Annotated in this window: 52 protein-coding genes and 1 other RNA gene (2 of these 53 running past the window's edge); 36 read left to right on the top strand and 17 right to left on the bottom strand. The window is 61.8% G+C overall.

The features are described 5' to 3' along the window. Window positions 1-394: the 5' portion of a VOC family protein gene (locus AYM40_RS17695; RefSeq protein WP_063497351.1), read on the bottom strand. 20 nt of this gene lie to the left of the window's left edge; the window shows 394 of its 414 coding nt (coding positions 1-394); its start codon is at window positions 392-394; the stop codon falls past the left edge of the window. A 114-nt stretch (window positions 395-508) separates the two neighbouring features. Continuing rightward, window positions 509-1,537: a spermidine synthase gene (gene speE / locus AYM40_RS38685; RefSeq protein ID WP_082855121.1), complete on the bottom strand. Its 1,029-nt coding sequence runs from the start codon at window positions 1,535-1,537 to the stop codon at window positions 509-511. 408 nt (window positions 1,538-1,945) lie between these two features. On the opposite strand from speE, the gene tkt reads away from it, so the two are divergent. Both tkt and gap read left to right on the top strand, forming a co-directional pair. Next, window positions 1,946-3,967, top strand: coding sequence for a transketolase (gene tkt / locus AYM40_RS17680; protein WP_063497350.1), 2,022 nt, complete (start codon window positions 1,946-1,948; stop codon window positions 3,965-3,967). Between the two features lie 95 nt (window positions 3,968-4,062). Further along, complete coding sequence (gene gap, locus AYM40_RS17675; RefSeq protein ID WP_063497349.1) at window positions 4,063-5,073, top strand: type I glyceraldehyde-3-phosphate dehydrogenase; 1,011 nt, start codon at window positions 4,063-4,065, stop codon at window positions 5,071-5,073. Between the two features lie 86 nt (window positions 5,074-5,159). Here gap and AYM40_RS17670 read toward each other — a convergent pair whose 3' ends face one another. Then, window positions 5,160-5,852, bottom strand: a complete 693-nt coding sequence (locus AYM40_RS17670) for a FadR/GntR family transcriptional regulator (RefSeq protein WP_063497348.1) — start codon at window positions 5,850-5,852, stop codon at window positions 5,160-5,162. 228 nt (window positions 5,853-6,080) lie between these two features. Between AYM40_RS17670 and AYM40_RS17665 the strand changes: the two genes are divergently transcribed. From AYM40_RS17665 to AYM40_RS17655, 3 genes are all read left to right on the top strand, one after another. Then, on the top strand, window positions 6,081-7,409 hold the full coding sequence (locus tag AYM40_RS17665) for a C4-dicarboxylate transporter DctA (RefSeq protein WP_063497347.1): 1,329 nt from the start codon (window positions 6,081-6,083) through the stop codon (window positions 7,407-7,409). A gap of 133 nt (window positions 7,410-7,542) precedes the next feature. Then, window positions 7,543-8,553, top strand: coding sequence for an allantoicase (gene alc / locus AYM40_RS17660; RefSeq protein ID WP_063497346.1), 1,011 nt, complete (start codon window positions 7,543-7,545; stop codon window positions 8,551-8,553). Between the two features lie 13 nt (window positions 8,554-8,566). Further along, the gene (locus AYM40_RS17655) at window positions 8,567-9,079 is read left to right on the top strand and encodes an ureidoglycolate lyase (RefSeq protein ID WP_063497345.1); all 513 of its coding nucleotides are present in this window, start codon (window positions 8,567-8,569) and stop codon (window positions 9,077-9,079) included. Between the two features lie 169 nt (window positions 9,080-9,248). On the opposite strand, the gene fur is transcribed toward AYM40_RS17655, so the two are convergent. Continuing rightward, a complete protein-coding gene (gene fur, locus AYM40_RS17650; RefSeq protein ID WP_063497344.1) occupies window positions 9,249-9,683 on the bottom strand; it encodes a ferric iron uptake transcriptional regulator in 435 nt (144 codons plus the stop codon). A gap of 158 nt (window positions 9,684-9,841) precedes the next feature. On the opposite strand from fur, the gene bamE reads away from it, so the two are divergent. From bamE to AYM40_RS17600, 10 genes are all read left to right on the top strand, one after another. Continuing rightward, entirely contained in the window at window positions 9,842-10,678 is an 837-nt protein-coding gene (bamE, locus tag AYM40_RS17645) for an outer membrane protein assembly factor BamE domain-containing protein (protein ID WP_063497343.1), read from the top strand. Between the two features lie 192 nt (window positions 10,679-10,870). Continuing rightward, window positions 10,871-11,668, top strand: a complete 798-nt coding sequence (gene dapB / locus AYM40_RS17640) for a 4-hydroxy-tetrahydrodipicolinate reductase (protein ID WP_063497342.1) — start codon at window positions 10,871-10,873, stop codon at window positions 11,666-11,668. A 96-nt stretch (window positions 11,669-11,764) separates the two neighbouring features. Then, complete coding sequence (locus AYM40_RS17635; protein ID WP_063497341.1) at window positions 11,765-12,493, top strand: MotA/TolQ/ExbB proton channel family protein; 729 nt, start codon at window positions 11,765-11,767, stop codon at window positions 12,491-12,493. Between the two features lie 24 nt (window positions 12,494-12,517). Then, window positions 12,518-12,955, top strand: a complete 438-nt coding sequence (locus AYM40_RS17630) for an ExbD/TolR family protein (RefSeq protein WP_063497340.1) — start codon at window positions 12,518-12,520, stop codon at window positions 12,953-12,955. A gap of 306 nt (window positions 12,956-13,261) precedes the next feature. Then, complete coding sequence (gene leuS, locus AYM40_RS17625) at window positions 13,262-15,856, top strand: leucine--tRNA ligase (protein ID WP_063497339.1); 2,595 nt, start codon at window positions 13,262-13,264, stop codon at window positions 15,854-15,856. Between the two features lie 92 nt (window positions 15,857-15,948). Continuing rightward, the gene (gene lptE / locus AYM40_RS17620) at window positions 15,949-16,500 is read left to right on the top strand and encodes an LPS assembly lipoprotein LptE (RefSeq protein ID WP_063497338.1); all 552 of its coding nucleotides are present in this window, start codon (window positions 15,949-15,951) and stop codon (window positions 16,498-16,500) included. Window positions 16,501-16,585: 85 nt separating this feature from the next. Next, window positions 16,586-17,707, top strand: a complete 1,122-nt coding sequence (holA, locus tag AYM40_RS17615; protein WP_063497337.1) for a DNA polymerase III subunit delta — start codon at window positions 16,586-16,588, stop codon at window positions 17,705-17,707. Window positions 17,708-17,989: 282 nt separating this feature from the next. Beyond that, window positions 17,990-19,261: a glutamate-5-semialdehyde dehydrogenase gene (locus AYM40_RS17610; RefSeq protein ID WP_063497336.1), complete on the top strand. Its 1,272-nt coding sequence runs from the start codon at window positions 17,990-17,992 to the stop codon at window positions 19,259-19,261. Between the two features lie 115 nt (window positions 19,262-19,376). Continuing rightward, window positions 19,377-19,793 carry a CopD family protein gene (locus AYM40_RS17605; protein WP_063497335.1) on the top strand — a complete coding sequence of 139 codons (417 nt, stop codon included), beginning with the start codon at window positions 19,377-19,379 and terminating at the stop codon, window positions 19,791-19,793. Window positions 19,794-20,344: 551 nt separating this feature from the next. After that, window positions 20,345-23,485 (top strand): YadA family autotransporter adhesin, encoded by a 3,141-nt coding sequence (locus tag AYM40_RS17600; RefSeq protein ID WP_148662202.1) that lies wholly within the window; start codon window positions 20,345-20,347, stop codon window positions 23,483-23,485. Window positions 23,486-23,680: 195 nt separating this feature from the next. Here AYM40_RS17600 and AYM40_RS17595 read toward each other — a convergent pair whose 3' ends face one another. Next, on the bottom strand, window positions 23,681-24,526 hold the full coding sequence (locus tag AYM40_RS17595; RefSeq protein WP_063497333.1) for a MurR/RpiR family transcriptional regulator: 846 nt from the start codon (window positions 24,524-24,526) through the stop codon (window positions 23,681-23,683). Between the two features lie 291 nt (window positions 24,527-24,817). Between AYM40_RS17595 and edd the strand changes: the two genes are divergently transcribed. The 5 genes from edd to AYM40_RS40350 all read left to right on the top strand — a co-directional run bounded on the left by edd (window position 24,818) and on the right by AYM40_RS40350 (window position 30,251). Continuing rightward, window positions 24,818-26,722: a phosphogluconate dehydratase gene (gene edd, locus AYM40_RS17590; protein WP_063497332.1), complete on the top strand. Its 1,905-nt coding sequence runs from the start codon at window positions 24,818-24,820 to the stop codon at window positions 26,720-26,722. A gap of 26 nt (window positions 26,723-26,748) precedes the next feature. Beyond that, complete coding sequence (gene eda / locus AYM40_RS17585; protein WP_063497331.1) at window positions 26,749-27,390, top strand: bifunctional 4-hydroxy-2-oxoglutarate aldolase/2-dehydro-3-deoxy-phosphogluconate aldolase; 642 nt, start codon at window positions 26,749-26,751, stop codon at window positions 27,388-27,390. Between the two features lie 256 nt (window positions 27,391-27,646). After that, window positions 27,647-29,032 carry a gluconate:H+ symporter gene (locus AYM40_RS17580; protein ID WP_063497330.1) on the top strand — a complete coding sequence of 462 codons (1,386 nt, stop codon included), beginning with the start codon at window positions 27,647-27,649 and terminating at the stop codon, window positions 29,030-29,032. A gap of 10 nt (window positions 29,033-29,042) precedes the next feature. Continuing rightward, a complete protein-coding gene (locus AYM40_RS17575; RefSeq protein ID WP_063497329.1) occupies window positions 29,043-29,546 on the top strand; it encodes a gluconokinase in 504 nt (167 codons plus the stop codon). Window positions 29,547-29,864: 318 nt separating this feature from the next. Continuing rightward, window positions 29,865-30,251 (top strand): hypothetical protein, encoded by a 387-nt coding sequence (locus tag AYM40_RS40350; RefSeq protein WP_148662201.1) that lies wholly within the window; start codon window positions 29,865-29,867, stop codon window positions 30,249-30,251. Window positions 30,252-30,341: 90 nt separating this feature from the next. On the opposite strand, the gene purB is transcribed toward AYM40_RS40350, so the two are convergent. After that, on the bottom strand, window positions 30,342-31,730 hold the full coding sequence (purB, locus tag AYM40_RS17570) for an adenylosuccinate lyase (RefSeq protein ID WP_063497328.1): 1,389 nt from the start codon (window positions 31,728-31,730) through the stop codon (window positions 30,342-30,344). A 332-nt stretch (window positions 31,731-32,062) separates the two neighbouring features. Further along, on the bottom strand, window positions 32,063-33,013 hold the full coding sequence (locus AYM40_RS40345; protein WP_148662200.1) for a hypothetical protein: 951 nt from the start codon (window positions 33,011-33,013) through the stop codon (window positions 32,063-32,065). 987 nt (window positions 33,014-34,000) lie between these two features. Here AYM40_RS40345 and AYM40_RS17555 point away from each other — a divergent pair. The 7 genes from AYM40_RS17555 to AYM40_RS17525 all read left to right on the top strand — a co-directional run bounded on the left by AYM40_RS17555 (window position 34,001) and on the right by AYM40_RS17525 (window position 40,716). After that, a complete protein-coding gene (locus tag AYM40_RS17555; protein WP_063497325.1) occupies window positions 34,001-34,744 on the top strand; it encodes a hypothetical protein in 744 nt (247 codons plus the stop codon). Window positions 34,745-34,888: 144 nt separating this feature from the next. Then, entirely contained in the window at window positions 34,889-35,851 is a 963-nt protein-coding gene (locus AYM40_RS17550) for a LysR family transcriptional regulator (RefSeq protein WP_063497324.1), read from the top strand. Between the two features lie 138 nt (window positions 35,852-35,989). Continuing rightward, window positions 35,990-37,303, top strand: a complete 1,314-nt coding sequence (locus tag AYM40_RS17545; protein WP_063497323.1) for a Glu/Leu/Phe/Val family dehydrogenase — start codon at window positions 35,990-35,992, stop codon at window positions 37,301-37,303. A 297-nt stretch (window positions 37,304-37,600) separates the two neighbouring features. Further along, the gene (locus AYM40_RS17540) at window positions 37,601-38,494 is read left to right on the top strand and encodes a glutamate/aspartate ABC transporter substrate-binding protein (protein WP_063497322.1); all 894 of its coding nucleotides are present in this window, start codon (window positions 37,601-37,603) and stop codon (window positions 38,492-38,494) included. A gap of 82 nt (window positions 38,495-38,576) precedes the next feature. After that, the gene (locus AYM40_RS17535) at window positions 38,577-39,317 is read left to right on the top strand and encodes an amino acid ABC transporter permease (RefSeq protein WP_063497321.1); all 741 of its coding nucleotides are present in this window, start codon (window positions 38,577-38,579) and stop codon (window positions 39,315-39,317) included. Beyond that, window positions 39,317-39,994: a glutamate/aspartate ABC transporter permease GltK gene (gltK, locus tag AYM40_RS17530; RefSeq protein ID WP_054034499.1), complete on the top strand. Its 678-nt coding sequence runs from the start codon at window positions 39,317-39,319 to the stop codon at window positions 39,992-39,994. The genes AYM40_RS17535 and gltK overlap by 1 nt, the downstream gene beginning before the upstream one ends. Next, the gene (locus AYM40_RS17525; RefSeq protein ID WP_063497320.1) at window positions 39,991-40,716 is read left to right on the top strand and encodes an amino acid ABC transporter ATP-binding protein; all 726 of its coding nucleotides are present in this window, start codon (window positions 39,991-39,993) and stop codon (window positions 40,714-40,716) included. Before gltK ends, AYM40_RS17525 begins: the two co-directional genes overlap by 4 nt. A 266-nt stretch (window positions 40,717-40,982) precedes the next feature. Here the strand turns inward: AYM40_RS17525 and AYM40_RS17520 are convergent, their stop codons facing one another. Beyond that, window positions 40,983-41,909, bottom strand: coding sequence for a class II glutamine amidotransferase (locus AYM40_RS17520; protein ID WP_082855120.1), 927 nt, complete (start codon window positions 41,907-41,909; stop codon window positions 40,983-40,985). A gap of 189 nt (window positions 41,910-42,098) precedes the next feature. On the opposite strand from AYM40_RS17520, the gene pyrC reads away from it, so the two are divergent. From pyrC to rnpB, 3 genes are all read left to right on the top strand, one after another. Beyond that, window positions 42,099-43,178, top strand: a complete 1,080-nt coding sequence (gene pyrC, locus AYM40_RS17515; RefSeq protein WP_063498087.1) for a dihydroorotase — start codon at window positions 42,099-42,101, stop codon at window positions 43,176-43,178. Between the two features lie 11 nt (window positions 43,179-43,189). Beyond that, a complete protein-coding gene (locus tag AYM40_RS17510; RefSeq protein ID WP_148662199.1) occupies window positions 43,190-44,023 on the top strand; it encodes a DUF3025 domain-containing protein in 834 nt (277 codons plus the stop codon). 226 nt (window positions 44,024-44,249) lie between these two features. Further along, window positions 44,250-44,663, top strand: an RNA gene (gene rnpB / locus AYM40_RS17505) — RNase P RNA component class A. Window positions 44,664-44,767: 104 nt separating this feature from the next. Here rnpB and AYM40_RS17500 read toward each other — a convergent pair. Then, window positions 44,768-45,190: an OsmC family protein gene (locus tag AYM40_RS17500; protein WP_063497318.1), complete on the bottom strand. Its 423-nt coding sequence runs from the start codon at window positions 45,188-45,190 to the stop codon at window positions 44,768-44,770. A gap of 684 nt (window positions 45,191-45,874) precedes the next feature. Between AYM40_RS17500 and rplM the strand changes: the two genes are divergently transcribed. The 3 genes from rplM (at window position 45,875) to erpA (ending at window position 47,341) form a co-directional block, all read left to right on the top strand. Beyond that, complete coding sequence (rplM, locus tag AYM40_RS17495; protein WP_007180422.1) at window positions 45,875-46,303, top strand: 50S ribosomal protein L13; 429 nt, start codon at window positions 45,875-45,877, stop codon at window positions 46,301-46,303. 11 nt (window positions 46,304-46,314) lie between these two features. Continuing rightward, a complete protein-coding gene (gene rpsI / locus AYM40_RS17490) occupies window positions 46,315-46,707 on the top strand; it encodes a 30S ribosomal protein S9 (RefSeq protein ID WP_011489810.1) in 393 nt (130 codons plus the stop codon). A gap of 268 nt (window positions 46,708-46,975) precedes the next feature. Next, window positions 46,976-47,341 carry an iron-sulfur cluster insertion protein ErpA gene (gene erpA, locus AYM40_RS17485; protein ID WP_007180424.1) on the top strand — a complete coding sequence of 122 codons (366 nt, stop codon included), beginning with the start codon at window positions 46,976-46,978 and terminating at the stop codon, window positions 47,339-47,341. Window positions 47,342-47,428: 87 nt separating this feature from the next. Here the strand turns inward: erpA and AYM40_RS17480 are convergent, their stop codons facing one another. Beyond that, window positions 47,429-48,559, bottom strand: coding sequence for an anhydro-N-acetylmuramic acid kinase (locus AYM40_RS17480; RefSeq protein ID WP_063497317.1), 1,131 nt, complete (start codon window positions 48,557-48,559; stop codon window positions 47,429-47,431). Window positions 48,560-48,765: 206 nt separating this feature from the next. Between AYM40_RS17480 and tyrS the strand changes: the two genes are divergently transcribed. The 3 genes from tyrS to AYM40_RS17465 all read left to right on the top strand — a co-directional run bounded on the left by tyrS (window position 48,766) and on the right by AYM40_RS17465 (window position 51,338). Further along, window positions 48,766-50,010 (top strand): tyrosine--tRNA ligase, encoded by a 1,245-nt coding sequence (tyrS, locus tag AYM40_RS17475; RefSeq protein WP_063497316.1) that lies wholly within the window; start codon window positions 48,766-48,768, stop codon window positions 50,008-50,010. An 80-nt stretch (window positions 50,011-50,090) separates the two neighbouring features. After that, complete coding sequence (gene dtd, locus AYM40_RS17470) at window positions 50,091-50,549, top strand: D-aminoacyl-tRNA deacylase (protein WP_063497315.1); 459 nt, start codon at window positions 50,091-50,093, stop codon at window positions 50,547-50,549. Between the two features lie 111 nt (window positions 50,550-50,660). Next, entirely contained in the window at window positions 50,661-51,338 is a 678-nt protein-coding gene (locus AYM40_RS17465) for a histidine phosphatase family protein (RefSeq protein WP_063497314.1), read from the top strand. Window positions 51,339-51,492: 154 nt separating this feature from the next. On the opposite strand, the gene AYM40_RS17460 is transcribed toward AYM40_RS17465, so the two are convergent. The 7 genes from AYM40_RS17460 to dusB all read right to left on the bottom strand — a co-directional run. Further along, window positions 51,493-52,431 (bottom strand): oxygenase MpaB family protein, encoded by a 939-nt coding sequence (locus tag AYM40_RS17460; protein WP_063497313.1) that lies wholly within the window; start codon window positions 52,429-52,431, stop codon window positions 51,493-51,495. Between the two features lie 39 nt (window positions 52,432-52,470). Continuing rightward, entirely contained in the window at window positions 52,471-53,535 is a 1,065-nt protein-coding gene (ruvB, locus tag AYM40_RS17455) for a Holliday junction branch migration DNA helicase RuvB (RefSeq protein WP_063497312.1), read from the bottom strand. Window positions 53,536-53,566: 31 nt separating this feature from the next. Next, window positions 53,567-54,148 carry a Holliday junction branch migration protein RuvA gene (gene ruvA / locus AYM40_RS17450; RefSeq protein ID WP_063497311.1) on the bottom strand — a complete coding sequence of 194 codons (582 nt, stop codon included), beginning with the start codon at window positions 54,146-54,148 and terminating at the stop codon, window positions 53,567-53,569. A 47-nt stretch (window positions 54,149-54,195) separates the two neighbouring features. After that, window positions 54,196-54,738 (bottom strand): crossover junction endodeoxyribonuclease RuvC, encoded by a 543-nt coding sequence (ruvC, locus tag AYM40_RS17445; protein ID WP_063497310.1) that lies wholly within the window; start codon window positions 54,736-54,738, stop codon window positions 54,196-54,198. A gap of 244 nt (window positions 54,739-54,982) precedes the next feature. Further along, a complete protein-coding gene (gene purH, locus AYM40_RS17440; RefSeq protein ID WP_063497309.1) occupies window positions 54,983-56,548 on the bottom strand; it encodes a bifunctional phosphoribosylaminoimidazolecarboxamide formyltransferase/IMP cyclohydrolase in 1,566 nt (521 codons plus the stop codon). 57 nt (window positions 56,549-56,605) lie between these two features. Beyond that, window positions 56,606-56,839, bottom strand: coding sequence for a Fis family transcriptional regulator (locus AYM40_RS17435; protein WP_006049915.1), 234 nt, complete (start codon window positions 56,837-56,839; stop codon window positions 56,606-56,608). Next, on the bottom strand, window positions 56,836-57,214 hold the 3' end of the coding sequence (dusB, locus tag AYM40_RS17430) for a tRNA dihydrouridine synthase DusB (protein ID WP_063497308.1). The gene runs 689 nt beyond the window's last position; 379 of the gene's 1,068 nt are visible here — the last part of the coding sequence; the start codon falls outside the window, past its right edge; the stop codon is at window positions 56,836-56,838. Before dusB ends, AYM40_RS17435 begins: the two co-directional genes overlap by 4 nt.

Here is a 57,214-nt window from a genome sequence, read left to right as displayed (position 1 = left end):
GCGCCCAACGGTAGCCGTCCAGATCTTCGACCTGGGCGAACCGGTCGCCCCAGAACTGATCCTGTGGCTCGCTCAGCGATTTTGCGCCGGCGGCTAGTGCCCGCGTGTAAACCGCGTCGACATCGTCGACATAGACATAGAACGATTGCGGCGCAATCGCGCCCGCGCTTTTGGGTGTTTTCGCCGCCGAGCCGAACGCGCCTTCCGGCGCGAACATCACGATCAGCTGGCCTTGATAGGTCATCTCGACATGCATGACGACACCGTCGTCCTGAACGCTATCGCGTACCTCGAAGCCGAATGCCGCTTCGAAGAACGCGGTCGCGGCACGTGCGTCGCGCACCGTCAGATAGGGGGTCAACCAGGGCACACCGGCTGGGCGGGGGGCGGTCATGGGGTTCTCCGGATCTATTGGGTTTGCGGGATGCATGCTGCGAGGCCAGGTGGTCGGTCGCGTATCGATGCACCGATAGCGCGCGCCGACCGAGCCGTGCATTTTGCCCACGCGTTAGCTTGATGGCTTTAAGAATTGACTTAGTTTATCGCGCACGGAGCGGGAAGCCGAGAACAGTCCGGCGTGCAGGGCCGGGTCGTAATGCTTCAGCGAGGCGATTCGGCGCGCGGCAAGGCGCTCAGCGAGTGTTTCGACGGCGAGGGAGGCGGGGTCGAGCGTGTCGCTGGCGGTCGCCATCATCCAGAGTGAGCCATAGAGCGGGATGAAGGTGTGCATCGTGCGCACGATGGCGAATGTGTCGCGCAGATCGTCGAGCAGGCCGGCGACGCGTTCAGCGTGGAAATACGGCGAGCCGAGATGCAGGGAGAGCACGGTGGCCGGACTCATGACGCGTTTGAGCTGCATGTAGAAGTCGGGTGTGTATAGGCCTGCGGCGGGCGAGTCAGGCGGCGTCAGGTCGAAGACGACCAGATCGAACTGCATAGTGGCCGTGGCCGCCGCCGAAGCCGAAGCCGTCGTCGCCGCGTGTGCCTGTGCCACAGCCTGTCCTGCCGCGTGAGCCGAATCCGATGCCCTTGCGGTCTCCGCGGTTGCCAAGGCGGTCGTCGCATGGGCGGTCCCTGCTTGGGCAGCCCCCCCGTGGGCGGCCCCCGCGACATAATGCGCAGCGTCGCCGATCACCAGCTCGACGCGCGGATCGTCGAAAGCACCTCCCTGTACCTCGGGTAGATACTCGCGGGTCATGCGCACGACTTCGGCGTCGAGCTCCGCCACCACGATCCGCTCAATGCTGGGGTGCTTCAGCAATTGCCGCGCGGCGCCGCCATCGCCGCCGCCCAGCACCAGCGCAGTTTTCGGCGAAGGATGCGCCAGAGCGGCGGGATGCACCATGCATTCGTGGTAGATGAACTCGTCACCGGTCGAGGTCATCGGGCGGCCGTCGAGTGTAAATAGCTGGCCGAGCTGCGGCGTGTCCCACACCTCGATACGCTGGTAGGGCGAATCGACGCGCGCAAGCAGCAGCGCGTTCGGAAATCCGTAGACTGCGTCGGCGGTTGGCTGGAACAGCAGGGGAGCGCTCACGGATGGCGGGCTCCTTTCGGAGCGCGGTGGGTTGGTGTCGCTCAATTGTAAAGGCGCACTCGCGGCGTGACCCCGTCCGCATGCAGCGCCGGCTCGAACTGGCGCGGCCACCCAAGAACCAGCGTGCGGCCACCCCAGAACCAGCTCGCAGCCAGCTAAGACCCAGCGCAGACCCAGCTAGGGCCCAGCGCGGACCCAGCGCGGACCCAGCGCGGACCAGGCAGCGAGGCGGGCGTCCCCGCGAGGGGGCTGGTGAACGTTCTGTTAGAATGTCACGCTTTCAGCCTTGTCCGTTTGCTCTGCCCGCCTCGCGTCTCCCGGCGCCGCACCGTGCGCCGAAGTGGACTGGCATTCGAGCAGCCGGGCCTCAAGCGCGTACCGCTTTCTGACTCTGTCTCCGGACTCGACATGACGACCCCGTCTCCCGCACCCACTTCCCTGATGGCCAACGCAATCCGCGCGTTGTCCATGGACGCTGTTCAAAAAGCGAATTCCGGCCACCCCGGCATGCCGATGGGCATGGCCGAAATCGGCGTGGCGCTGTGGTCGCGCCATCTGCGCCACAATCCGAAGAACCCGCAGTGGGCCGATCGCGACCGTTTCATTCTGTCGAACGGCCACGGCTCGATGCTGCTGTATTCGCTGCTGCACCTGACCGGCTACGACCTGCCGATGGAAGAGCTGAAGAACTTCCGCCAGATGCATTCGAAGACGCCGGGCCATCCGGAATACGGCATCACGCCGGGCGTCGAAACGACCACCGGCCCGCTCGGCCAGGGGCTGGCAAACGCGGTCGGCATGGCGCTCGCCGAGTCGCTGCTCGCCACCGAATTCAACAAGCCTGACGCGACAATCGTCGACCACCACACGTACGTGTTCGTCGGCGACGGCTGCCTGATGGAAGGCATCTCGCACGAAGCCTGCTCGCTCGCGGGCGTGCTGAAGCTGAACAAGCTGATCGCGTTCTACGACGACAACGGCATCTCGATCGACGGCGAAGTGGTCCACTGGTTCCACGACGACACGCCGAAGCGCTTCGAAGCGTACGGCTGGAACGTGATCCCGAACGTGGTCGGCCATGACGTCGACGCGGTGGACGCCGCGATCAAGCAAGCCAAGCTGTCGGACAAGCCGACGCTGATCTGCTGCAAAACCGTGATCGGCGAAGGCGCGCCGACCAAGGCTGGCAGCCACGACTCGCACGGCGCGCCGCTCGGCGACAAGGAAATCGCAGCAACGCGTGAAGCGATCGGCTGGAAGTGGGAGCCGTTCGTGATTCCGCAGGAAGTCTACGCAGCATGGGACGCGAAGGAAGCCGGCGCGCGCATCGAGTCCGACTGGGACAAGGCGTTTGCAGCGTACGCAGCGAAATACCCGCAGGAAGCCGCGGAATTCAAGCGCCGCGACGCGAAGCAATTGCCCGCCGACTGGAAAGAAAAGGCCAAGGCCATCATCGCCGGTGCGAACGAACGCGCGGAAACCGTCGCGACACGTAAGGCTTCGCAACAAGCTATCGAAGGTTTGTCGGCCGTGTTGCCGGAACTGCTCGGCGGTTCCGCCGACCTGACCGGTTCGAACCTGACCAACTGGAAGGCCGCCAAGCCGGTGCGGGTGAACGCTGAAGGCAAGGCAGCCGGCAACTACGTGAACTACGGCGTGCGCGAGTTCGGCATGAGCGCTGCGATCAACGGCATCGCGCTGCATGGCGGCTTCAAGGCCTTCGGCGGCACGTTCCTGACGTTCTCCGACTACAGCCGCAACGCGCTGCGCGTCGCCGCGCTGATGAAGGCGCCGTCCATTTTCGTGTTCACGCACGACTCGATCGGTCTGGGCGAAGACGGCCCGACCCACCAGTCGATCGAGCACGTCGCGAGCCTGCGTCTGATTCCGAATCTGCAAGTGTGGCGCCCGGCCGATACGGTCGAAACGGCGGTGGCCTGGACCCACGCGGTCGAGCACCACGGCCCGTCGTGCCTGATCTTCAGCCGTCAGAACCTGCCGTTCTCGGAGCGTACCGACGCGCAGATCGCCAACATCGAGAAGGGTGGTTACGTGCTGCGCGACTGGAACGACGAGATCGTCGCGCGCAAGGTCATCCTGATCGCCACCGGTTCGGAAGTCGAACTGGCGTTGAACGCGGTCGAGCCGCTCGCTCGCGAAGGCATCGCGGCACGCGTCGTGTCGATGCCGTCGACCACCGTGTTCGACAAGCAGGACGCCGAATACCGTGAACGCGTGCTGCCGCATGGCGTGCGCCGCGTCGCGATCGAAGCGGGTGTCACGGATTTCTGGCGCAAGTACGTGGGTCTGGAAGGCGGCGTGGTCGGCATCGACACGTTCGGCGAATCGGCCCCGGCTGGCGTGCTGTTCAAGCATTTCGGCTTCACCGTCGAGCACGTGGTAGCGACGGCCAAAGCCGCCTTGGGCTGATCTGCATTCGCGGCTGCCGCGCGGACCCCACGCGCGGCAATCCCCGCAAATCAGACCCACATGGAAGATTTTTTTCAGCCATCAGGAGATAGACCATGACGATTCGCGTCGCAATCAACGGCTACGGCCGGATCGGCCGCAACACGCTGCGCGCCTTCTATGAAAACGGCAAGAAGCACGATATCGAAATCGTCGCCATCAACGATCTTGGCGATGCCAAGACCAACGCTCACCTGACGCAATACGACACCGCGCATGGCAAGTTCCCGGGCGAAGTCTCGGTGGACGGCGACTACCTGGTCGTCAACGGCGACAAGATCCGCGTGCTGGCTAACCGCAATCCGGCAGAACTGCCGTGGGGCGAGCTGAACGTCGACGTCGTGATGGAATGCACGGGCTTTTTCACGACCAAGGAAAAGGCTAGCGCGCACATCAAGGGCGGCGCAAAGAAGGTCATCATCTCGGCGCCGGGCGGTAAGGACGTCGACGCAACGATCGTCTACGGCGTGAACCACAACGTCCTGAAGGCATCGGACACGGTGATCTCGAACGCATCGTGCACGACCAACTGCCTGGCACCGTTGGTGAAACCGCTGAACGACAAGATCGGGCTGGTGAACGGCCTGATGACGACGATTCACGCTTACACGAACGACCAGGTTCTGACGGACGTGTACCACGAAGACCTGCGCCGCGCGCGCTCGGCCACGCACAGCCAGATTCCGACCAAGACCGGTGCTGCCTCGGCAGTGGGTCTCGTGCTGCCGGAACTGAACGGCAAGCTGGACGGCTACGCGATCCGCGTCCCGACGATCAACGTGTCGGTCGTCGACCTGTCGTTCATCGCCGCGCGCGACACGACGGTCGAGGAAGTCAACGCGATCATGAAGGAAGCGTCGGAAGGCTCGCTGAAGGGCATCCTCGGTTACAACGACGCACCGCTGGTCTCGATCGACTTCAACCACAACCCGGCTTCGTCGACGTTCGACGCGACGCTGACCAAGGTGTCGGGCCGTCTGGTGAAGGTGTCGAGCTGGTACGACAACGAGTGGGGCTTCTCGAACCGCATGCTGGATACGGCTGTGGCGCTGGCCAACGCGAAGTAAGCTTGGTCTAGCTTCGTGTGCCTCTGCTGCTGGTCTTGGGCCGGTGGCAAGGCAACTGCAAAAAACCGCTCCTCGGAGCGGTTTTTTTACGCCTGCGGCGTCGGGAAATAGACGCCGGCGCGCTGCGCGGCGTTCGAAATATGGGTTTCGATCGCCTTGCCGGCGGCTGCGGAATCGCGTGCCTTGAGCGCATCGAGAATCGCCCGATGCTCGGTGTACGTGGACAGCACCAGTTCACGCCGGTAAAACGGCATCCGCTGGCTTTCCTTCATGATTTCCGCGGCGCTGCTCAGGATCGACTCGATCGCCGCGTTGCCGGCAATGCTCACGATGCGCATGTGGAAGTCGTAGTCGAGGCGGGCGGCTTCGTCGAGTTCATCGCAGGCGAGCGCCGTTTGCATGGCCGTGATGTTGTCTTCGAACCAGGCGAGGTCGGAATCGGTGACAGCCAGCGCCGCCATGCGCGCGATAAAGCCTTCCAGTGCGAAGCGCATCTGGTACGTATCCGGCAGCGACGACTGCGCCGCGAAGCGCCACGGTTGCGCAGCCGCGGCCTGCGCACTCTCAACATAAACGCCCTTGCCGGGACGGATCATCAGCAGACCGAGCGCTTCGAGCGTTGAGAGCGCCTCGCGCAGCGAGGCACGGCTGATCGCCAGTTCCTCGGAGAGCTGGCGCTGCGCCGGCAGCAAACTGCCCACCGGATAGACGCCCCCTTCGATCCGTTCGCGGATGGTCGCAATGGCGGCATCGGTGACGGTATGCGGAACGTTTTTCATCGTGGCTCACCTGGGTGTTTGCGGTCTGACCAGCATTGTAATACGCGTTCTGAACGCCCGTACGGGCGTCGTGACACGCGCACAATCCGGCCCCGGAACGCTGGGAAAGGAACGGGTAAACACCGTGATTAGAATCCTTGACGCCAGTATATCGGCTTCCTACTATTCGAGATAACAGAACTGGTCGGACCAGTCTGAACAGATGTGTATCGTAACCAGGAGGAAGCCGTGTTGAAATTCTTCAATTCGCTGTTTGGCCGGGTCGTCATAGCGCTGGTGGCAGGTATCGTGGTCGGCGCCGTGTTCCCGCATTTCGCCCAATCGCTGCGCCCGCTCGGCGACGGCTTTCTCAAGCTGATCAAGATGGTGATCGGTCCGATCGTCTTCTGCGTGGTGGTGAGCGGTATGGCGCATGCCGGCGATCTGCGCAAAGTCGGCCGCGTCGGCCTGAAGGCGGTGATCTACTTCGAGGTCATGACGACGATTGCGCTCGTGATCGGCGCGCTGCTGGCCTACGCCACGCGGCCCGGTGTCGGCATGAACATCAACCTGCATTCGCTCGACCCCGCTTCGCTGTCGACCTATACGGAGCACGCGAAGAGCCTCAAGGACACGGCCGGCTTTCTGCTGAAGATCATCCCCGACACGGCGATCAATGCCTTCGCGACCGGCGACATCCTGCAAATCCTCGTGTTTTCGGTGCTGTTCGGCTCCGCGCTATCGCTGTTGGGCAATAAAGCGCAGCGCGTCAGCAGCCTGATCGACGAGCTTTCGCAGGTGTTCTTTCGCGTGATGGGTTTCATCATCAAGCTCGCGCCGCTCGGCGTGCTCGGCGCGATCGCGTTCACGACCGGCACCTACGGTGTCGAGTCGCTCAAGCAACTCGGCATGCTGGTGCTGGTGTTCTACGCGAGCTGTTTCGTGTTCGTGGCGGTCGTGCTGGGCATCGTGATGCGTCTGGCCGGTTTCAGCGTCTTCAAGCTGATCCGCTATCTGCGCGAAGAGCTGTCGATCGTGCTCGGTACGGCTTCTTCAGATGCCGTGCTGCCGCAGATCATGCGCAAGCTCGAATGGATGGGCGTCAAGGATTCGACTGTCGGGCTTGTCATTCCGACGGGTTACTCCTTCAATCTCGATGGCTTCTCCATCTATCTGACGCTCGCTGTGATTTTCATCGCGCAGGCGACCAACACGCCGCTGTCCATCCATGACCTGATCGTGGTGGTGCTGGTGTCGCTGGTGACGTCGAAGGGCGCGCACGGCATTCCCGGCTCGGCCATCGTGATTCTGGCCGCGACACTGTCCGCGATTCCTGCGATCCCCGTGCTCGGCCTCGTGCTGATTCTGCCGGTCGACTGGTTCGTCGGTATTGCCCGCGCGCTGACCAACCTGATCGGCAACTGCGTGGCGACGGTGGTGGTTGCCGTGTGGGAAAACGATATCGACCGGGCGCGCGCTCATCGCGTGCTGAATGGTGACAAAGCGCTGCGCTACGTGCCCGCGGGCGAAGACGTGGGCGTCGAGTCCACTGCCGGCGAACACGTACCAGCCGTCTGACCCGCCGCGAGCACGTTGCACTGTCGCCAGATTCATTGCTATTCAATAGCGCGCCAACGCGGCGCGCGTTATGCCCCGGCGGATGCGCTGACTCCGCCGGCTCTCCCTCACTTTTCGTTGCCTGACCGAGACTATGGCCAATCCGATCCTCGACCCCAACGCACCCGCCTTCACCCGTCGCTACATGAACCTCGCCGACCCGCGTCTGGGCGCGCAGGCGCTCTACGCGAGCGACGAATTCTTCGCGCCGAAAGAACGCATGCTCGAGCCTCAGCCGGCGGTGTTCATTCCCGGCAAATACGATGACCACGGCAAATGGATGGACGGCTGGGAAACCCGCCGCAAGCGCACCACCGGCCACGACTATTGCGTGATCCGGCTCGCTCGGCCGGGCGTCGTGTACGGCGTCGATCTGGACACGAGTCACTTCACCGGCAACTTCCCGCCGGCCGCGTCGATCGACGCGTGCTACGTGGACGGCGAAGTTCCGCCCGACAATGCCGACTGGCAAACACTCGTGCCGGCCACCACGTTGCAGGGCAACCAGCACCATTACATCGAAGTGAACGACGCCCGCGCCTTCACCCATCTGCGCGTGAATCTGTATCCGGACGGCGGTCTCGCGCGTCTGCGTGTGTACGGCCAGCCGAAGCGCGACTGGGAGCGCGTCGAGCGCGGCACGCTGCTGGATCTCGCCGCGATCGAAAACGGCGCATACCTTGTCGCCGCGAACAACCAGCACTTCGGGCCGGCCTCGCAGATGCTGATGCCGGGCCGCGGCGTCAATATGGGCGATGGCTGGGAAACGCGACGCCGCCGCGAGCCGGGCAACGACTGGGCGATCGTCGCGCTCGCGCGGCCGGGCGTGATTCACAAGATCGAAGTGGACACGGCGCACTTCAAGGGCAATTACCCCGATCGCTGTTCGCTTCAGGCGGCCTCGGTGACGGGCGGCACGGACGATTCGCTCGTCACGCAGGCGATGTTCTGGCCGGTGCTGCTCGGCGAACAGAAGCTGCAGATGGACCACGTGCACACATTCGCGGACGGCATCGCGTCCCTCGGGCCGGTGACGCACGTGCGTTTCAACATCTTCCCGGACGGTGGCGTGTCGCGCCTGCGCTTGTGGGGCGAGCTCGCATAACGGAGTTGCATCGATGAAGACCTTGCATGTGGAACGTCTGACGCGCGCGGCCTTCGCGCCGTTCGGCGACGTCATCGAACTGGCCGGCGCGCGCCATTTCCCGATTAACGGCGGCACGACCGAGCGCTATCACGACCTCGCGAACGTCGACGTGACGGAGAACGGCGGCCGGCCGCTGATCAATCTGTTTCGGGCGCAGCCTCGCGCGCTGCCGATCGAAATCACGATGATGGAGCGGCATCCGCTGGGCAGTCAGGCTTTCATTCCATTAACGGCGCGCCGCTATCTGGTGGTCGTCGCGCCAGCGGGCGAGCTCGATTCGGCGCGAATGCGTGCCTTCTGGAGCGACGGCTGGCAGGGCGTGAACTACGCCAAAGGCGTTTGGCACCATCCGCTGCTTGCGCTCGATCAGGTGAGCGATTTTGTGGTGGTGGATCGTGGCGGCGAGCAGCCCAACTGCGATGAATTGTCGTTAGCCGAGCCGTGGCGGCTGCTGTTTGAGGCGAGTGTCGAGTTGGCGGAGTAGGCTGGAGTCGCAACGCGGCGGCAAAGCAACGCCGCACATGCAAAGAGGCGCTAGCCTCCCGGCGCGGCCGCAGCGCCGCACACATAAAAAAACCCGGCCGATTTTATCGGCCGGGTTTTCTCGTTGCCCACCGAACCGCGCACCCCGACGCGGCCGGCATTGCATCAATTCAACGTTGGTGCTTACGATGCGGGCAATCCTCCTTGGTGCACGCGCCGTACAGCGCCAGCGCGTGTTCCTGCAGCTTGAAGCCGCGTTCCTTCGCGATGGATTGCTGACGGCTCTCGATTTCGGAGTCGAAAAACTCTTCGACGAGCCCGCAATCGAGGCAAACGAGGTGGTCGTGATGCGACCCTTCGTTCAATTCGAACACCGCTTTGCCCGATTCGAAATTGCTGCGCGACAGCAGGCCGGCCTGTTCGAACTGCGTCAGCACGCGATACACGGTTGCGAGGCCGATATCGAGTTCTTCGTGCAGCAGGTTGCGGTAGACGTCTTCTGCAGTCAGATGGCGCACCGCACTGTGCTGGAAAATCTCAAGGATTTTGAGGCGCGGAAGGGTCGCCTTGAGCCCGATATTCTTGAGATCGGTTGGATTGGTCATGACAAGGGATCCCTAGAGTACAATGCTGGGCTCTCATAGTAATGTGTTTTTGCCGTTCTGGTCATCTTCGATGGAATGAAACTCGCGCGGCTCGTCAGCGGGCCCGCACGGTGAGTGAAATGATTTCAAAATCTCAATTGATCTACCGGGGGAGCCGCATGCGGGGTACCTTGATCGCTGTTGCGACTGTCGCGGTTCTTGCCGGATGTTCCACCTACGACAGCCTGACGCAGCGCGTTGCCCAGAGCATTACGCCGTACCGTATTACGGTGGTGCAAGGCAATTTCGTCTCGAAAGAAGCGGCTGCACAGCTGCAGGTCGGCATGTCGCGCGCGCAGGTGAAGCAGTTGCTCGGCACGCCCTTGCTGACCGACATGTTCCACGCGGACCGCTGGGACTACGTGTTCTATTTCAAGCGCGGTTCGACTAACGTCGTGCAACAGCGCGACTTCGTGATCATATTCGCGGGCGACCGCGTCGCCAGCTGGTCGGGTGGCGACGATCTGCCTTCCAACCTCGAGTTGCTGGCGGAAATCGACGGTGACAAGCTCGGCAAGAAGAAGGCTGCCGTGCCGAACGTGGCAAGCGCGGCAACTGGCGCTAGCGCGCCGGTAGCCGCGGCGCCGGCTGCCGTGGACACCACGCCTTCGCCGTCCGTCGACGCCGCCGCAGCAGCAGCCGTGCCGTCAACGGACGCCAACGCCGAGGCCGCGCAGGCCGCGAATCGGCTGACCAACGCCGTGCAAGCGCCGTCGGGCAACAGGCAGTCGTCGGTGCGTTCTACCGCGCCGACCGCCAACGGTGGCGGGGTTCCGCCGCAAGGCCCAACGGCCGCCGGGCAGCCGCAGTTCCAGTTCCATCGTCCGCCGCCGCCGCAGGTTCCGGGTACGCAGGAAAACCCGGTGGGACCGACGGGCCCGCAAAGCAATAACGGCGGCCCGACGCATAACGCGCCGTTGACGTCTACTTCGTCCACTACGGGAACGGGCGGCTAAGCACGCTGTCCTTCTCTTGGGACGTTAAGACGGGCGCTGCGTCGGAATGCACCGTGCGCAGCGCCCGTCAGCCTTTCTGCTGTACCGGTGCTGGCCGTTGCTGTTCCAGTAGGCGTGGCGCCGGGGCGTGCTGCCCGCCGCCGCGTTTGCCGGGATTTGCCGCTTTTTACCCCTTTTCGAACCCTCGTAGCCATGAAAATTGCCATTGCTGGCGCATCGGGCCGGATGGGCCGGATGCTCATCGAAACCGTCCTCAACGACCCCGAAGCTACGCTGTCCGGCGCGCTCGACCGTGCGGGCTCCCCGCAACTCGGTCAGGACGCCGGCGCGTTTCTCGGCAAACAGACGGGCGTGCTGCTGACGGACGACGTCGAGCGCGTGTTCGCCGAATCCGATTACCTGATTGACTTCACGCGGCCCGAAGGCACGCTGATGCATCTGGAAGCCGCGCAGCGCCACAACGTCAAAATGGTGATCGGCACGACCGGTTTCGATAGCGAGCAGAAAGCGCAACTGCGCGCCGCGGCGGACAAGATCGCCATCATGTTTGCGTCGAACATGAGCGTGGGCGTCAATGTCACGCTGAAGCTGCTCGAATACGCCGCGAAGCATTTCGCGACCGGCTACGACATCGAAATCATCGAGGCGCATCACCGTCACAAGGTCGACGCGCCGTCCGGCACGGCGTTGACCATGGGCGAAGTGATCGCCCATGCGCTCGGCCGCGATCTCGACGACTGCGCGGTCTACAGCCGCGAAGGCGTGACCGGCGAACGCGATCTGTCCACGATCGGCTTTTCGGCGATTCGCGGCGGCGACATTGTCGGCGACCATACGGTGCTGTTTGCCGGCATCGGTGAGCGTATCGAAATCACGCACAAATCGGCGAGCCGACTGTCATACGCGCAAGGCGCGCTTCGTGCTGTGCGTTTCCTCGAAGGCCACGATACGGGTTTCTTCGACATGCAGGACGTGCTCGGCCTGCGTTGAGCGTGTCACGGGGCCGGTTGCGGCCCCGCTTTGCTCCCCTGAACGTCCGTTCGCGCAACGCGCAACCCTTTAAGCACTTTCCAACGGCGAGGTCAGATGGCAGGCAGCAGCGGCATCATCCATTACCTGGAAACCAGCGACGCGATCACGCATGGCGTCGCGTATGTGTTGCTGGCTATGTCGATTGCGAGCTGGTGCTTTCTGATCGTCAAAAGCTGGATCCTCACACGCGCCAGGCGTCAGGCCGTGCCGGCGATTGCGCAGTTCTGGCAGGCGTCGACCTTGTCGGACGGTGTCGCGGCAATGAGGCGCGTGGACCGGGAGCGCGTCTTCACGCCGCTCGCCGAGGCCGCGCTGCACGCGGCTGAAGTGGACATTCCCGGCGCGCTGCTCGCCCGCGTCGAGCGCGGCGAGCGGGTATTGCGGGCGCTGCGTCAGGCGCTCAACGCGTCGCAGCGGCGGCTCGAGTTCGGTCAGGTGCTGCTGGCCTCGGTGGGCAGCACGGCGCCGTTCGTCGGCCTGCTCGGCACGGTTTGGGGCATTTATCATGCGCTCGGCAGCATCGCGGCGAGCGGCCAGGCGCAGATCGAGAACGTCGCGGGACCGGTCGGCGAGGCGCTGATCATGACGGCTTTCGGCCTCGTGGTTGCGATTCCGGCGGTGCTTGCCTATAACGTGCTCGGGCGGATGGTGCGGCAGTTGTCGGAGGAACTCGACGGCTTCGCGCACGATCTGCACGCCTACGTGTGCGCGCCGGCGGATCAGCCCCGCCCCCAGCCGCAGCCTCAGCAAGCCCCCGCCCGCACCCACCAGACGCACCGCTGAGACTGGAAGACAGAAGGAGGCGACATGGCATTCGGCGGACTCGAGAAAAAGCAGACGGCCGCGCCGATGGCCGAGATCAACATGACGCCGTTAATCGACGTGATGCTCGTGCTGCTGGTGATTTTTATCATTACCGCGCCTTTGTTCACGCACGCGATCCGGCTCGATTTGCCCAAAGTCGCGGCAGCGCCCGCGCGGCAAACACCGCAAACCATTTCTCTTTCAATCGACGCCGCCGGCAAGCTGTACTGGAACGGCAATGTCATCACGCTGCAGCAGATGCGCGCGCGATTCGTGGAAGCGGGCAAAGAAGGGCAGGCCGACCAGCCCGAGATCCAGTTGCGCGCCGAGCGCTCCACGCGCTATGAGGTGATCGCGCAGGTGATGGGCGCAGCGCAACAGGCCGGGCTCGAGCGGATCGGTTTCGTGACGGACCCGCCGCCGCCCGCGGCAAGCAAATAGCAACGCTCGCATCGTGTCACCGGGCACGAGCCTGTTGGGTCGCCGTTACCGCTGCCGCTGCCGCTGCCGCTGCCGTTACCGTTACCGTTACCGCTGCCGCTGCCGCACCGAGCCAGGCGGTAACGTCACCGCATCGGCCCCGCTCCGGCTCAACCCTGCCGCCCCCGCGCACCGCGCACCGCGGCGCACCCGTCCGCGAACGGTATAATCAGCCCTTTCCCCTGCAGAAGGGGAAACGACGCCATTTCATCCAGCAGAGCACCAGGCCCGGTGCGAAAGCACCGAACCCAGCGATCCCATCACACCATGCACGAAAAATACGTTCCCTCCGACGTCGAAGCCGCTGCGCAAGGGCAATGGCGCGCCATCGACGCGTACAAGACGTCGGAAACCACAGATAAGCCCAAGTTCTATTGCGTCTCGATGCTGCCGTACCCGTCGGGCAAGCTGCACATGGGGCACGTGCGCAACTACACGATCAACGACGTGATGTACCGCTATCTGCGGATGAACGGCTACAACGTGCTGATGCCGATGGGTTGGGACGCGTTCGGCATGCCGGCGGAAAACGCCGCGATGGCGAACAACGTGCCGCCGGCGCAGTGGACCTACGACAACATCGCTTACATGAAGAAGCAGATGCAGTCGATGGGCCTCGCGATCGACTGGTCGCGCGAAGTCGCAACCTGCAGCCCCGATTACTACAAGTGGAACCAGTGGCTGTTCCTGAAGATGCTCGAAAAGGGCATCGCGTACAAGAAAACCGGCACCGTCAACTGGGACCCGATCGATCAGACCGTGCTCGCCAACGAGCAGGTGATCGACGGCCGCGGCTGGCGTTCGGGCGCGCTGATCGAAAAGCGCGAAATCCCGATGTACTACATGCGCATCACGCAGTACGCGGATGAGCTGCTGAACGACCTCGAAGGCCTCGGCTGGCCCGAGCGCGTCAAGATCATGCAGCAGAACTGGATCGGCAAGAGCTTCGGCGTGAACTTTGGCTTCCCGTATGAAATCGACGGCGAACAGAAGCTGCTGCGTGTGTTCACCACGCGTGCCGACACGATCATGGGCGTGACTTTCTGCGCGATCGCCGCCGAGCATCCGCTTGCCACGCGTCTCGCCAAAGACAAGCCGGAACTGCAAGCCTTCATCGAGGAATGCAAGCGCGGCGGTGTGGCTGAAGCCGATGTCGCGACGATGGAAAAGAAGGGCATGGGCACCGGCTTCTACGTCACGCATCCGCTGACGCAGGAACAGGTCGAAGTATGGATCGGCAACTACGTGCTGATGAGCTACGGCGAAGGCGCCGTGATGGGCGTGCCCGCGCACGACGAACGCGACTTCGCGTTCGTGAAGAAATACGGTCTGCCGATCAGGCAGGTGGTGGCGATTGAGGGTAAGGAATTCTCCACCGAAGCCTGGCAGGAATGGTATGGCGAGAAGGAAGGCGGCGTCTGTGTCAACAGCGGCAAGTACGACGGCCTGAACTACACGCAGGCGGTCGACGCGATCGCCGCCGATCTGAAAGAACTCGGCCTCGGCGACAAGCAGATCACGTGGCGTCTGCGTGACTGGGGCGTGTCGCGCCAGCGGTACTGGGGCACGCCGATCCCGATCATCCACTGCCCGACCTGCGGCGACGTGCCGGTGCCGGAAAAAGATCTGCCGGTTGTGCTGCCGGAAGACCTCGTGCCGGACGGCACGGGCAATCCGCTCGCGAAGTCGGAAGCGTTTGTGAACTGCACCTGCCCGACCTGCGGCGGCGCGGCCAAGCGCGAAACCGACACGATGGACACCTTCGTCGATTCGTCCTGGTACTTCTACCGCTACGCGGCGCCGGACGCGAAGACCATGGTCGACGAGCGCACCGATTACTGGGCGCCGATGGACCAGTACATCGGCGGCATCGAACACGCGATTCTGCACCTCTTGTACTCGCGCTTCTGGGCGAAGGTGATGCGCGACATGGGCTTGATCGAGTTCGGCGAGCCGGCCAAGAACCTGCTGACGCAGGGAATGGTGCTCAACGAAACTTACTACCGCGAAAACGAAGCGGGTAAGAAGACCTGGTACAACCCGGCCGACGTCACCGTCTCGTTCGACGACAAAGGCCGCCCCGTCGGCGCCGTGCTGAACTCGGACGGCCAGCCGGTGGTGCTTGGCGGCGTCGAGAAGATGTCGAAGTCGAAGAACAACGGCGTCGATCCGCAATTGCTGATCGATCAACACGGCGCGGACACCGCGCGTCTGTTCGTGATGTTTGCCGCACCGCCCGAACAGCAGCTCGAATGGTCCGGTTCGGGCGTGGAAGGCGCGAGCCGCTTCCTGCGCCGCGTGTGGAGCTTCGGTCACGCGAACGAAGCAGCGCTGCGCGCCGGCGGCAAGTTCGACGCCGCGCAACTTGGCGAAGTCGACAAGGTGCTGCGCCGCGAGATCTACAGTGTGCTGAAGCAGGCCGACTTCGACTATCAGCGTTTGCAGTACAACACGGTGGTGTCGGCGGCGATGAAGATGCTCAACGCGCTCGACAGCGCGAAAGGCGCGCAACCGGCAGTGCTGCGCGAGACGTACAGCGTGATGCTGCGCGTGCTGTACCCGGTCGTGCCGCATCAGACGTTCCAGTTGTGGCAGGAACTGGGTTACGCCGACGAATTCGGCTCGCTGCTCGACGCAGCATGGCCGAAGGTCGACGAGCAGGCGCTCGAACAGGCCGAAATCGAGCTCGTGCTGCAGGTGAACGGCAAGGTGCGCGGCGCGCTCACGGTGGCGAAAGACGCGACACGTGAAGCGATCGAACAGCTCGCCGCTGCGCATGAGGCGGTCGAGAAGTTCAGCGAAGGCAAGGCACCGAAGAAGATCGTCGTGGTGCCGGGCCGTCTCGTGAACGTGGTCGTTTGACAGCCCACCGAAACATGACAGCAGGCAGGACGCCGTCGCGCATGGCGGCGCTTGTCTCTCGCCGCGGAATTTACTGCGAACCAGGAGCCAACGTGACTCGCAGATCGTTATTGACGCTGGTGTGCAGCGTGCTGATGTTGTCCGCCTGTGGCTTCCAGCTGCGCGGCCAGCAGGACTACGCATTCAAACGACTCTATATCTCCGGCGGTTCGGCAGCGGCCGGCGCGCGGCTGACGCGCCTCGTGCAGGGCGGCAGCGACACGGTTGTGGTCACTTCCGTAGCGAATGCGGACGCAACGTTGCAGATCACCGAAGGCCGCGGTGTCAGTACGCTTACGCTGAACTCGCTGGGTGTCGTCGAAGAATATGCAATGAATCTCTCGATGACCTATACGCTGGTTGGCAAGGACGGTACGGTGCTGATTCCGGCGAGCGTGATCGCGCTGAACCGCGCGATGACCTACAGCGACCAGTTCTCGCAGGCCAAGGCTGCGGAAGCCGACCTTCTGTTCGCGGACATGGAAAACGACGCGATCGACCAGCTGACGCGCCGTCTGTCGCTGGTGCGCTCGCTGCATCCGGGGCCGGGTCAGCAGGTGCCGTCGGTTGCGCCGCGCGCGCCGTTGCCGCCGCCGCCGCTGTGAGCGTCGCGCTGTGTCGTCGTTTTTGTTTGCAGCACTTGCTCATGCATTCGCTTATGCACTCGTTTAACCTCGCCGATCGGTAGCCATGCAACTGCGACTTGACGCGCTCGAAGCGCATCTCGCGAAGGGACTCGCCGGACTGTACGTCGTGTACGGCGACGAGCACCTGCTCGCGCAGGAAGCGTGCGACCGGATTCGGGCGACGGCGCGTGCAGCCGGTTTTACCGACCGCTCGGTGTTCACCGTCGAGCGTGGTTTCGACTGGAGTTCGCTGCTTGGCGCGAGTCAGTCGATGTCGCTGTTCGGCGATCGTCAACTGGTCGAATTGCGCGTTCCGTCCGGCAAGCCCGGCAAGGAAGGCGCGGAGACGTTGAAGGCGCTGGCCGCCGCCGTGAATGACGACGTGCTGACGATGATCACGCTGCCGAGGCTCGATGCGGCCACGCAAAAGTCGGCATGGTTCACCGCGCTGTCCGATGCCGGCGTCGCGTTGAAGATCGATCCGGTCGAGCGCGCGCAGTTGCCGAATTGGGTTGGTCAACGGCTCGCGGCTCAAGGCCAGCGGGTTGTTGCCGGTGAAGAAGGGCGCCGCGCGCTGGCGTTTATCGCCGAACGTGTTGAAGGCAACCTGCTGGCGGCGCATCAGGAAATCCAGAAGCTCGGGCTGCTTTATCCGGCTGGTTCGCTGAGCTTCGAACAGATTCAGGACGCTGTGCTGAACGTCGCCCGTTATGACGTTTTCAAGCTGAACGAGGCGATGCTGGCGGGCGATGTCGGTCGCTTGTCACGCATGCTCGACGGCCTGCGCGGCGAGGGTGAGGCAGCGGTGCTTGTGCTGTGGGCGGTGGTTGAAGAAGTGCGGACGCTATTGCGGATCAAGCGCGGCGTGGCGGCGGGCAAGCCGCTCGCGGTGCTGGTGCGCGAGAACCGTGTGTGGGGGCCGCGTGAGCGGCTGATCGGGCCGGCGCTGTCGCGTGTCACGGAAAGCGCGCTTGAAAAGGCGCTCGCTTTGGCGGCGCGGCTGGATCGGCAGGTGAAGGGATTGTCCGGCGGCACGCCGGGCAATCATCGCAACGATCCGCCGCCCGATCCGTGGGCCGGCTTGTTCGAACTGGCGATGACGGTGGCGTCGCCGGCAAAGGCGGCGCCCGTGCCGCCGCCACGACCTCGCTCTGCGGTGGCCGCACCAGCACGAAGGCCAGTCTGATCTGGACCATCGGCGCAGCCGAAGTCGCTGATGAGGTTTACAGGTTGACGAGGGGCCGGCGAGGTTTTCCCAACTAGCAGCAGGCATCCAGACGCGTCACAGTCTATGTCGGCGCAGTACCAGGTCCCGCAGCGTCGACGTTGGTGGCGCAAAGGATTTCACCTCAGCCACTCCGGCCACCGCGTCAAGCAAAGCTCCGCCACCCGACTTACAATCTTTTGATCTTTCGCTAATTTTGCCTGTCCGCCGCACCTCGACGTGCGCGGCGCTATGAGAATCACCATGGATATCGACCAGTACATGACCGACCTCGGGCGCCGCGCCCGCCACGCATCGCGTGCGATGGCGCGGGCGTCGACGGCGGCGAAGAACGCCGCGCTTGCGGCCGTCGCTCAGGCAATCGAACGCGATGCTGCGTTGCTCAAGGATGCCAATGCGCGCGACGTCGCCCGTGCACGCGAGAAAGGGCTCGACGCCGCGTTCATCGACCGTTTGACGCTGTCGGACAAGGCGCTGGGGACGATGGTCGAAGGCTTGCGGCAAGTCGCCGCGCTGGCCGATCCGATTGGCGAGATCAGCAATCTGAAGTATCGGCCGAGCGGCATTCAGGTCGGTCAGATGCGCGTGCCGCTCGGTGTGATCGGCATCATCTACGAATCGCGCCCGAACGTGACGATCGACGCGGCCGCGCTGTGTTTGAAGTCGGGCAATGCGACGATCCTGCGTGGCGGGTCGGAAGCGCTGGAGTGCAACACGGCGCTGGCAAAGCTGATCGGTGAAGGACTGGAAGCCGCCGGCTTGCCGCAGGACGCGGTGCAAGTCGTGGCCACGTCGGACCGCGCCGCGGTCGGCAAGCTGATCACGATGACCGAATACGTCGACGTGATCGTGCCGCGTGGCGGCAAGAGCCTGATCGAGCGGCTGATGAACGAAGCGCGCGTGCCGATGATCAAGCATCTCGACGGCATCTGCCACGTATATGTCGACGATCGCGCGGATGTGGCGAAGGCGTTGACCGTCTGCGATAACGCCAAGACGCACCGCTACGGCACTTGCAACACGATGGAAACGCTGCTGGTAGCGCGTGGCATTGCGGCTGAAGTGCTGCCACCGTTGGGCAAGCTGTATCGCGACAAGGAAGTCGAACTACGCGTGGACGCTGCAGCGCGCGCGGTGTTGTCGGATGCGGGCGTGGGCCCGCTCGTCGAGGCCACCGAAGAAGACTGGCGCACCGAATATCTTGCACCGGTGCTGGCGATCAAGGTGGTGGACGGGCTCGACGCGGCCATCGACCACATCAACACTTACAGCTCGCAGCACACCGACGCGATCGTCACCGAAGACCATGACCGCGCGATGCGCTTCCTGCGCGAAGTCGACTCGGCGAGCGTGATGGTCAATGCGTCGACGCGCTTTGCCGATGGCTTCGAATTTGGTTTGGGCGCGGAGATCGGCATCTCGAACGACAAGCTGCATGCGCGTGGGCCGGTGGGGCTGGAAGGGCTGACGTCGCTGAAATATATAGTGCTGGGGCACGGCGAAGGCCGGCAATAACGCGGTTCGCTGCCGACGCGCTGTCACCATCCCTAGGATGGGCACACGCTTTCCATTCAGCGCGCTGGCGGCCCCCCGCCCATTTCCACGCTGACAAGCAGTACGAGGACCGCTGATGCTTTGGGTAAAAACGTTTCACATCGTTCTGATTGCTTCCTGGTTTGCCGGCCTGTTCTACCTGCCGCGCATCTTCGTCAATCTGGCGATGGAGACGGAACGCGCCGCCACGGCGCGCCTTTTGACGATGGCGCGCAAGCTGTTCCGCTTCATGACGTTTATCGCGGTGCCGGCGCTTGCTTGCGGTCTGTGGCTGTGGCTCGCGATCGGCATCGGACGCGGGCAAGGCTGGATTCACGCGAAGGTCGGTGTGGTGGTGTTGCTGATCATTTACCACGCCTATTGCGGCGTGCTGTTGCGGACGTTCGAGCGTGGCGAGAATCGCCGCTCGCATAAGTGGTATCGGATGTTTAATGAACTGCCCGTATTGGGGATGCTGGCGGCAGTGGCATTGGTTGTTATTAAGCCGTTTTAATAAATAGGAATTCTCCTATTAATTTTTTCTGATCAGATTTGTTTGTCCGCCTGCACGGCGTTTAATATCGTGCAGGATGCGATTTAATAATCGAATGTTGGGTAGTTGGCATTCGTCAAGAAGTGTTGATTTAATCTGGCTTTTTTTGCGCCAATCTCTTCCCGTCAAAATGCTTCCGTAGTAGGTGATTCGTTCAGGTTATTCTTAATCTGAGCGTGACATCGTTCGTGCGCTTGCGCTGAGTCCCCCTGTGTGTCCGTTGTCTGCCAGCCGTACACTGTCGGCGGTTTCCTGTTCGCGAGTCCTATTTTTGTCAATTTGTCGTAGGTGAATCCTTATCGTTCCCTAGGATTTCGGAACTGTCCTATTAATTTGAGAATTGCCCGGTCATATAGTGGTTCCATTCCAGAGGGATTAATGGGATGGTCAAAAAATGCCAATTGCGACGGCCCTGTTTTTAATCCTTCTGCTACTCAGTGACGCGCGCAGGACTTCGGTAAGACACCTCCCGCGACATCAAACCCATAACTGATATTCAGAAGGATGAAATCATGAACAAGTCGTACAAGAGCGTATGGAATGAACGCGCCGGGACGTATGTCGCCGCGTCGGAAGTGACGAGGAGCCGCGGTAAGAGCAGCCGCAACAAGATCGCACTTGTAGTGGCAATGCTTGCTGCGGGCGGTTCAATGGATACTTTTGCAGGGACAACTTTAGGCGCTTGCACCAGTGCTCAGGACGCTACGAGTATCGCAATCGACGGAGCGAGTACTGGCTACTGCACGACGGCTAGCGGGACGAGTTCCGTTGCTATTGGGTCTTCCGCAACAGCGGGCGGTGCAGGGACCGGCACCTCAATTTCCGGTAAAACTAATGGCAACTGGGATCAGTTAGCTGTAGGCGTGCGTGCCAAGGCCATTGCTGGGTCCGCAACTGCCATTGGCGCTGATGCTAACGCGTCTGGACTTGCTTCGGTCGCTATGGGCGCCGCGGCATCCGCCACTGCCAATTCTGCTATCGCAATTGGCGACACGGCAATCGCCTCGCAGCAGGGCGCGATGGCTTTGGGCGCAACGGCTAAAGCGCAGACAGCCAACGCCGTTGCTCTGGGTACTGCGGCGTCCGTGACCGGAAGCAATTCAGTGGCTTTGGGCGCTAACGCTGCTGCTGACCGAGATAACACCGTCTCGATCGGATCTGCAACCGCGCAGCGCCAGCTGGTCAATGTGGCAGCCGCGACGCAAGGTACTGATGCTGTAAATTACGCGCAGTTGAAGGCTGCCGGCTTGAAAACCGATACGAGCGGGAACGCAACGAACTCGTTCGTTGCCTACGACGATGCGACCAAGGGCAGAGCGACGCTGGGCGGCGCTTCAGGTACGATGCTCTCGAAAGTGGCGGCAGGCACAGTGTCGGCATCGAGCACGGATGCAGTGAACGGCGCGCAGCTGTACACGACGAACGATAACGTCACTAAGAACGCCGACGCCATCTCGACGCTGAACACGGCGATCACCAACATCAACAGCGGTTCGACCGGTCTTGTGCAACAGGATGCGACGAGCCATGCTATCACGGTGGCGAGCGCGACAGCGGGCACGACGGTGGACTTCACCGGCACGGCGGGCGCGCGTCAACTGAAGGGCGTGTCGACCGGAGCGCTCAATGCAACGAGCAGCGACGCGGTGAACGGTTCGCAACTGTTTGCGACGAACACGACCGTGGAGCAGAACAGCGAAGCGATCACGAAGAACACCAGCGACATCGCCCAGAACAGCGACGCGATTGCGCAGAATAGCGATGCAATCACGAAGAACGCTGACGCGATCGACAATGTTGCAGGCTCGGTGAGCGACATCACGAAACAGCTCGACAGCGGCGCAGTGGGCCTGGTGCAACAGGATCAGACCACGCGTAACCTGACGGTTGGTGCAGCGACGGACGGTCTGCAGATCAGCATGGCCGGCACGGCGGGCAACCGCGTGGTGGCGGGTATTGCAGATGGCGCGCTGAGCGAGACGAGCAGCGACGCGGTGAATGGCTCGCAGCTGAACAAGACGAACCTGGACGTGGCGGCGAACGGCGAAGCGCTTACGCAGAACACCAGCGACATCGCAAAGAATACAGGCGACATCGCCCAGAATTCGAGCGACATTGCAAAGAACGCAGACGACATCGCTCAGAATTCGACTGACATTGCAAAGAACGCTGGCGACATCACGAAAATCGATTCGCGGGTGACGAACGTTGAAGGTTCGGTGAGCAACATCACGAACCAGCTCAACAACGGCGAACTGGGTCTGGTGCAACAGGACCAGACCTCACGTGACCTGATGGTTGCGAGCGACAAGGACGGCGCGCACGTCAACTTTGCGGGCACCGCAGGCGCACGTGAACTGGTCGGCGTCGCAGCCGGCACGACGAGCAACTCCGCAGTCAACGTTGGTCAGTTGAGTCCGGTTGTTGCGTCGCTCGGCGGCGGTGCGCAGGTCAATGCCGATGGTTCGGTCACCGGCCCGACGTACCACGTGCAAGGCGGCACGCAGAATACGGTCGGCGGCGCACTCGATTCGCTCGATAACGGTCTGTCGACGCTGCAGACGCAGATCAACAACGGCAGTATCGGCATGGTCACGCAAGATCAGACCTCGCGCGACATCCTTGTCGGTGCGGCTACGGACGGTCTGCGTGTCAATATGGCCGGCACAGCGGGTAACCGTGTCGTGACGGGAGTTGCGGCAGGTGCGGTCAATGCGTCAAGCAGCGACGCGGTGAACGGCGCGCAATTGCATGCAAACGCCAAGAGTACGGCAGACGCCTTGGGCGGCGGTTCGACCGTCAATGAGGACGGCACGATCTCGATGCCCACGTACACCGTTGGTGGCACGACCGTGAACGGCGTCGGCGCAGCAATCACCAACATCGACGGTCGTGTGACGCAGAACACGTCGGACATCGCTAGCCTGCAAACAACTGTCGGCACGATGAGCGGCTCGGTGGCGAACGCGGTGTCGTATGACAGCGCGGCACACAACCAGGTGACGTTGGGCGGTTCGGCCAGCGCGCCGAAGGTGAAGCTGACCAATTTGCAGGACGGTGAACTGTCGGCAACGAGCTCAGATGCGGTAACTGGCGCACAGCTGTGGAACACCAACCAGCAAGTGGCTAACCTGAACCAGGCGGTGCAGAACCAGCAGTCGACCGGCAGCAGCAGCATCGCGACTGACACAGGTGGTCCGGCAGCATCGGCGACCGGCAGCGGTTCGATGGCGATGGGCGGCGGCGCGCAGGCCAGTGGCGACAATTCGGTGGCACTCGGCGCAGGCTCGGTGGCCGATCAGGCGAACACCGTATCGGTGGGTTCGCTGGGCAACGAACGCCGTATCACGAACGTCGCTGACGGCCAAGGCCCGACGGACGCCGTGAACATGCGTCAATTCCAGTCGGGCTTGGGCTCGGTCGCGCGTAACGCTTATAGCGGTGTTGCAGCTGCTACCGCGTTGACGATGATTCCGGAAGTCGATCCGGGCAAGACGCTCGCAGTCGGCGTTGCCGGCGGCAGCTACAAGGGCTATCAGGCTATGGCACTGGGCGCGTCGGCGCGTGTAACCGCGAACCTGAAGGTCAAGGTCGGCGCGGGGATCAGCGCGGCGGATACGACCTACGGCGCAGGCGCGTCGTATCAGTGGTAAGCATTGGGTGATGGTCGCGAAAAGCGCTGCGGTTTGGGTGCTTTTCGTGAACCGATCTTAGGTAGGTGGTTTGAACGGCGGGCTCTTTTCGGGGAGCCCGCCTTTTTTGCGTCTCGGCACGTCGATGCCTAGCAAGCGCATTTTGCCTCGCGTGCACCGCTTGCGGAGGAGTGGTCAGGCGCGCAGGGTCACCCGTTATCCGCGGGGATCGATCCTTCGGCGGTTGATCACTTCCTTCGCCTGCGCCAGCTTCTCGACCAGTTCTGGTCCCCGGCTCAACGCCACTCCCACTGCCAGAATGTCGCCGATCGCGAGATGCGAGACGCGCGAGGTCATCGGCGAAAAGATATCCGTATCTTCATCGACGTTCGCAAACAGGCCGACCGTCGCGAGCCGCGCGAGTGGCGAATTGCCGTGCGTGATCGCAATCACCTTCGCGCCGCTTGCCAGCGCCGACTTCGTCGCGTCAACGATATCGCGTGTGCGCCCGGTGTTTGAAATCGCCACCACCACATCGCCTTCACCCAGCAGCGCCGCCGACATCAGAAACGTATGCGGATCCGAATACGCGACACTCGGCATACCCAAGCGAAAAAACTTGTGCTGCACGTCCAGCGCTGCAATGCCTGACCCGCCCGCGCCGTAGAACTCGATGCGCCGCGCCTGCGCAAGCAGCGTGATCGCCGCCGCCACGCTGTCCGACGACAGATTGTTGCGCACCTGGATCAGCGCGCCGATAGTCCGGTCGAGCACCTTCGCGGCGACGCCCGGCGTCGGCTCGTCCGGTCGCACATCGCGATAGACGGCCGGCACTTCCGCCGCAATGCCCTGCGCCAGACGGATCTTGAACTCGCGAAAGCCTGAAAACCCGAGCGCATGACAGAAGCGCGCGATGGTCGGCTGGCTGACGCCGGCGCGCGCGGCCACCTCGGTCATCGAGAGATCGAGCACCTCGCGCGGCGCTTCGATCACGTAATCGGCCAGCTTGCGCTCGGACGGGCGCAACTGGTCGCGCATCTCTTCCACCTGGGACAGCATCATTGAAAAACTCGCACTATGCTGAAGAATGCATGGACTATATCTGATTGCAAAATAAGGTACAAAAACTACATATATGGCGGTAGGTGTATTCCCTAGGTTTTGATGCCTATGCCGCTAAGGCAAAGCCAGTAAGGCGGTGTAGCTATTCAAAGATGCGGCGACGCAACGGCAGTCGTGATTGCGATCATGTAGTTTTTCTACTAACATTACGACGTCGACCGTTTCGACATCCCCGCGATACCTGCCTGGCATAGTGCGCCTACGCCTCACGCCAGCGACGAAGGAGCTCCGATGGTTTCCCCGCATTCGCAATTGTTGAAGGTCACGCAACGCGTGGTCGAGCGCAGCAAGCCCACTCGCGAGGCGTATCTGGCCCGTATCGAGCACGCTCAGGGCAAATTCCCGGCACGCGGCGCGCTCTCGTGCGCCAATCTGGCTCACGGGTTTGCTGGTCTCGAAGGCCACGACAAGCTCGTCATCAAGCAGATCCGCCAGCCGAACATCGGCATCGTGTCCTCGTACAACGAGATGCTGTCCGCGCACGCGCCGTACAAAAACTACCCGGACATCATCAAAGAGGCTGCGCGTGAAAACGGTGGTGTCGCGCAATTCGCCGGCGGCGTGCCGGCCATGTGCGATGGCGTCACGCAAGGCAACGCGGGCATGGAACTGTCGTTGTTCTCGCGTGAAGTGATCGCGATGAGCACAGCAGTCGCCCTCACGCACAATATGTTCGACGCAGCGCTTTGCCTCGGCATTTGCGACAAGATCGTGCCGGGTCTCCTGATCGGCGCGCTGCAATTCGGCCATCTGCCGACGATTTTCGTGCCGGCCGGCCCGATGGGCAGCGGCCTGTCGAACGACGACAAAGCCAAGACCCGTCAGCTCTTCGCTACCGGCCAATGCGGCCGCGACGCGCTGCTCGAAGCGGAAGCCGCCGCGTATCACAGTCACGGCACCTGCACGTTCTACGGTACCGCGAACAGCAACCAGATGCTGATGGAAGTGATGGGCCTGCATCTGCCGAGCTCGGCGTTCGTGCACCCGCATACGCCGCTGCGCGACGCGCTAACCGCGCAGGCCGCGCGCCGCGTGCTCGATCTGACAGTGGATCGCGGCAACTACATGCCGATCGGCCACGTGGTCGACGAGAAAGCGATCGTCAACGGCATCGTCGCATTGCTGGCAACGGGCGGTTCGACCAATCACACGCTGCATCTCGTCGCGATTGCGCGGGCGGCCGGCATCGTGATCGATTGGGACGACTTCGACACGCTGTCGCAAGCCGTGCCGCTGCTCGCGAAGATCTATCCGAACGGCAAGGCCGATGTGAACCATTTCCATGCTGCGGGCGGCGTCGCGTTCCTGGTCCGCAATCTGCTGGAAGGAGGCTTGCTGCATGAAGACGTGAACACCGTCGCCGGCAAGGGTCTCCATCACTACACCGAAGAACCGAAGCTGATCGACGGCAAGCTGCAATGGGTGCCGGGTGCGGAAAAGAGCGAAGACACGGCGGTGTTGCGAGGCATCAAGGAACCGTTCCAGCCGGACGGCGGCTTGCGTCTGATGCAGGGCAAGCTCGGTCGCGGCGTGATCAAGATTTCCGCGGTGGCAGCGCAGCATCGCAAGGTGAAGGCGCCGGCCATCGTGTTCGATTCGCAGGAAGCGGTTCAGGAAGCATTCGACAAAGGCGAACTGAAACGCGACTTCATCGCCGTGGTGCGCTTCCAGGGCGCCCGCGCAAATGGCATGCCCGAGTTGCATCGTTTGACGCCGTTGCTCGGTGTGTTGCAGGATCAAGGTTTCCACGTTGCACTGGTTACCGACGGCCGCATGTCCGGCGCGTCGGGCAAAGTGCCGGCGGTGATTCACCTGTCGCCGGAAGCCTTGCTGCAAGGCCCGATCGGCAAAGTCCGCACCGGCGACATGCTAGTGATCGATGCGGCCGCGGGCGTGCTCGACATCGAAATCGATGCGGCCGAATGGGCGGCGCGGCCAGAAGCGTTGCCGCAGCATCAGGCGGAAAACGAAGTCGGCTTCGGCCGTGAACTGTTCGGCGTGTTCCGCGCGGCGGCAGCGCCGGCGGAGCAGGGCGCCTCGGTGTTCGGTCCGATGGTGGGCGAGCACGCGGCGCACCACGGCGAGCGGGCCAAAGCACACGCCAAAAAACACACAAGCACCACTCAAGCCAGCTAAACGCTGCAGAAACAAGGAGTCTGACTATGACAGCGAAAACAGTAAGCGATATCGTACGCCTCGGTCCGGTGATTCCGGTGCTCGCGTTCGACTCGGTCGAGCAGGGTGAGCACGTGTCGCGCGCACTGCACGCGGGTGGCGTGAAGGTGCTGGAAATCACGCTGCGCACTGCAGCCGGCCTGGAAGCGATCGAGCGCGCGAGTCAACTGGCGGAAGACATCGTTGTCGGCGTCGGCACAATCACGAAGCCGGAGCACTGCGCTCAGGCGAAGAAAGCTGGCGCGCAGTTCGGCGTTTCGCCGGGTCTGACGAAAGACATGCACAAGGCCGCGCAGGACGCCGGCTTGCCGCTGCTGCCGGGCGTAATGACACCGACCGACATCATCACCGCGCTGGAACTCGGCTACGAGATCGTGAAGTTCTTCCCGGCGCAGCAAGCCGGCGGTATCCCGATGCTGCAGGCGTTTTACGGCCCGTTCCCAACGCTAAAATTCTGCCCAACCGGCGGTATCACTGCCGAAAGCGCTATCAATTTCCTCGCACAACCGAACGTGGTGTGCGTCGGCGGTTCGTGGCTCACGCCGAAAGCCGCGCTCGCCGCGCAAAACTGGGACGAAGTCACGCGCCTCGCGCGTGCCGCCAGCGAGCTCGTCCCATCTGCTCACTAAGCTGCATCGGCGCACGATACGATAATTCGCTAGCCAGGTCCTACGCAAAGGGGTCTCGTCGAAACAGTCTGTCAGGCTGTCGCGGCGAGGCTCCTTTTCGATATGCGTGCCAGATTCGCGCGCTTTTAGAGACAACAAACAGTAAAATTCGGCGTCCGCGCGGCTTGCCGGGTTTTCAGGCACCGCTTCAGGTCGCAGTGAGACAGGTGCCAGCCGTGTTCCGCACCGACAATCAATAACGCAAAGGAGGCGCTTCATGGAAGCTGTCCACGGCAGCATGCTGCTGGTTTTCGCGGTGATCGCCATCGCACTGCTGATCCTGCTGATCACCCGCTACAAGGTTTATCCGTTCCTCGTCCTGATCATTGTTTCGCTGCTGTTGGGTCTCGTATCCGGCATGCCGATCGGCACGATCGTCAAATCGTTCGAAACCGGTAACGGCAATACGCTCGGCCACATCGCGATCGTGGTCGGCCTCGGCACGATGCTCGGCAAAATGATGGCCGAATCGGGCGGCGCGGAGCGCATCGCCACCACGCTGATCGAGTGGTTCGGTGAGAAGAACATTCATTGGGCGATGATGGTCGTGGCGATCATCGTCGGTTTGCCGGTGTTTTTCGAAGTCGGTTTCGTGCTGCTGATTCCGATCGCGTTCAACGTCGCTAAACGCACCAACAAGTCGCTGCTGCTGGTCGGCTTGCCGATGGTCGCGGGTCTGTCCGTCGTGCACGGTCTGATTCCGCCGCACCCGGCTGCCATGCTCGCGGTGCAGGCGTATCACGCCGACATTGGCAAGACGATTGCGTACGGTCTGATGGTGGGTGTGCCGACGGCGATCGTGGCCGGTCCGCTGTTCGCGCTGCTGATCAGCCGCTACATCAAGCTGCCGAACAACAACCCGCTTGCCGCGCAATTCCTCGGCCATGGTGACGACGCGCAAAATAACGCGAAGAGCGCGGCGCCGAAGCGCGAACTGCCGAGCTTCGGCGTCACGTTGTTCACGGTCCTCTTGCCGGTGATTCTGATGCTGATCGGCAGCTGGGCCGACCTCGTCTCCACGCCGAAGACCTTGCCGAACGATCTGCTGCATTTCGTCGGCAATTCGGACGTGGCACTGTTGATTGCCGTGCTGGTTAGTTTCTGGACCTTCGGTGCGAGCCGCGGCTTCAATCGTGAGCAGATCCAGAAGTTCTGCGGCGAATGTCTCGCACCGATCGCGGGCATCACGCTGATCGTCGGCGCGGGCGGCGGTTTTGGGCGCGTGCTGATGGATAGCGGCATTTCGAAGGAAATCGTCGCCGTCGCGATGGCCATGCACCTGTCGCCGCTGCTGTTCGGCTGGCTGGTGGCCGCGCTGATTCGTCTGGCCACGGGTTCGGCGACGGTCGCCATGACCACCGCTTGCGGCATCGTCGCGCCGATCACCGCCGCCAGCGGCGTGCAGGTCACGCCGGAATTGCTGGTGCTCGCCACGGGTTCGGGTTCGCTGATTTTCTCGCATGTGAACGACGGCGGTTTCTGGCTGATCAAGGAATACTTCGGTATGACGGTGGGGCAGACCTTCAAGACATGGTCGCTCCTCGAAACCATCATTTCACTGATGGGCTTGGGTTTGACTTTCGCGCTCGCGACGGTCGTGTAAGGAGTTTCTGATGATTCTGATCGCAATGGGCGTGTCGGGCGCCGGCAAAACGAAGATTGGCGAAATGCTGGCGGAACGCCTGCACTGCGCGTTCACCGACGGCGATGCATTTCACAGCGCCGCCAACAAGGAGAAAATGCACCACGGCATTCCGCTTACCGACGAAGACCGTTGGCCGTGGCTGCAAACCATCCGTGCGGCGATCGAAGAAAAGCAGAGGGCGGGCGAGCAGGCGGTGTTCACGTGTTCGTCGCTGAAGCGTTCGTATCGCGAGGTTCTGCGCGGCGGTAGCAACGGTGATAAGGGCGTGTGCTTCGTCTATCTGAAGGGTTCGTTTGAGGTGCTGCGCGAGCGGTTGACCACGCGTACCGGTCACTTCTTCGATCCATCGCTGCTGCAAAGTCAGCTCGATACGCTCGAAGAGCCGGGCCCGGACGAGGCGATCACGGTGAGCATCGAGTTGTCGCCGGAAGAGATCGTCGACGACGTGTTGAGGCAGATGAAGATCCGGTAAGGTTTCAGCGACGTTCTCCTGATATCGACGCCTCGGCCGCGCTTGCGTGGCCGAGGCGTTTCATTTTGGGGCGCCCTCGACGGAATGCACGCCGTTACGACAGTAGCCCACAACAGGCGTCCGACTCACTCGGTAGCCGGGTTTTGGTGCAATCGCCTTTGAACTTTATTCTGACGTGAATTTGGGAATTGTCTGAGTTTTTTATGCGTTTTGGCTTTGCAGAATGGGACAGCCAAACACTCTGTATGAAGGTTGCAGAAGCATTAGTCGCAGTCAGTCAGCTGCACTTATGTTGTCCAATCCTGTTGGAGGCGAACGATGGCGGAACTCTCTCTCATAAAGAATGGCAGCGGAGCATTTGCGGCGACAATCGGCGTGTTATTGCTAGCCGGCGCCGCTCACGCGGGAAGGGGGGCTCCCCTTGCCTCAGCAAGTGAAGGGGCCGAAGTAAAGTTGCTCAGCACTGTTGAAAGAAATATTCGGCAGGCGGCGTCTTCAACCGCTTCGACTAGTTCAAACGATCCGCGCTGCAAACAAATTACCACTTCCATCAATGCGGCGATCGCATCACCCGAACGTTGGCTGGTGTACGGGGTTACGGGGGGAGATTATTCAGAGCAACAGTATATCTATGACCGACGCTTGGAACTCGAAATCGAACACCTACGACTCGGCTGCCGGCCAAAAATAGGCGCTTCTTGGTGAACTGACCCCGAAAAGTTGGACACCGGTTCAACCTGTGGGGTGCAGTTCACGGAGCGCCTTTTATATCGCTTAGAGCCGGATTGTCCGGCTCTAAGCGATCCGCTTAGCCAGTTCGACTGCCTTGCCGATATACGAACCCGGCGTCATGGCGAGCAAACGATCCTTCGCATCTTGCGGAATCGCGAGACCAGTCACGAAAGTTTGCAGCGCTTCACGCGTGATCCCCTTGCCGCGCGTCAGTTCCTTCAACTGCTCATACGGGTTCTCGATGCCGTAACGGCGCATCACCGTTTGCACCGGCTCGGCCAGCACTTCCCAGCAATTGTCGAGGTCTTCATTCAGACGCTGCGCATTCACTTCGAGCTTGTCGAGACCACGGATCAGCGAGTCGTACGCAAGCAGCGAGTAGCCGAACGCGACGCCCATATTGCGCAGCACCGTTGAGTCGGTCAGGTCACGCTGCCAGCGCGAAATCGGCAGCTTGTCGGCGAGGTGGCGCAGCGTGGCGTTGGCCAAGCCCAGGTTGCCTTCCGAGTTTTCGAAGTCGATCGGATTGACCTTGTGCGGCATCGTCGACGAACCGATTTCGCCGGCCTTCGTGCGTTGCTTGAAGTAACCGACCGAGATGTAGCCCCACACGTCGCGGTCCAGATCCAGCAGGATCGTATTCGCGCGCGACACGGCGTCGAACAGTTCGGCCATGTAGTCGTGCGGTTCGATCTGGATCGTGTACGGATTGAACGTGAGCTTCAGGCGCTGTTCGACCACTTCGCGCGAGAACGCTTCCCAGTCGAATTCCGGATACGCAGACAGATGCGCATTGAAGTTGCCGACCGCGCCGTTCATCTTGCCCAGCAGTTCGACCTTGGCGATACGGTCGATCGCGCGTTCCAGCCGCGCGGCGACGTTGGCGATTTCCTTGCCGAGCGTGGTCGGGCTGGCCGGCTGGCCGTGCGTGCGCGACAGCATCGGCTGTTCGGCCTGCGCGTGAGCCAGCGCGACGAGTCGCTGATGCACCGAGCGCAGTGCCGGCAGAATGACGTGTTCACGCGCGCCGGCGAGCATCAGGCCGTGCGACGTGTTGTTGATGTCTTCCGACGTGCAGGCGAAGTGGATGAACTCGCTCGCGCGTTCCAGTTCTTCCTGACCCTTGACCGATTCTTTCAGCCAGTACTCGACCGCTTTTACGTCGTGATTCGTCACGCGTTCGATTTCCTTGATGCGCGCGGCGTCGTGCGCGGTGAAGCGCTCGGCCAGTTGCAGCAGGAATTGCTCGGCCGCTGCTGAAAAGCGCGGCACTTCGGCGAAACCGGCGTGCGAGAGCGCGATCAGCCAGTGGATTTCAACCGTCACGCGATTGCGCATGAAAGCGGCTTCCGAGAGCCACTCGCGCAGGGCTTCGGTTTTCGACGCGTAACGGCCGTCGAGCGGGGAGAGCGCGTTCAGCGCGAACAGGGTGTCGGGGCGGGTGTCGGACATGATGGGGGCGTGACGCAAGGGTGAAAACGCGGGGAAACTGCGGGAACCCGGAATTTTACCACCGGACGCTTGGACCCCTGATTCCATCGCGACGCCCGCGGGGCGTTCCGGCGGCACAGAGGAAAAGCTTGATTTTGCCGCTGATGCTCATGGCGGAGCGCCTGATAAGGTGCTGCGTCACCCAACGCAAAATATTGGCTTTCCTGCGGTGAGCCAACCGGCGGAATCCGATTTCTGGCATTTAGCGTTATCGCCAGATTTGCGCGCGGATCGCCAAGGAATCGTTCCGGCCTGTCCGAATCCTTTCTGCCCCAGTTCCGTACTCGCCACGGCTACTTCGAAAACTCGCCGGGCACTTCGGTTATGCGCCGCTGCGGTAGATGGCTCATCCACTCGGTATCGCCGAAGTTGCCGCGATGTACTGCCGGCTGCACCAACGCAGCGTCGTGAAGAGGCGCATCAGTGGGCAGCGTGACGGCCGCATATTCGTCGATGCCGAGCGTTATCGGCGCGAATGACGCGTACCTTCCCGCTGCCGACGGGCGAGCCAACGACCGGTGCGTGATGGCCGCCGGCGCGAGTTTGGGCGAGGCTGTAGACAATACAGCCCTACCTGAGCGCCGCGCACTGCTGACAGTCCGCGAATCGGGGTGGTGGGCTTCGAAGCGCATAACGTGAATCTCGTCACGCATCACGCGGTGCGCGGGGCGCGCTTCAACCCGATGCGGCTGTAAGGTGGCCGGCGCAAGAGTCTGCCCGCTGGTAGGGAACCCGACGTCACGTGGGTGTGCCTGAGCGGGCGTGTGTTTTGCGACATCGGGTAGTTGCGCCGAAGTGGCGTAGGGTTTCGCGTGACGCTGCGGCAAATCGTCGAAGGCGACCCATATCAGGACCGCGGCGGCGCCGATGGCGCAGGCGGCCCTTACCACAACATGGTGAGCAGAACTGCCGGGCACTCGAGCTACATCCGGCGTCATGCGCATGGCGGACGCGTCCGGCAGGACACTTGCGCCAAGCGGCATGGCGTCGTTGAGCGGGGGCGGCACCGCCATAGGCGCAGACGGCGATTCCGGCCACGGGGACGCCCAGTGGCACATCGACCAGATAGTTTCATCATGTAGACAGAACGTCCGCAGAAGCGCGCCTAGTTCAGCGCGCAAGTTGCCCTCGGGGGGCAGCAACGCCCACTCGTTGCCGAAGGGTGGGAGGAACGGGTCGGATGCACGTAACCTGGGCTGGCTGATGCTGCCTTCGATCCGTACGGAAGGGCTGATCGTTGACATGGATTTTTCGCAATGCCTCGCTGTGGAGTCAATAGCCCGGAGACGATAAACCAGTACCAGTAATAGCGATGTGCCACTCAGGTCATCTACGGGGTAATCATCCGGCTGCCGGAAGCAGGCCACTCAATCCCACAAGAAAACCTCGCCTTCGAAACAGATGCTCACTATCGAGCGACCGATGCGTGCCCGGGAAAATAAACTTTTACCGGGATAATTCCAACGGCCGAGCTCAAATCCGTGGTGCGGGAATCGATATGCGCAAAAAATTCGCTTAATAAGCGTGGCCTGGCGATGTAACGCCCGAATGGGGATAGGCGGAACCTCCGCAAATCGAACCGATCGCTGCCAGCAAATCTCAAGAATGTTCATTGAATGTCGAACATACGGATCGCGACTTTATTCACTGCACATAGCACATCTACTACGCTGCGCGAAAGCTATTTATGACGACACGCTTGTTTATGCCGAGACGCCCGGAGGGCGGCGTCGAATACCTTCAAAAAAAAGACGCCCGCTACTAACGGGCGCATTAACAATGCTGCGGCCCGGGGAGAGGCCGCCATGCACCGAGGAACGACTAAGGACTGTTGCAGGAGTCTAGCTTAATCTCCGTAAAAGGTTGCAGTCAGCTTCCTACGGAAAAAAGGAGGAAATAAGTCGACAACGCTTCACCATGGCTTTAAATATCTTCTTATCGAAGGCGACTGCGCGATATGCGATATACATGATCGCCAGGTAATTTTCGTTAAGCCTTTCAAATTAATAGCATGTTGCGAGGCGCCGTAGAGGTGTAATGCTCGAATACGAAATACCTGTTGCAGAGCGGCTTTAATGGTGTGGCATCGTCAATTAACTATCCGGTTCATTGCCGGCGTAATAATGAAGTATTTGCTGAATCTAACGGCTATGCTTCTATATTTATAAAAAATTGAGTATTGTGTCGGCTCCTGTATTCCAAAAAAATCAAGTAAAGCGAGGAGGTTGTAAATGATGAAAGCTCCCCGGCAGGGTGTAACGGTCTTCCGGTCGGTCATTACCAGCGGTGCACAATTCGAGGAATACATCAACGAAATCGGACGTCCACGGTTCGCAGTCAGCTGTGGAGGCGACGACCCGGGCGGCGCCCAGGCCGGGCCGGATGAATGGCTGTTCGCCGACGATATTGAATGCCTGATGCGGGCATTTCTGGACTGGGATGCGCGTGGTATTCGTATGGAGTTCGATCAGCCGGCAGCCAGTGAAGGGGAGGGCGCCGCGAACTGGATGGTCGTGGGATTGCCTGTCCACTTCAACGATGCGACGGCGAATCTCAACTGCGGGCTACTCGGCGAGATGTGCAGGGTCATGGGTGCTGACGGCGCCCGCCGGGCCTTTCTCGAATCGGTGTTCAACGACGCATGGACGTACGATTTCGTCGCGTTGCGGGCGAACCGCTACGACAGTTTCATCGAGCAATGGAAGTCGGATGACGACAAGAATGCCCGGCCCGATCACTATCGGGCGTTGAAGCATTTTGGAGTTATCAGCGATGCCGGCGAACTGGGCATCGGCTGCCGGCCATTGCAGTATTGGGTGTATATCGGTGTGGCGAGTGGCAGCCTGACGGCTCAACAACTCGAAGATTCCGGCTTGGACCGCGAAGGGCTGATTGGCCAGGCATGCGTGATCAATGGACTCGGTGAGGTCGAGCGTATTGGGAACCATCGCGTCATGGAAGGGGGCGAGGCCTAGTGCGTCTCTTGCACCCGGCCTGTTGCCGGCACACGGTCGTCGCATGTCGCCGTGGGGCAAGAACGGAGGTTAATGGCCGCGGTATGCATCGCGACACCGATCTAGAATGCTGACTTCCTCCCTCCCGCTGGCAGCAGGCTTCGCATGGAACTGAAATGGCTCGAAGACTTCGTTTCGCTCGCGGAAACGCGTAGTTTTAGCCGCTCGGCCGAATCGCGTCACGTCACGCAGCCGGCGTTTTCGCGGCGGATTCAGGCACTGGAAGCGTGGTTGGGCACGGAATTGATCGATCGTTCGGTTTACCCGACGCGGTTGACGGCGGCAGGCCAGGTGTTCTACGAGCAGGCGCTGGCGATGCTGTCGCAGTTCCACGAGGCGCGTGCCCTGCTGCGCGGGCACACGGCGACGCCGCAGGCGACCATCGAGTTCGCAGTCCCGCACACGCTGTCACTGACGTATTTCCCGCGCTGGCTGCAGCGCATCGAAGCGCAAATGGGCCCGATTCACACCCGGCTGCGGGCGTTGAACGTGCACGATGCGGCTTTGGCGCTGGTGGAAGGCGGCTGCGATCTGATGATGGGCTATCACCATCCGAGCCATCCAATCGCGCTTGACCCGGCGCGCTACGACATGCTGACGCTCGGCAACGAGCCGATCAGCCCGTTCTCGGCGCCGGGCCGCGCCGGCCGTGCCCGGCACACGCTGCCGGGCACGGCCGAAACGCCCACGCCCTATCTGACCTACACGCCGAACGCGTACCTCGGGCGCATGACCGAAGTGATCCTCGCTAATGCGCAAGAGCGCCTGTATCTCGACCGCTTGTACGAAACCGACATGGCCGAGGGGCTCAAAGCGATGGCGTTGGCCGGCCACGGCATCGCCTTTCTGCCCCACAGCGCCGTGGAAGACGCGGTTGCCGACGGCAAGCTGATCCGCCTCGATCGCGCAACGCGTGGCACGCCGGAGGGGCAGCTCACGCTGACCATGGAGATTCGCCTCTATCGCGACAAGCTGGCCGCGAAAGGCGACGATGCGCGGCAGATACTCGTGCGGCAGTTATGGGACGTGGTGTCGGAGGAGTTGGCGCAAGGCGCAAGCGCTGCCTGAAAACCTGCGTCCCCACGACGCGAATTTGCGGCTTCTCAACGGTTATGCAAAAAAAACATAATCGGATAAGGAAACGGCATTGGATTTCAAAACGGCGTTTTTCGACAATGCTGTCACTCGATCAACGCCGGAGCGTTCATGTCATCCCAGCAACAAGCAGCACAATCCGCATCAACGTTGCAGTCGGTTCCTTCCTACCTGAATAAAGACGACCTCGGCCCGTGGGGCAACTACCTGCGTCAGGTCGACCGCGTCGCGCCGTACCTCGGCTCACTGTCCCGCTGGCTTGAAACCCTGAAGCGCCCGAAGCGCATTCTGATCGTCGATGTGCCTATCGAACTCGATAACGGCACAGTTGCGCACTTCGAAGGCTATCGCGTGCAGCACAATGTGTCGCGCGGTCCGGGTAAGGGCGGCGTGCGCTATCACCAGGACGTGACGCTGTCGGAAGTGATGGCGCTGTCGGCGTGGATGTCGGTGAAGAACGCTGCTGTGAACGTGCCGTACGGCGGCGCGAAGGGTGGTATTCGTGTCGACCCGCGCACCTTGTCGCGTGGCGAGCTGGAGCGCGTGACGCGCCGCTACACCAGCGAAATCGGCATCATCATCGGGCCGAATACCGACATCCCCGCGCCGGACGTGAACACGAACGAGCAGATCATGGCGTGGATGATGGACACGTACTCGATGAACCAGGGCCAAACGGCCACGGGCGTCGTGACGGGCAAGCCGATCACGCTGGGCGGTTCGCTGGGCCGCCGTGAAGCGACGGGCCGCGGCGTGTTCGTGGTCGCCTCCGAAGCCGCACGCCGCATTGGTGTCGACATCGAAGGCGCACGTATCGCCGTGCAGGGCTTCGGTAACGTGGGCGGCATCGCTGCGCGTCTGTTCCAGGAAGCGGGCTCGAAGCTGGTCGCGGTGCAGGATCACACCGGCACGCTGTACAAGTCGACCGGTATCGATGCGGTCGCGCTGCTGGATTACGTGGCGAAGCACGGTGGCGTGGGCGGTTTCCCGGAAGCCGATGCGATCGCGAGCGAAGAATTCTGGAACGTCGAATCCGACATCCTGATTCCGGCTGCGCTCGAAAACCAGATCACCGAAAAGAACGCCGGCAAGATCAAGACCAAGATCGTCGTGGAAGGCGCCAACGGCCCGACCACCACGGCAGCGGACGACATTCTGCACGACCGCGGCATCCTCGTGATTCCGGACGTGGTGGCGAATGCCGGCGGCGTGACGGTGTCGTACTTCGAATGGGTGCAGGACTTCTCGAGCTTCTTCTGGACCGAAGACGAGATCAACCAGCGTCTCGAGCGCGTGATGCGTGAAGCGTTTGCCGCAGTGTGGCAGGTGTCGAGCGAACAGAAGGTGTCCGTGCGGACCGCGGCGTTTATCGTCGCATGTAAGCGGATCCTGGAAGCGCGCGAATTGCGCGGTCTGTATCCCTGATCTGATTGCGTGAACCGGCGGGTCCGCTACCTCGCGGACCTCTCCGATCCTTGCTTCGACGCGGTTCAAAAGACCGCGTGTTCGACCCGGCGGGCGGCATCGATACGATGCCGCCCGCCTTTGTATGTCCGGAAAGGTTGACCGACCCGGAAGCGCCGTATAAAACGACAATACGCGTAGCGGCGCGCGCCCCGGAGGAAGTGCCCTGGGGAGCACGCAACAAACATGGTTTATAGCGATACTTTCAGAATAATTACTTTGCTAAACTGGCGCCGGTTCTTGCCAAGGAGATCACACATGAAGGTTAAAAAAGCTGCGCTGCTGCTCGCGACTCTCGGACTGTTTACGGTTGGCGCGCATGCGCAAGACGCCGGTACGCTGAAAAAGATCAAGGACACGGGCGTGATTTCGCTGGGTCATCGCGAATCGTCGATCCCGTTTTCGTATTACGACGACAAGCAGAATGTCATCGGCTATTCGCAGGAATTCGCGCTGAAGGTCGTTGAGGCGGTCAAGCAGAAGCTGAACATGCCTAACCTGAAGGTCAAGCTGACGCCGGTCACATCGCAAAACCGTATTCCGCTGGTGCAGAACGGCACCGTCGACATGGAATGCGGCTCGACCACCAATAACGCCGAGCGCCAGCAACAGGCTGCGTTCTCGAACACGATCTTCGTGATCGGCACGCGTTTGATGACCAAGAAGGATTCCGGCGTCAAGGATTGGGCCGACCTGAAGGGCAAGACGGTCGTCACGACCGCCGGCACCACGTCCGAGCGTATCCTGCGCAAGATGAACCAGGACAAGAGCATGGGCATGAACATCATCAGCGCGAAAGACCACGGTGAGTCGTTCCTGACGCTCTCTACCGGCCGCGCTGCTGCGTTCATGATGGACGACGCACTGCTGGCAGGCGAACGCGCCAAGTCGAACAACCCGGGCGACTTCGTGATCGTCGGCACGCCGCAATCGCATGAAGCGTACGGCTGCATGATTCGCAAGAACGATCCGGAATTCAAGAAGGTCGTCGACGAAGCAATCGCCAAGGTCGAAACCTCGGGCGAAGCCGATCAGATCTACAAGAAATGGTTCGAATCGCCGATTCCGCCGAAGGGCCTGAACCTGAACTTCCCGGAAAGCGATGACATGAAGGCGCTCTTCAAGAGCCCGAATGACAAGGCAATCGATTAAACCTCAGCTGTTTTTTTGAAACGCTGAACGAGACGGAAGGGGCCACGCGCTTCTTCCGTTTCTTTTTGCTGGAGTCTTGGTCATGTCATATCACTGGAACTGGGGCATTCTGCTGAGTCCGGTCTCTACCGGCGAGCCGACTACCTATCTCGGCTGGCTAATGTCCGGCTTCTGGGTGACGATTACCGTGTCGCTTTCGGCATGGGTGATCGCGCTGATCGTCGGTTCGCTTTTTGGTGTGCTGCGCACGGTGCCGAATAAATGGGCGTCGGGTATCGGCACGCTCTATGTCGCAATCTTCCGCAACATCCCGCTAATCGTGCAGTTCTTCATCTGGTATCTGGTGATACCGGAGTTGCTGCCGGTGTCGATCGGGACCTGGTACAAGCAACTGCCGCCGAGTGCGCAGTTCTTCTCGTCGTCGATCATTTGTCTTGGGCTCTTCACCGCTGCGCGCGTGTGCGAGCAGGTGCGCTCGGGCATCAACGCGTTGCCGCGCGGCCAGCGCGCCGCGGGCCTGGCAATGGGTTTCACGCAATGGCAGACGTATCGCTACGTGCTGCTGCCGGTGGCGTACCGGATCATCGTGCCGCCACTTACGTCCGAGTTTCTGAACATCTTCAAGAACTCGGCGGTCGCGTCGACCATCGGTCTGCTGGATCTGTCAGCTCAAGCCCGGCAACTGGTCGACTACACGTCGCAGACGTATGAGTCGTTCATCGCGGTCACGCTGGCGTATGTGCTGATCAATCTGATCGTGATGCAACTGATGCGCTGGGTCGAACACAAGACCCGGTTGCCCGGCTATATCGGAGGTAAGTGATGCATCATTTCGACTGGAGCGGTATTCCGGGCGCACTGCCTACGCTGTGGACCGGCGCTATCGTCACCATCAAGATCACGCTGATTGCGATCGTGATCGGCATCGTCTGGGGCACCCTTCTCGCGATCATGCGACTCTCGCCGATCAAGCCGTTCGAATGGTTCGCGAAGGCTTACGTCACGGTTTTCCGTTCGATCCCGCTGGTGATGGTGCTGTTGTGGTTCTTCCTGATCGTGCCGCAGGTGCTGCAGAACGTGCTGGGCTTGTCGCCGGATATCGACATCCGGCTGGCTTCGGCAATGGTCGCTTTCTCGCTGTTCGAGGCTGCGTACTATTCGGAGATCATCCGCGCCGGCATTCAGGCGGTGCCGCGCGGGCAGGTCAATGCCGCGTTTGCGCTCGGCATGAGCTACCCGCAGGCGATGCGCCTCATCGTGCTGCCGCAGGCGTTCCGCGCGATGGTGCCGCTGCTGCTTACGCAAGGTATCGTGCTGTTTCAGGATACGTCGCTCGTCTACGTGATCAGCCTTGCCGACTTCTTCCGCACCGCCACGAATATTGGCGACCGTGACGGTACGAATGTCGAAATGGTACTGTTCGCGGGCGCGTGTTATTTCGTGATCTGCGTGATCGCGTCGAGCCTCGTCAAAGGTCTTCAGAAAAAGGTCGCAAGATGATCTCTATCAAGAATGTTTCGAAGTGGTACGGTCAGTTTCAAGTGCTGACCGACTGCACGACGGAAGTCAAAAAAGGTGAAGTGGTGGTGGTGTGCGGGCCGTCGGGCTCGGGCAAGTCCACGCTGATCAAAACCGTTAACGGCCTCGAGCCGTTCCAGAAGGGCGAGATCGTCATCAACGGCCAATCGCTGACCGACAAGAAAACCAATCTGTCGAAGCTGCGTGCGAAGGTCGGCATGGTGTTCCAGCACTTCGAACTGTTTCCGCATCTGTCGATCGTGCAGAACCTGACGCTTGCGCAGATCAAGGTGCTCGGCCGTTCGAAGGACGAGGCCACGACCAAGGGCTACAAGCTGCTCGATCGCGTTGGTCTGCGTGCGCATGCGGATAAGTTTCCGGGGCAACTGTCGGGCGGTCAGCAGCAGCGTGTGGCGATTGCGCGCGCACTGTCGATGGACCCGATCGCCATGCTGTTCGACGAGCCGACTTCCGCGCTCGATCCGGAAATGATCAACGAAGTGCTCGACGTGATGGTCGAACTCGCGCAGGAAGGCATGACGATGATGTGCGTCACGCACGAAATGGGCTTTGCCAAGAAGGTCGCGCACCGCGTGATTTTCATGGACAAGGGCTTGATCGTGGAAGACGACAAGAAGGAAGACTTCTTCGCGAATCCGAAGTCGGATCGCGCGAAGGATTTTCTGGCGAAGATCCTGCACTGAGGTTGTTCTTGAGCCGCGCTGACTGGTTGGCGTGACCCATGCAAAAAAGCCGCTTCTTTGAACTGCACCCAAAAGGCTGGACAGTTCAAAGAAGCGGCTTTTTTATTTCTGACGTTCTGACGTTCTGACGTTCTGACGTTCTGACGTTCTGACGTTTTGACGTTCGGGCCTTTGCGACGGCGCCCGCCGTTCAGGCGTTCTTCAGTTGGCGAATGCTGGTAGATGCGGGCTCCAGCCATTCGGGCGTTAGCGAACGCACGCGCAGATCAGGATTCGAAAGCGGCGGTGTCGTCCGCGGCTTCGAGATCGACCTCGGCAGTGGCCACCGCCTCAATCGAAGCCGCAATCGTAGTTGCCGAAGCCGAGGCGTCCAACGCCGGATTGCGCAGCTTCTCCAGCACCGAAGCCGGCACGGGCACGTTGACTCGGTCGATCACTTCACCGTGCTGGAACATCATCAGATCGCCCGGTTCGAAAGCGGTCCACACTTCGTTATCAGTGAGCGGTTTGGTCGCGATCACGGCGACGCGGTCTTCCGGCGTCGTGTACTTGGCGAAATCGATCGACACGTCCGCATCGACCAGATGCGCGGTCGAGAACGGCCAGCGCCGTACGATGTAGTGCAGATGCGTCGAGCAGTGCGCGAACAGCGCCTGGCCGTTCGACATCAGAAAATTGAATACGCCGAACTGCGTGATCTCGCGCGTGAGGGTCTCGAGTGCGGCGAACAGTTCGCCGAGCGGCGGCTGCGTGCCCGGGAAAGCTTTGCGCAAACCTTGCAGCAACGCGCAGAACGCGAGTTCGCTGTCGGTCGTGCCGACCGGTTGATAGACGCCGTTAAGCGCCGGCGAATAATCTTTCAGGTCGCCGTTGTGCGCGAAGATCCAGTGGCGCCCCCACAGTTCGCGCATGAACGGATGGCAGTTCTCGAGCAGGATGTGCCCTTGCGTCGCCTTGCGGATATGCGCGATCGTGTTCTTCGATTTGATCGGGTAGCGCTTGACCATCTCGGCGATCGGCGAGGTGGCCGACGATTGATGGTCGATGAACAGGCGGCAGGCTTTGTCTTCGAAGAAGGCGATGCCCCAGCCGTCCGCGTGGTGATCGGTGACGCCGCCGCGCGCCGCAAAGCCGGTGAACGAGAACGTGACGTCCGTCGGCGCGGCGCAGTTCATTCCGAGAAGTTGGCACATGTTGCGGGTAAGCCTGTGAACGGGGCGAGCCGTTACAATGATGATTTTCCAAGCATATCACCGAGCCAGAAGCGCCAAACAGCAAAATTGACGTGTGTTTAGGCTCTAGCGTTGCGAATTGCTGTGATTTGTACCGCTTTGAGCATGCCGATTGGCTTTTTTGCCGCCGAATCTCGTTCCCCTCTCGCCATGACCGCTTCCAACGCCTCCCTCGATTCGATCGACACCATCGACACTGTTACGATCGCCCGCCCGGACGACTGGCACCTGCACGTTCGCGACGGAGAGATGCTCGCTGCCGTATTGCCGGATACCGCGCGCCAGTTCGGTCGCGCGATCATCATGCCTAACCTGAAACCGCCGGTCACCACGACCGCAATGGCGCAGGCGTATCGCGAGCGCGTCGTCGCCGCGATCCCGGCCGGGGCGAAGTTCGAACCGCTGATGACGCTGTACCTGACCGACAACACGCCGCCCGACGAAATCCGCCGCGCGCGCGAAAGCGGCTTCGTGCATGGCGTGAAGCTGTACCCGGCGGGTGCGACGACCAACTCGGACGCGGGCGTCACCGACATCATGAAGTGCGCCAAAACGCTCGAAGTGATGCAGGAAACCGGCATGCCGTTGCTGGTGCACGGCGAAGTGACGGATTCGTCGATTGACCTGTTCGACCGCGAGAAGGTGTTTATCGACCGCGTGATGACGCCGTTGCGGCGCGAATTTCCGGCGCTGAAGGTGGTGTTCGAGCACATCACCACGAAGGATGCCGTCGACTACATCCGTGAAGCCGGCGTGGAGCCGGGGCTGCTGGGTGCGACGATCACCGCGCATCATCTGCTGTACAACCGCAACGCGATTTTCCAGGGCGGCATTCGCCCGCATTATTACTGCCTGCCGGTGTTGAAGCGCGAGACGCATCGCGTGGCGCTGGTCGAGGCGGCGACCTCGGGTAATCCGCGCTTCTTCCTCGGCACGGATAGCGCGCCGCATCCGAAGGGTCTGAAGGAACACGCGTGCGGCTGTGCGGGTTGCTACACGGCACTGCATGCGCTCGAACTCTATACGGAAGCATTTGACAAGGCCGGCGCGCTGGACAAGCTCGAAGGCTTCGCTAGCTTCTTCGGTGCGGATTTCTACGGTCTGCCGCGTAGCGAGGAGAAAGTCACGCTGCGTCGCGAAGAATGGACGTTGCCGGCTGAATTGCCGGTCGGCGACACGCCTGTTGTGCCGCTGCGCGGCGGTGAGTCGATTGGTTGGCGTCTCGTCTGAGGTTGCGTTAGATGCAGGTGCAAGAGGCGGTGCGCGTGGACTTCGGTTTCGCCGATATCGACTGGTCGAAGCCGTGGTTCGCGCAGTTCGCGGCGCGCGGCGAGCGCTGGCAGCGGGGCGCGCTAACGAGCTACGCCGCCTTGCTCGCAGAAATGAATGCCGACGCCGGCGAGATGCGGCAGGTGACAGGGCGCGGCCAGCGCCTCGCGTTCATTGCGCAGGACGAGCTGCCGCCGGGTGCGGCTTACGAGGCGCACATCGCGGCGACGGGCTGCGTGCCGACGCGCCACAACCTGCATGATTTTTTCAACGGGTCGATGTGGTTTGCGTTTCCGCGGATCAAGGCGGCGCTGAACGCGCGACAGTCTGCGGCGATCGACGTGTTAGGCGTCGGCCCGACCCGCGGCGGCGTGCGCGATACGCTGACCTTGTTCGACGAAAACGCGTTGCTGTTCGCCTGTGCCGATCCGGCGTTGAGCGCGGCATTGCGCGGGTTCGACTGGCAGACGCTGCTGATTGCTCATCGTGATGCCTGGGGCGCGCGCTGCGAAGTGCGTTGCTTCGGCCACGCGCTGCTGGAAAAGCTGATTGCCCCGTTCAAGGCCTGCACGGGCCACGCGTGGATCGTCGACGTGCCGTCCGAATACTTTGGCTGGGACGCCGCCGCGCGCGACAAATGCCTCGACGAGTCTGTCAGCACGGCACTTCTGAGCACCGAGGCATTGACGAGCCGCATGTTTGCGCCGCTGCCGGTGCTGGGGATTCCGGGCTGGTGGGCGGAGAACGAATACGCCGCGTTTTACGATGACACGTCCGTCTTTCGCGCCGGGCGGCGTTCGCGCTAATGGCCCGCGGTGCATGTGCCCCGGTTCAAGCGGCTTGGGCGGTTGCCGCGCGTAGAGTCGGGGCGAAGGGTCGAAGGGGCGAAGGGTCGAAGGGTCGAAGGGTCGAAGGGTCGAAGGGTCGAAGGGTCGAAGGGGCGATCCGGTTTGAGCGGGATAGCGGCGCCATCCGGCCGTTCCAGCCGTCGAGGCCGCACGTATCCGCCGCAGTGTTAAAATGCGCCCCAGCAAAGCAGGCCAGGCAGTCGCGGCCTCTGCGGTTTCGGCCAAAGAGGGCGAGGAAAGTCCGGACTCCATAGGGCAGGGTGATGGCTAACGGCCATCCGTGGCGACACGCGGAACAGGGCAACAGAAAGCAAACCGCCGATGGCCCGGCGCAAGCCGGGATCAGGTAAGGGTGAAACGGTGCGGTAAGAGCGCACCGCGGCTGCTGCAAGGCAGACCGGCACGGTAACCTCCACCCGGAGCAATTCCAAGTAGGCAGGCTAGCATCTTCGAGATGCAGGACGGGGCCCCCGTCACGTCTGCGGGTAGGAAGCTTGAGCGCGTCAGTAATGGCGCGCCTAGAGGAATGACTGCTACGCGCGTCGCGTTTTCGGACGGGGCGCGTGCACAGAATCCGGCTTATCGGCTTGCTTTGCCACCTAACAAAAAATGCCGGCGTCCTTGCGGACGCCGGCATTTTTCTTTTGACGCGCTGGTTTGCTCAGATGCGTGGCTACCCGCACCGAAGCCGCCGCGCCGCGCTCAACCCGCGACGATATCGAACGAGTGCGTGAGTTCAGCGGTCTTCGCGATCATGATCGACGCCGAACAGTATTTGTCGTGCGACAAATTGATCGCGCGTTCCACCGTAGCCGGGTTCAGATTTTTGCCCGTAACGGTGAAGTGGAAGTGGATCTTGGTGAACACTTTCGGATCTTCGCTGGCGCGTTCGGCCTTCAGCGTCACCGAGCACCCGGCGATTTCCTGGCGGCTTTTCTTCAGGATCATCACGACGTCGTACGCCGTGCAGCCGCCCGTGCCGAGCAGAACCATTTCCATCGGACGCGGCGCGAGATTGCGGCCGCCGCCTTCCGGCGCGCCGTCCATCGTGACCAGATGGCCGCTGCCCGTCTCGGCCGCAAACGCCATCCCGTCTTGCCCCATCCAGCTAACTTTGCATTCCATGCTGTGCTCCACCGCGCTGCGCTTATATCGAAAACGCATTGTAGCCCGGTGTTTGCGCGTCCGCCCGAAGGGACTTTCGCCGGAACTTATGCCCAATGACCGCTTGCGTGTTGCGGTGCGGCATGTTCCGCCGATTCGGGTAAGTCCTGACCGGTTTAGGGTTTTTACTCTAGTTGATGTCTGCTTATATATTGGCTTAAAAAGGCGTGGTTGGTTGATTTTAAAGAGAATTAGCTATTTTGCGGTCTGCAAGTCGCCGTGCCACATTATGGGATTGCATTTCGCAATGCAAATGTTCTTGCGTCGCACAAGACCGCCTCCTATAATCGAGCCCATCGGTTGCAACAACTCTGCAACCTCCGCTGTCTCCTCCGCCTCCTCCTTTGGTGGATTAAACCCGAACCGCTCGTTCGGGTTTTTTTTCGTCCGCGCTTGGGTCCCGAGCCGATGCCGTTCGGCGTGTCACGAGGAGCGTCAAAGGGCGCTATCCGGCCGTCGCCGCACGCAACTTGTCGCCCGAAACCCTGCAAGCTTTGACTCGGCGTGACAAATTCCTTTATAATTCAGAGCTTTTCCGCATCCGCGCCCGCGGAGGAAGAACCAGGGAGAGCCTGCACGCGCCTCGATGCGCACACTACAAGCAGGAAAAAACACATTGGGCGCAGCAATTTTTTTGGATCGATCATGAAGACGTTTTCCGCAAAAGCCCATGAGGTTACGCGTGAATGGTACGTGATTGACGCGACGGATAAGGTTCTCGGGCGTGTCGCCAGCGAAGTGGCACACCGTCTTCGCGGCAAGCACAAGCCTGAATTCACTCCGCACGTCGACACCGGTGATTTCATCATCGTTATCAACGCCGGCAAGTTGCGCGTCACGGGCAACAAGGCTACTGACAAGAAGTACTACCGTCACTCGGGTTACCCGGGCGGTATCTATGAAACGACGTTCGGCAAGATGCAAGAACGCTTCCCGGGCCGCGCGCTCGAGAAAGCGGTCAAGGGCATGCTGCCGAAGGGCCCGCTCGGCTACGCGATGATCAAGAAGCTGAAGGTCTACGCTGAAGCAACGCATCCGCATTCGGCACAACAGCCGAAAGCGCTCGAGATCTAAGGGGAGCCCACATGATCGGTAACTGGAATTACGGCACGGGCCGCCGCAAGAGCGCCGTCGCACGCGTCTTCATCAAGGCAGGCAAGGGCGATATCGTTGTGAACGGCAAGCCTATCGCCGATTACTTCTCGCGCGAAACGTCGCTGATGATCGTGCGTCAGCCGCTGGAACTCACGAACCACGGCGTTACGTTCGACATCAAAGTCAACGTGACGGGTGGCGGTGAAACGGGTCAAGCCGGTGCGGTTCGCCACGGCATCACCCGCGCACTGATGGACTACGACGCAACGCTGAAGCCGGAACTGTCGAAGGCTGGCTTCGTGACGCGTGACGCTCGTGAAGTCGAACGTAAGAAGGTCGGCTTCCACAAGGCACGTCGCAGGAAGCAATTCTCGAAGCGTTAATCGCTTCGTGTGCAATCCGGCTTTCGGGCTGGAATGCTGCAAAAGCCGCCAACGCTTTCGCGAAGGCGGCTTTTTTTATGGTTTTTCCGCGCTGGGTTGGCGACGACGGTTTTCTCGCTGGGGCGGTGGTTCTGTCCGCTCAGGCAGGCTGATGGCGGCCGGCGTCGATCGATAGAATTTCCTGGAAGAACCCATTGATTTTGTGGGCTTCAGCACGATATTGAGATCAGCCCTACAATAGCGGTTAGAAGCTTTTTGGAGAGTTCGAATGAACGCAGTCACCGATACACCCGTGACCGAGATGCCCGCCCCCTTCGTTTTTACCGACGCAGCGGCTGACAAGGTCAAGCAACTGATCGAAGAAGAAGGCAATGCGGACCTGAAACTGCGCGTTTTCGTGCAGGGCGGCGGCTGCTCGGGCTTTCAGTACGGTTTTACGTTCGACGAAGCCGTCAACGAAGACGACACCGTCATGAACAAGAGCGGCGTCCAGCTGCTGATCGATTCGATGAGCTACCAGTATCTGGTCGGCGCTGAGATCGACTATAAGGACGACATCAACGGCGCGCAGTTTGTTATCAAGAACCCGAACGCTACGACCACCTGTGGTTGCGGCTCGTCGTTCTCGGTTTGATGGCCGGCCGGTTAGGCGACAGGTTGTAAAGGAAACGGGGCTTCGGCCCCGTTTCTTATTGCCTGAGCCAAACATCGGACTCTTCGCTTAGCGCGGGTAGATCGCCCCGAGCACGCGCTCGGCTGAGGCGCCAGTGACTGCCGGCAAATTGCCTGGCAAGCGCGCCACGCAGCGCATGGCAAGCCAGGCGAACGCCAGCGGCTCGACCTGGCTCGGCGGGACGCCGAGCGCGTCGGTTGTCATCACGGGCACGCCGCTTACGCCGCTGTCCTCCAGCGCCTGTCGCAGGGCTTTGAGAATCTCCGGATTGCGTGCCCCGCCGCCGCACACATAGACCGCCCTGGCGTCCGATGCATGTCGTTCGATTTCGCGTGCAACCGTTACCGCGGTCAGCGCGACCAGTGTGGCTTGTACGTCGGCGGGGGCGAGGGCGGCGAACGGTTGGAGCTTTGCATCCAGCCATTGCGCGTTGAATAAGTCACGGCCGGTGCTTTTCGGCGGTTGTTGCGGGAAGAAAGGTTCGTCGAGCAATGCACAAAGGAGCGTGCGGTCGACCTGGCCGCTCGCGGCGAAGTGACCGTTTTCGTCGAAAGGCTTGCCGAGATGGCGCTGCGCCCACTCGTCGAGCAGGACGTTCGCCGGCCCGCAGTCGAAGCCGCGCACGCCGCCGGTCGCGTTCAGGATCGTGATATTGCTGATGCCGCCCAGATTGCAGACCACCCGCGTTTCGTCTTTCGCGCCGAACACGGTGGCGTGAAACGCCGGCACGAGTGGCGCGCCCTGGCCGCCGGCCGCGACGTCGCGGCAGCGGAAGTCGGCGACCACGTCGATGTGCATCATTTCCGCGAGCAGCGCGGGGTTGTTGATCTGGCGCGTGTAACCCTTTTCCGGCCGATGCCGCACCGTCTGGCCGTGGACGCCGATTGCACGGACTTCCGAGGCTGGCACGCGGCTGCCTTGCAGCAATTCGTGGCAGCACACGGTGTAGCGCGTGGCGAGCGCATTAGCGGCCAGCGCTTCGCGTTCGATCTCGTTGTCCCCCGGCTGTTGAAGTGCGAACAGGGCCTCGCGCAAGCCCGCCGCGAACCCGACAAACGCCTCGGCCAGCACCACCGGCGGCTTGCCTTGGGCAAATTTGACGGCCACACCGTCCACACCGTCCATGCTCGTGCCGGACATCAATCCAAAGTAGACGCCGTCTGCGGGGTCTTGCGCCACGTTGCTGCTCCTCTCGATGATTCGTTGCGATCTCTTTTAGCAGATTATCGGTGCAAGCGCGGCCGAATATAAAGCGTCACGACGCCAATGGCGCGTCCCGACAAGCCGAAATCGTACGCCGGCGGCGCGCTTATGGCTGAGTCAGTGGGCGCGCCGGCGCGCATCTATGGGACAATCTCTTTTTTTCGCGACTTCACGTTTCCAGCATGACCACCGAGTCCACCAAGCCCAGCCCCGCCTTCCCGATCACCGACGAAGTCCGTCACGCACTCGCCGTCACCAAGCGCGGCGTCGACGAACTGCTGATCGAAGACGAATTCGCGCAAAAGCTCGCGAAGAGCGCGGCTACGGCCAAGCCGCTGCGTATCAAGCTCGGCCTCGATCCGACCGCGCCTGACATCCACATCGGGCACACGGTCGTGCTGAACAAGATGCGCCAGTTGCAGGACCTCGGTCACACGGTGATTTTCCTGATCGGCGACTTCACGTCGCTGATTGGCGATCCGTCGGGCCGCAATGCCACGCGCCCGCCGCTCACGCGCGAGCAGATCGAATCGAATGCGAAAACGTATTTCGAGCAAGCCGCACTCGTGCTCGACCGCGACAAGACCGAAATCCGCTACAACAGCGAATGGTCGATGCCGCTCGGCGCCGACGGCATGATCAAGCTCGCATCGCGCTACACGGTGGCACGGATTCTCGAGCGCGAAGATTTCACCAAGCGTTTCCAGGGCGGCGTGCCGATCTCGATCCACGAATTCCTCTACCCGCTGATGCAAGGCTACGACTCGGTCGCGCTGAATGCCGACCTCGAGCTCGGCGGCACGGACCAGAAGTTCAACCTGCTGGTGGGCCGTGAACTGCAGAAGCAGTACGGTCAGGATCAGCAGTGCATCTTGACCATGCCGTTGCTCGAAGGCCTGGACGGCGTCGAGAAGATGTCGAAGTCGAAGAACAACTACATCGGTATCAGCGAAAAGCCGACGGACATGTTTGGCAAGCTGATGAGCATCTCCGACGTGCTGATGTGGCGTTACTTCGAACTGCTGTCGTTCCGTCCGATGGATGAGATTGCCGGCTTCAAAAAAGAGATTGAAGCGGGCCGCAATCCGCGCGATTTCAAGGTGATGCTCGGTCAGGAAATCGTCGCGCGCTTCCACTCGCAAGCCGATGCCGAGCGCGCGCTCGAAGACTTCAATCATCGCGCGAAGGGCGGCGTGCCGGACGATATTCCGTCGGTCACGCTCGCGGGCGCACCGCTCGCTATTGGCCAGTTGCTCAAGCAGGCCAACCTCGTGCCGTCGACCAGCGAGGCGCTGCGCAACATCGAACAAGGCGGCGTGAAGATCGACGGTACGACGGTATCGGACAAGGGCCTGAAGGTCGAAGCAGGCGAGTACGTCGTGCAGGTCGGCAAGCGCCGTTTTGCGCGCGTCACGCTGACGGCTTGACGGCTCAGCGGACTCAACCTCAGCGGACTCAACGATAACGCGATGGCGATTCGAGCGTTGTTGCATTCGGAGTCGAGCCGATGATCGCGCTGATCCAGCGCGTGCGGCGCGCGGAAGTGCGCGTGGACGACCGCGTGACCGGCGCGATCGAGGCGGGCCTGCTGGCGCTCGTATGCGCCGAACGTGGCGACACAGAGGCCGCAGCTGACCGGCTGCTCGCCAAGGTGCTCGGCTACCGCGTCTTCAGCGATGCCGCCGGCAAGATGAATCTCTCCGTGCAGAATCTCGACGGCGCCGGGCGCGCGGGCGGCTTGCTGCTCGTTTCGCAGTTCACGTTGGCCGCTGACACCAACAGCGGCCTGCGTCCCAGTTTCACGCCCGCCGCACCGCCCGACGAGGGCAAGCGGCTATTCGATTACTTCGTCTCGGCAGCCCGCGCAAAGCACCCGATCGTCGAGACGGGCGAGTTCGGCGCCGACATGCAGGTGTCGCTCGTCAATGACGGGCCGGTCACGTTCTGGCTGCAGACAAACGCTTGAGTCTCAACTGCCGCCGCATGGGGTATGCGGTGGCACGCCGCTACGCCACCGGCCGCTTTTTGCGACAATAGCGGCTCGGCATAACCGGCTACTGGCGCCCACGTTCATCCCATGACCACGCAGATTCTGCTCATCCGCCACGGCGAGACCGACTGGAACCGCATCAAGCGCATTCAAGGTCACATTGACATTCCGCTCGCGACGACCGGCCTTGCGCAGGCAAAGCGCCTTGCACGCCGCATCGCGAATGAGGTGCAAGAGGGCGCGCGGCTCGATGCGATCTATTCGAGCGATCTGCAACGCGCGCAACAGACCGCGCAGCCGATCGCCGACGCGCTCGGCCTGCCGTTGCAACTGCGTGAAGGTTTGCGCGAGCGCTCATACGGCGCGTTTCAGGGGCATGACAGCGACGAGATCGCCGTCCGTTTCCCCGACGAATACGCGCACTGGCAAACCCGTGATCCAGGCTTCGCGCCGCCTGAAGGCGAATCGCAGCGCACGCTCTATCACCGCGTGCTGCACGCGATCGAGCCTCTGGTGGCCGCGCATCCGGGCGGGCGGATCGCCGTCGTCGCGCATGGCGGCGTGCTAGATTGCGTGCGTCGTTTTGCGTGCGGTCTATCACTCGATGCGCCGCGTGATTACGCGTTGCTGAACACGAGCGTCAACGTGGTGGATTACGCCGACGACGGTCACAAGGCGACGATCGTGTCGTGGGCGGACGTGTCGCATCTCGAAGCGCCGAGTGCGGACGATAGCTTCAAAAGGACGCCGGAACCGGGGCGTTGATCGGAGCGGTTCCATTTGCATGGAGCCGGTTTGCACGGCTTGCCTCGCTCGCGACACTCAGGGGGCCGCTACTCGCCGAAGCTCTTTCGCAGAAAGCTATCTCGCAGAAATCTATCCTGCGGCGAGCTATCTCGCAGTGGTTATTTCGCGCGGCTTACCTGGATTCGCGCGCAGCAGCAACGCGGTGGCGTGCCCGCTTCGATACGCCGTTTGCCAGCGCCCAGCGGATCACCGGCGCGACCAACCGCACACCGGGTCGGGTGAGCGCGCGACGAAGACCAGCGAATCGCTCGAACCCAAGCATCGCCTGCGCCCAATCGGGCAGCAGATCAACGCCGGCGTTCAACATCAATGCTCCCGCGGGCCCCATCGCGGCGGTCGGTGCGGGCGCATTCATCAGAATCTTCACGACTTCTCGAGTACGCTCGCTGGCCACCAACTCGGGTTGCATGGCGAGCAGGTAAGCGTCGATCCCGGCACGTGAGCGCGGAATATTCGACGCGCCGAGCTTCTCGGCGATGCGCGCGGTTTCCTCGAAGTACCGATCCTGCGCGGCAACGGGCAGCAACGGATTCACGTACCGTAAGTGCGCAGTCATGAAACTCGACACCTCGGCCACGTGCACCCAAGTCAGCAGGGCAGGATCGCTTGCGCGATACGGCTGGCCATCAGGCCCAATGCCAGTGACGCCGAGGTGAATGCGCTTCACGCGCTCAATCAGCGCTAAAGCATCGTGCCGGTTGCCATACGTCGTGCCGGAGATGAAAGTCGCGGTTCGGCGCAGCCGCCCCAGAATATCGGTGCGAAACGTCGAATGGTCCCATACGCCGGCGAGAGCCAGCGGATGCAGTGCCTGGAGCAGCAGTGCGCTGATGCCACCCGTCATCATCGACGTAAAGTCGGCGTGGACTTTCCAGCACACGGAGTCGGGCCCGAAGAGGCCGGGGTCTCCGGGGGGCGATGAGTAATCGAGTGTGGGGCCGCTCCCGGTTGTCAGATGCGTGACACCGGCAGCCAGTTTCGAGCGGATTCCGCTCGTGAGCAATTGTGCGAGACCCGCGCGTGAGCTGGGTTGCCTGGCTTGATCGGACATTGCTAGATCGGCCTCACGCGATGCGGATGGGCTGCCGGTTCAAGGCGCGGCCGAATCCCACAGGCCGGGGATGGGGCTCGAAGCGTCCGGCGCGGCGAGACCGAAGTGCCGGTACGTGAGCAGCGTGGCGACGCGGCCGCGCGGCGTGCGTTGCAGGAAGCCTTGCTGGATCAGATACGGTTCGAGCACGTCTTCGATCGTGTCGCGTTCTTCGCCGATTGCCGCCGCCAGGTTGTCGACACCGACCGGGCCGCCGTCGAACTTGTGCAGGATCGCTTCGAGCAGCTTGCGGTCCATCAGGTCGAAGCCGACTGCGTCGACGTCGAGCATTCTGAGCGCGGCGTCGGCCACCTGTGCGGTGATGTTGCCGTCCGCTTTTACCTCGGCGAAATCGCGCACGCGGCGCAACAGCCGGTTCGCGATCCGCGGCGTGCCGCGGGCCCGCTTGGCGATTTCGAACGCGCCATCTGGATGGATCTGCGCATGCAGCAGCGATGCCGAACGCGTGACGATACGCGCGAGTTCTTCGGCGTTATAAAACTCGAGCCGCGCCACGATCCCGAAGCGATCGCGCAGCGGATTGGTCAGCATGCCCGCGCGGGTGGTTGCGCCGACTAGCGTAAACGGTTGCAGATCCAGCTTCACGCTGCGCGCGGCCGGTCCTTCGCCGATCATGATGTCGATCTGATAGTCCTCTAACGCCGGATACAGAATTTCCTCGACGACCGGCGAGAGCCGGTGGATTTCGTCGATGAACAGGACGTCGTTGGCTTCGAGGTTGGTGAGCAGCGCAGCGAGGTCGCCGGCGCGTTCGAGCACCGGACCGGAAGTTTGCCGCAGATTGACACCCATTTCCCGCGCGATGATGTGCGCGAGCGTGGTCTTGCCAAGACCCGGCGGTCCGAACAGCAGCACGTGGTCGAGCGATTCCGACCGGCGCTTGGCCGCCTCGATGAAGATTTCCAGCTGACCGCGCACTTTTTCCTGGCCGACATATTCTTCGAGCTGGCGCGGGCGCAACGCGCGCTCGAACGCTTCTTCGTTCGGCGAGACGGGCGTGGCCGCGATGATGCGCTCGGCGGCGAGTTTGTCGGTTTCGATCATGCGGTCATTGTACCGCGCGCGAGTTCGAGCTTTAGCCCTTGGATAGCGCCTTCAACGCGAGCTTGATGCCTTCGGAAACGCCGGTGCCGGCCGGCACGTTCTTGATGGCCGCCAACGCTTCTTTTTCGGAGTAACCCAATGCGATCAGCGCGTTCAGGATATCGGAGGCGTGGTCGGATGCCGACGCCGCGCCCGCCATCGCACCGAGGTCGGCGCCGATCTTGCCCTTCAGTTCGAGGAGCAGCCGCTCCGCGGTTTTCTTGCCGATGCCAGGCACGCGAGTCAGGCGCGCTGCGTCCTGCATCGTGACGGTCTGCGCCAGTTCATGCACGCTCATGCCGGAGAGTACGGCGAGCGCCATACGCGCGCCGATGCCGGTGATCTTCAGCAGCTCGCGGAAAGTCGAGCGTTCCTCGGCGGTGCCGAAACCATAGAGCAGATGCGCGTCTTCGCGCACGATCATTTGCGTGAGCAGCACGACGCGTTCGCCGTTCGAAGGCAGGTTGTAGAACGTGCTCATCGGCACATCGACTTCGTAGCCGACGCCGTTGCAGTCGACGAGCAGATGCGGCGGGTTTTTTTCCAGCAGAACGCCGGCAATGCGACCGATCATGGCGGATTCAATCTTTAGAGAAAGGGCGAGTGTAGCGCACCGAATCTCTACCCCACCAACCTTCCGCGCCGCACCCGCAACCCCTTCTTCGCCAACGAAGGCGCAATGCCGCCCAGCGTACTAAGCGTCGTGCCGCCATGCGCGTGGCAAATCGCCATGCCGAGGGCGTCGGCGGCGTCGGTGCCGGGCACGCCGGAGAGGTTGAGCAGCCGCACCACCATCTGCTGCATCTGCTCCTTCGTCGCGCGGCCGTAACCGACCACGGCCTGCTTCAACTGCAAGGCCGTGTATTCGGCGACCGGCACCCCCCCCGCCACCAGTCCACAGATCGCCGCGCCACGTGCCTGACCAAGCAGCAGGGTGGATTGCGGATTGACGTTGACGAACACCTTTTCGATCGCTGACTGATCCGGCGAATGTTGACGGATCAGCGTCGAAATGCCTTCGAAAATGGTGCCGAGACGCGACGGCAGATCGGCGTCGGCGGTTTTGATCACGCCGCTTGCGACGTAGCTAAGCGTGTGTCCGGTTTGATCGATTACGCCAAAGCCGGTCACGCGCAGGCCGGGGTCGATGCCGAGAATTCTCATGAGGTGCCGCATGCGCGGTGAAAATCAGGTGCTTGCGATACTACAACGAACGCGCCGTGTGGCGGTCGGCGTGCAGCGACGCCGGCGGAATAAAAACTGCTGCCGCATGCGTTGGCGTTGAAAGGCGGCGCACACACACGCAAAAGAGAACGGCCCGGCGGAAATGTCCACCGAGCCGTTTCGCTCAAGCTACGTTAGCGATTACCGCGCCACAAAGTATCAGGCGGTCTCCGCGAAGCCGAAATCAATGCCGGAAGTGACGCACGCCGGTCACCACCATCGCGATGTTGTGCTCGTCAGCCGCAGCGATCACTTCGTCGTCGCGCATCGAGCCGCCCGGTTGAATCACGCAGGTCGCGCCTGCTGCAACCACTACATCCAAACCGTCACGGAACGGGAAGAACGCATCCGACGCCACAGCCGAACCCGCCAGCGTCAAACCGGCGTTCTGCGCCTTGATGCTCGCAATACGCGCCGAATCCACGCGGCTCATCTGGCCCGCGCCGACGCCGAGCGTCATGCCGTTGCCGCAGAACACGATCGCGTTCGACTTCACGTACTTCGCGACGCGCCATGCGAACAGCAGGTCGTCCATTTCCTTCGGTGTCGGGTGACGCTTCGTGACCACGCGCAACTCATGCGGCTGCACGTTTTTCGAATCGAGCGATTGCACCAGCAGGCCGCCACCGACGCGCTTCAGATCGAACGCGTTATGGCCTTCGCCCAAAGCGATTTCCAGTAGACGCACGTTCTGCTTGGCCGCGAACACCTGGCGAGCCGCCGCGCTGAACGACGGGGCGATCAGCACTTCGACAAACTGCTTGGCCACCGCTTGCGCCGCCGTTTCGTCGACTTCACGGTTGAACGCGATGATGCCGCCGAACGCCGAGGTCGGGTCGGTCTGGAACGCCTTCGCATACGCTTCGTTGGCGTCCGCGCCCACTGCCACGCCACACGGATTCGCGTGCTTGACGATCACGCAAGCCGGCACGTCGAACGTTTTTACGCATTCCCACGCCGCATCGGAATCGGCGATGTTGTTGTACGACAGTTCCTTGCCCTGCAACTGGTTGTAGTTCGCCAGTGCGCCCGCCGGCACGGAGAGGTCGCGGTAAAACGCGGCGCTCTGATGCGGGTTTTCGCCGTAGCGCAGGTCCTGCACCTTGTCGAAGGCCAGGTTGAAGGTAGCCGGGTAAGTGTTGCGCGACGAGTGTTGCAATTCGTCGGTCAGGCTCGTCAGGTAGTTCGTGATCGCACCGTCGTACTGCGCGGTGTGCGCGAACACCTTGGTGGCCAGACGGAAGTTCGTCTTGTACGAAACTGCGTTGCTATTTGCACGCATTTCGTCGAGCACGACTGCGTAATCCGTCGGATCAACCACCACCGTCACGTCGCGATGATTCTTCGCGGCTGAGCGCAGCATGGTCGGGCCGCCGATGTCGATATTCTCGATCGCGTCTTCCAGCGAGCACTCTTCTTTCGACACGGTCTGCACGAACGGATACAGATTCACGACCAGCAGGTCGATCGTCGGAATGTCGTGCTTTTCAAGCGCTGCCATGTGTTCCGGCAGGTCGCGGCGCGCCAGAATGCCGCCATGCACCTTCGGATGCAGCGTTTTAACGCGTCCGTCCAGCATTTCCGGGAAGCCCGTGTAGTCGGCGACTTCGGTGACGGAGAGGCCCGCGTCCGCGAGCAGTTTCGCGGTGCCGCCGGTCGACAGGATCTTGACGCCGAGGTCCGACAGCGACTTGGCGAAGTCGACAATGCCGGACTTGTCGGAAACGGAGATGAGCGCTTGCTTGATCATGATGAAGACGAAAAGCCGAAGGGAAACGTGGCAGGGCGCGAAAGAAACTAAAACGAGCTACAGGAGACCGTGCTGTTGCAGTTTCTTGCGCAGCGTATTGCGGTTGATGCCGAGATACTCGGCGGCCAGCGACTGGTTGCCGCCGGCCTGCTCGAGCACCACTTCGAGCAAGGGTTTTTCCACGCATGAAATAACCATGTCGTAGACGTCATGCGGATTGGAGCCGTCGAGATCCTGGAAATATATCCCCAGGCTGTCGCGGACAGATTGTTCGATATTGTTCTTGCTCATGCTGCTAGTCGGTCGGTATGGTCCGGCTCGCCGTCGTTCTTGCTGAGCGTCTCGTCGACGTAGACGAGGCGGTCGGAGATCGCCTTTTGGGCGTCGAAGAATTCGTTGACGGCGAGGAGTTGTTCGCGCGTGGTGTCCAGCGTATTCATGCGGTGCCGGAACACGTTGGCGCCAGAAAGGCCGCGAGTGTACCAGCCGATATGCTTACGCGCTGTGCGCACACCCGTAAATTCGCCGTAGAACGCGTAGTGATCTTCGAGATGCTCGTTCATGACCTGCTGGATTTCGTCGATGCGCGGCGGCGGCAGCAACTCACCCGTTTGCAGGAAATGCTCGATCTCGCGGAACAGCCACGGACGCCCCTGCGCGGCGCGG

It is taken from the genome of Paraburkholderia phytofirmans OLGA172, from assembly GCF_001634365.1.
Lineage (GTDB): Bacteria > Pseudomonadota > Gammaproteobacteria > Burkholderiales > Burkholderiaceae > Paraburkholderia.
The sequence above is the reverse complement of the archived record's forward strand: the minus strand, read 5'-3'. Positions and strand labels throughout refer to the sequence as shown.

Coding starts and splice junctions, on each gene's coding strand:
- tkt (WP_063497350.1), top strand. CDS start 1,946: ATGACGACCCCGTCTCCCGCACCCACTTCCCTGATGGCCAACGCAATC.
- gap (WP_063497349.1), top strand. CDS start 4,063: ATGACGATTCGCGTCGCAATCAACGGCTACGGCCGGATCGGCCGCAAC.
- AYM40_RS17670 (WP_063497348.1), bottom strand. CDS start 5,852: ATGAAAAACGTTCCGCATACCGTCACCGATGCCGCCATTGCGACCATC.
- alc (WP_063497346.1), top strand. CDS start 7,543: ATGGCCAATCCGATCCTCGACCCCAACGCACCCGCCTTCACCCGTCGC.
- AYM40_RS17655 (WP_063497345.1), top strand. CDS start 8,567: ATGAAGACCTTGCATGTGGAACGTCTGACGCGCGCGGCCTTCGCGCCG.
- fur (WP_063497344.1), bottom strand. CDS start 9,683: ATGACCAATCCAACCGATCTCAAGAATATCGGGCTCAAGGCGACCCTT.
- bamE (WP_063497343.1), top strand. CDS start 9,842: ATGCGGGGTACCTTGATCGCTGTTGCGACTGTCGCGGTTCTTGCCGGA.
- dapB (WP_063497342.1), top strand. CDS start 10,871: ATGAAAATTGCCATTGCTGGCGCATCGGGCCGGATGGGCCGGATGCTC.
- AYM40_RS17635 (WP_063497341.1), top strand. CDS start 11,765: ATGGCAGGCAGCAGCGGCATCATCCATTACCTGGAAACCAGCGACGCG.
- AYM40_RS17630 (WP_063497340.1), top strand. CDS start 12,518: ATGGCATTCGGCGGACTCGAGAAAAAGCAGACGGCCGCGCCGATGGCC.
- leuS (WP_063497339.1), top strand. CDS start 13,262: ATGCACGAAAAATACGTTCCCTCCGACGTCGAAGCCGCTGCGCAAGGG.
- holA (WP_063497337.1), top strand. CDS start 16,586: ATGCAACTGCGACTTGACGCGCTCGAAGCGCATCTCGCGAAGGGACTC.
- AYM40_RS17610 (WP_063497336.1), top strand. CDS start 17,990: ATGGATATCGACCAGTACATGACCGACCTCGGGCGCCGCGCCCGCCAC.
- AYM40_RS17605 (WP_063497335.1), top strand. CDS start 19,377: ATGCTTTGGGTAAAAACGTTTCACATCGTTCTGATTGCTTCCTGGTTT.
- AYM40_RS17600 (WP_148662202.1), top strand. CDS start 20,345: ATGAACAAGTCGTACAAGAGCGTATGGAATGAACGCGCCGGGACGTAT.
- AYM40_RS17595 (WP_063497333.1), bottom strand. CDS start 24,526: ATGATGCTGTCCCAGGTGGAAGAGATGCGCGACCAGTTGCGCCCGTCC.
- edd (WP_063497332.1), top strand. CDS start 24,818: ATGGTTTCCCCGCATTCGCAATTGTTGAAGGTCACGCAACGCGTGGTC.
- eda (WP_063497331.1), top strand. CDS start 26,749: ATGACAGCGAAAACAGTAAGCGATATCGTACGCCTCGGTCCGGTGATT.
- AYM40_RS17580 (WP_063497330.1), top strand. CDS start 27,647: ATGGAAGCTGTCCACGGCAGCATGCTGCTGGTTTTCGCGGTGATCGCC.
- AYM40_RS17575 (WP_063497329.1), top strand. CDS start 29,043: ATGATTCTGATCGCAATGGGCGTGTCGGGCGCCGGCAAAACGAAGATT.
- AYM40_RS40350 (WP_148662201.1), top strand. CDS start 29,865: ATGGCGGAACTCTCTCTCATAAAGAATGGCAGCGGAGCATTTGCGGCG.
- purB (WP_063497328.1), bottom strand. CDS start 31,730: ATGTCCGACACCCGCCCCGACACCCTGTTCGCGCTGAACGCGCTCTCC.
- AYM40_RS40345 (WP_148662200.1), bottom strand. CDS start 33,013: ATGTCAACGATCAGCCCTTCCGTACGGATCGAAGGCAGCATCAGCCAG.
- AYM40_RS17555 (WP_063497325.1), top strand. CDS start 34,001: ATGATGAAAGCTCCCCGGCAGGGTGTAACGGTCTTCCGGTCGGTCATT.
- AYM40_RS17550 (WP_063497324.1), top strand. CDS start 34,889: ATGGAACTGAAATGGCTCGAAGACTTCGTTTCGCTCGCGGAAACGCGT.
- AYM40_RS17545 (WP_063497323.1), top strand. CDS start 35,990: ATGTCATCCCAGCAACAAGCAGCACAATCCGCATCAACGTTGCAGTCG.
- AYM40_RS17540 (WP_063497322.1), top strand. CDS start 37,601: ATGAAGGTTAAAAAAGCTGCGCTGCTGCTCGCGACTCTCGGACTGTTT.
- AYM40_RS17535 (WP_063497321.1), top strand. CDS start 38,577: ATGTCATATCACTGGAACTGGGGCATTCTGCTGAGTCCGGTCTCTACC.
- gltK (WP_054034499.1), top strand. CDS start 39,317: ATGCATCATTTCGACTGGAGCGGTATTCCGGGCGCACTGCCTACGCTG.
- AYM40_RS17525 (WP_063497320.1), top strand. CDS start 39,991: ATGATCTCTATCAAGAATGTTTCGAAGTGGTACGGTCAGTTTCAAGTG.
- AYM40_RS17520 (WP_082855120.1), bottom strand. CDS start 41,909: ATGTGCCAACTTCTCGGAATGAACTGCGCCGCGCCGACGGACGTCACG.
- pyrC (WP_063498087.1), top strand. CDS start 42,099: ATGACCGCTTCCAACGCCTCCCTCGATTCGATCGACACCATCGACACT.
- AYM40_RS17510 (WP_148662199.1), top strand. CDS start 43,190: ATGCAGGTGCAAGAGGCGGTGCGCGTGGACTTCGGTTTCGCCGATATC.
- AYM40_RS17500 (WP_063497318.1), bottom strand. CDS start 45,190: ATGGAATGCAAAGTTAGCTGGATGGGGCAAGACGGGATGGCGTTTGCG.
- rplM (WP_007180422.1), top strand. CDS start 45,875: ATGAAGACGTTTTCCGCAAAAGCCCATGAGGTTACGCGTGAATGGTAC.
- rpsI (WP_011489810.1), top strand. CDS start 46,315: ATGATCGGTAACTGGAATTACGGCACGGGCCGCCGCAAGAGCGCCGTC.
- erpA (WP_007180424.1), top strand. CDS start 46,976: ATGAACGCAGTCACCGATACACCCGTGACCGAGATGCCCGCCCCCTTC.
- tyrS (WP_063497316.1), top strand. CDS start 48,766: ATGACCACCGAGTCCACCAAGCCCAGCCCCGCCTTCCCGATCACCGAC.
- dtd (WP_063497315.1), top strand. CDS start 50,091: ATGATCGCGCTGATCCAGCGCGTGCGGCGCGCGGAAGTGCGCGTGGAC.
- AYM40_RS17465 (WP_063497314.1), top strand. CDS start 50,661: ATGACCACGCAGATTCTGCTCATCCGCCACGGCGAGACCGACTGGAAC.
- AYM40_RS17460 (WP_063497313.1), bottom strand. CDS start 52,431: ATGTCCGATCAAGCCAGGCAACCCAGCTCACGCGCGGGTCTCGCACAA.
- ruvB (WP_063497312.1), bottom strand. CDS start 53,535: ATGATCGAAACCGACAAACTCGCCGCCGAGCGCATCATCGCGGCCACG.
- ruvA (WP_063497311.1), bottom strand. CDS start 54,148: ATGATCGGTCGCATTGCCGGCGTTCTGCTGGAAAAAAACCCGCCGCAT.
- ruvC (WP_063497310.1), bottom strand. CDS start 54,738: ATGAGAATTCTCGGCATCGACCCCGGCCTGCGCGTGACCGGCTTTGGC.
- purH (WP_063497309.1), bottom strand. CDS start 56,548: ATGATCAAGCAAGCGCTCATCTCCGTTTCCGACAAGTCCGGCATTGTC.
- AYM40_RS17435 (WP_006049915.1), bottom strand. CDS start 56,839: ATGAGCAAGAACAATATCGAACAATCTGTCCGCGACAGCCTGGGGATA.